Genomic DNA, 56,220 nt, shown 5'->3' with positions numbered 1-56,220 from the left:
TTGCCGTTGCGGCCGCCCAGCGCCAAACGGACCTTGCCAGCGAAGCCGAAGCGAAGCTGGCCGTTATTGTTCAGGACGGCATTGTGCATGAAGTCGGTCTGGGTGACGATGCCGACGAGGCCGTCGTTTGCAGTGACGACGGGCAGGGCCTTGATGCGGTGCTGCAGCAGAAGCTTCCATGCGTCGCGCAGCGAAGTTTCCGGCGCTACGGTGGCGACATCGCGCGACATGACCTCCGCACAGCTTATTTCGCCCGAGCGGCGCGTATAGGCGCGGATCTGCGCCTGATGCAGCAGCTCGTCCAGAACGTCGGGGCTGACGTCGACGATTTCGTCATACTGGGCAAGGACCGCCTCGAGATCCTCCGGAATGGTGCCCAGCCGTCGCGTCGGAGCCGGATCGGCCGTTTTGTGCGGATTGGCCGCAGTGAGGGGGGCGAAATGCGGATAGCGCCGTCCGGTGAGATTGTTGAAGGCGATGGCGACGGCGAGGATCAGGAAAGAATTGATACCGACCGGTGTCAGCACGAACCAGTAGCCGGCCTCGTGCACCGAAGGTCCGCCGAGGACGGCGGTCAGCGCGACGGCACCGCTCGGCGGATGAAGGCAGCCGAGCATCATCATCACGCCGATCGCCAGCGAGACGGCGATCGCAGCGGCAACGACCGGATCCCCGATCAACAGGGCACAGGTAACGCCGATCACGGCGGCGATCGCGTTGCCGCCAATAATGGACCATGGCTGGGCGAGGGGGCTTGACGGTGCGGCGAACAGCAGAACCGCCGAGGCGCCCATAGGTGCGATCAAGAGCGGCAGGCTGGCGCTCGCCCCGAGCGCGTAGGTGCTGACGAAACCGGTGAGGAGAATGCCGAGAAGGGCGCCGAAAGCGGCGCGAAATCGCTCCGCTCCGCTGACGGGGGCGATGGCGGGCAGCAACCGCTTGAGAAATTGCAAAGGCTTGGTCATGTCGTCTCGCCGGATCGTGCGCAGTGTGCGGGCATTCCGTTAGCACGGCTGCCGGCTTCCGGCGCGCAATTCTGACCTAAATTAATCAGATAGCCTGAAAAATGTGCATCTGTCGGACTGTGCGCGGCCGGCGGGCGAGAAAATGGGCGCGGCCTTTCGGCCTTTACGGCGATCGCAAATGGCAAGGTTGCGCTTCGTCCGGAAATTGAGCGCGCCAGCAGAGGCTGGCGCGCTCGCGTCTTTGCAGAGGCGACCGGCGTCTCTCAGTTGATCCGGCGGCCCGTGGCGTCGTCGAAGAGATGGGTGCCGGTCGGGTTGCCGCGGACATGGACCTTTTCGCCGACGCTGATGTCCGCGTTGCGGGGGAACTCGACGGTCAGCATGCGGCTCTCGCCGATCTCGACGTAGCCGTAAGTCTGCGCGCCAAGCCGTTCGACCACCGAAAGCTCGCCCGAGAGCCAGGCCTCCTCCGGCGAACAGCGGATGAGATCTTCTGGCCGCACGCCGAGGGTGATGCTGGCCGGTTTTGCCGCAAGGGGTGCGTCCAACTGCACGGTGACGTCCTTGCCGGCGACGGTGAGCCGGGCCTCGCCATCGTTCGACGAGGCGAGCCTTGCCGGCAGCGTGTTCATCGTCGGGCTGCCGATGAAGCGGGCGACGAACAGGCTTTCGGGACGGTGGTAGAGTTCCAGCGGCGGACCGATCTGCTCGATCCGGCCGGCATTCAAAACGACGATGCGGTCGGCGAGCGTCATCGCCTCCACCTGGTCGTGGGTCACGTAGACGGTCGTCGCCTTCATCCGGTTGTGCAGCTTGGCGATCTCAAGGCGCATCTCGACGCGCAGCGCGGCATCGAGATTGGACAGCGGCTCGTCGAACAGGAAGGCCGAAGGTTCGCGCACGATGGCGCGCCCCATGGCGACGCGCTGGCGCTGGCCGCCGGAAAGCTGGGCCGGCCGGCGATCGAGAAAATTGGCAATCTTGAGGATATCGGCCGCGCCGGATACGCGCTTGTTGATCGCGTCCTCGCTCGTGCCCCGCATCTTCAGTCCGAAGGCCATGTTCTCGCGCACGCTCATATGCGGATAGAGCGCGTAGTCCTGGAACACCATGGCGATGTCGCGGTCGGACGGCGGCAGCGCGTTGACCACCTTGCCGCCAATGTCGAGGACGCCGCCGGAGATCTCCTCCAATCCGGCGATCATGCGCAGCAGTGTGGATTTTCCGCAGCCGGAAGGGCCGACAAGGACGAGAAACTCACCGCTCCGGATGTCGATGTCGACCTCGTGGATGACGTCCAGTGAACCGTAGGTCTTGCGGATCTTTCTAAGGGCGATTGCGGTCACTGCTTTCTCCTCCGAAGGCCGAAATCGGCCCTTGACCATCTTTATCGATATCAATATCAATAATGATACGAACGCCGGTTGGCAACTCCATGGAAGGCGCAATGTCCTACTTTTCGACAAGGCCGAATGCCCGCTTGATGCCCTCGAAGCCTGCGAAATCCGCGGCAGCCTTCAATGCGTTGAAGCGCGACATCATGCTGGGTGTGCTGCCGGCGGGCGCTTCTCTGACCGAGCTTGAGCTTGCGGCGCATTTCGGCTGCAGCCAGGGAACGGTGCGCGAGGCGCTGCTGCAATTACAGGAAGAGGGGCTCGTCCTGCGTCAGGGGCATCGCGGTACCCAGGTCTCCGAATGCACGGAAGATGAGGCGGTGGAGATGTTCCGCGTGCGCCGGCAGATCGAGTGCAACGGCATTCTCCGCGTGGTGCAGGCGCCGAGCCGAACTCTGTTCTCCGACCTCAATGCGCTGTTCGACGAGATGATGGATGCGGCCCATCGCGACGACGAGCTCGAGCTTGCATCGGCGGACCGCGATTTCCACCGGCGAATTTTCCAGGACGCGCGCCTGCCGGCGCTCGATCCGATCCTTCATCGCTGCCTCGTCCACAATCACCGTTTCAAGATTTCCCGCAGCACGGCGCCGCGCGACCTGGTTGCCACGGCGCAACGTCACGCGGCGATCATCGAGGCGATCGAAAGCGGCGACGTCGCCCGCGCCAACGCGGCACTGCTGCACCACATCGCAACGATCGTCGATCTCGGTCCCAGCGTGTTTCCGGATGTCGTCCAATGAGCGCGCCAGATACCCTCGATCCCACCCTCTCGCCGGAAATGGCCGCCCTGATGGCGCGAGTGGCGGCAGAGGGGCCGCAGCCGGATCCGACGCTGCTTCCAGCTGCCGAGGGGCGGGCTCTTTCCGAGCAATCCAACAAGCGCTGGAACCGCGATCTGCCGGGCATGGCTGTGGCGACCGACGTCTGGGTCGATGGGGACGCGGTACTTGGAAGCGAGCGCTGCCGGATGCGCGTCCTGATCCCGAAGGATGCGGCGCCGGGTGCGATCCTCTATGTGCACGGTGGCGGCTTCGCCTTCTGCAGCCCGCAGACGCATGAGCGATGCGCGCGGGTACTTGCCATAGAATCGGGCCTTCCGGTTCTGCTTCCCGACTACAGGCTTGCTCCGGAAAATCCCTATCCGTCCGGCTTGCTGGATGTGGTCGGCTGTCTTCGTGCGGCCTTTCCCGCAACCTCGGAAGCCGGTGTCGTCGAGGGGGCGTTGCTCGTCGCGGGTGATTCTGCCGGTGCCAACCTGGCGCTTGCCGCCCTGCTGCACGAGCAGGATGCCGGCCGGGCCGATGCCGCGGCCGGCGCGCTGCTTTTCTACGGTAACTACGCGATGGATTTCGAGACCTCGTCCTACGAGGTCTTTGCGAACGGCCCGGGGCTGACACGGGCCAAGATGCAGCGCTACTGGGCCTGGTATGGTGCCCCCGGTGCCGATATTTCCAACGACCCGCTCGCCTGTCCGCTGAAGGCAAGCGATGCGGCGCTCGCCGCCCTGCCGCCCTTGCATCTCATGGCTGGTGGCGTTGATCCCCTTCTCAGCGATACCCTGATCCTGCACCGGCGCCTTCAGGCACTCGGCCGGGCCGAGACCGTTACGGTCGTTCCGGGTGTTACCCATGGATTCTTGCAGAACACCATCGATCTGGCCGCGGCGCGGGAGGCTCTTGCCGCGGCCGGGATCGCCGCAAGGCGGATGACCGGGCGAGGCGTCTAGGCCGCGTTTACTTTTACAACGGAGGAGAACATGACCAACATGAGGAAATTCAGCATCGGCGTCGCGCTGGCGACGACGCTTCTTGCCGGCAGCGCTTCGGCCGAAACCGTGCGCTTCTGGTATCACTTCGACAACCCCGAAAACCCGATGGCGGAACTCGTCGCCAAGTTCGAGGCGGCCAATCCGGGCATCAAGATCGAAGCCGAAAACGTGCCGTGGAACAGCTACTACGACACGCTCTACACTTCGCTGGTCGGCGGCAACGCTCCGGATGCGGCGATGGTGAAGCTGTTTGCCCAGCCGCGGCTTGTGGAAATGGGGGCGCTCGAGCCGATCGGCGACAAGATCGACGCGTGGCCCGGCAAGGCCGACCTGCTCGACAACCTGCTTGAGCTGAACAAGGGTCCGGACGGCCAGCTGTACTATCTGCCTATCCAGTATGTGACGCTCTATCTCTATTACCGCACCGACCTCTTCGAACAGGCCGGCCTGAAGCCGCCGACGACCTGCGAAGAATTCCGCGATGCGGCGATCAAGCTGACCAAGGCCCCCACCACCTACGGCTTCGGCCTGCGTGGCGGCAAGGGCGGCTGGGACCAGTGGGGCGCCTTCGTGCTTTCGCAGGGCGGCGAGCTGAAGCCGGGTGGCCTGACCAACGAGAAGGCGGTTGCGGCCAACCAGTGGCTGATCGACCTGTTCCAGAAGGACAAGGTCATTCCGCCTTCTGCGCCGAACGACGGCTTCCAGGAAATCACCGGCGCCTTCAAGGCCGGTACGACCGCGATGACCATCCACCACATCGGTTCGTCCAACGACATGGTCAAGGCGCTCGGCGACAAGGTCTCGGCGGTGCAGGTACCGGAGTGCGGCGGCAACCGCTGGACGTCCTATGGTGACGAGTCGCTGGCGGTCTTCTCCGCTTCCGAAGCGAAGGACGCGGCCTGGAAGTGGATTTCCTTCCTCGCCGAGGGTGAAAACAACGTCGCTTTCAACAAGGCGACCGGCCAGATGACCGTGACCAAGAGCGGTTCGGAAAACTGGAACCTGCATGAGCGCCGCTTCGTCGACGCCACCGTGCAGTCGCTGCCCTTCGCCCATGTGCTGCCGCAGACGCCCGCGACGTCCGAATTCGTCAACACCGCCTGGCAGACGGCGATGCAGCAGGCGCTGACCGGCCAGATCACCTCGCAGCAGATGATGGAGCAACTGGAAGCGCTCTTCGCCCAGTAAGCGCGTTTGTTGCGCCTCTCCCACCCGCCGGCGTCAGGGCGGGTGGGAGGACCATTCCCGCCGAGATGGCAAGGAAGTGAATTTCGATGTCCGTTATAACCTCGTCCCCCGCCACCGATGTTGCAATTCCAGCACCCTGGAGCTCGCGGCTGATGCCGTACATGCTCTTGGCGCCGGCGGTGCTCGTCACGGTGTTCATCGTCTTCATGCCGATGGTGCAGGCGGTCGTGACCAGCTTCTACGATCTGATCCTGTGGAAGCCGAATGCCAGCCGCTTCGTCGGCTTCGGCAACTACGTGAAACTGTTCGCCGATCCGGTCTTCTGGACGGCCCTGTGGAATACCGCCATCTGGATCGGCCTGACGGTGCCGCTGCAGATGGGGCTAGGGCTCCTCACCGCACTGCTTTTGAACCGCGAATTCCCCTGGCGCGGCCTTGCGCGCGCACTGATCATCATTCCCTGGGCGCTGCCGAGCGTCGTGATCGCGCTGATGTGGCGCTGGATCTACGATCCCAACACCGGCGTCCTGAACGACATCCTGATCTACCTGTCGATCGTGCAGAGCGCGGTTCCGTGGCTCGCCGATCCCAATCTCGCGCTCTATGCCGTGATCGCCACCCTGACGTGGCAGGGTTTCCCGTTCTTTGCGGTGATGATCCTCGCCGGTCTGCAGGGAATCCCGAAGAGCCAGTACGAGGCCGCCTCGATCGACGGCGCATCCTCCTGGCGGCAGTTCGTCCACATCACGCTGCCGGGGATTGCGCCCGTGCTTGCCACGGCGGGGCTCCTGCGCGTCATCTGGGTCGCCAATTCCATGGACGTGATCTTCGTCATGACAGGCGGCGGTCCGGGTTATGCGACCCACACGCTGCCGCTCTATGCCTTCGTGCGCGCCCGGCAGAACCTCGACTTCGGTTACGGCACCGCGATCGCCGTCACCTTCACCATCCTTCTCGGCGCGATCGTCGCCGTCTATCTGGCCCGCACCATGCGCGAGGTTGAGCGATGAACAAGCCAAGCACCGCACGCCGTATCCTGACGACAGACCTGCCGGTCCTGATCATCGTCCTCTTCGCGATGGCGCCGTTCGCCTGGATGGTGCTGACCTCGCTGACACCGACGGCGGCGCTGAACGCGACCGGCGTATCGGTCTCGCCGGCCGGCTGGAGCCTCGACAACTATGTCCGCCTGCTGGAGCAGACCTCGTTCCTCGGCAACATGATGGACAGCCTGATCATCGCCGGCGGCACGGTCATCCTGGGGCTGGCTGTCGCCGTGACCGCGGCCTACGCCTTCTCGCGCTTTCGCTTTGCCGGCCGCAAACTACTGATGCTGCAGTTCCTGCTGATCAACATGTTCCCGGTCGTGCTGCTGATCCTGCCGTTGTTCGTACTGATGAAGAACGTCGGCATCCTCGACACGCATTTCGGCCTCATCCTCGCAAATGCGACGGTGGCCATCCCGTTCGCGGTCTGGATGCTGACGAGCTATGTCGGAGCGATCCCGAAGAGCCTCGACGAGGCGGCGATGATCGACGGCTGCTCGCGGCTGACGGCGCTGCGCCGGGTGGTGCTGCCGCTGACGATGCCCGGCATCATCTCCACCGGCATCTACATCTTCATTACCGCCTGGAACGAATATCTCTACGCGCTCACGCTCGGCGGGCGGAACGTGCGCCCGGTCACGGTCGCGATCCAGACGCTCATCGGCGAATACCAGATCGAATGGGGTCTGCTCGCAGCCGGCGCCGTCGTAGGCGCCATGCCGGCCACGATACTTTTCCTCCTCGTCCAGCGCCGCCTGATCGGCGGGCTCACGCAGGGCGCGGTCAAGGGCTGATGTTGATCCAACTTGTTGCGTCCGCGGTTCCGGACGCAAGACCGCCAGGCACTTCTGCTGGCAATGCTTTAGAAAGAGGACTGACCATGAACCCCGTCGGGTTGATATCCATGCAGTATGCGCGGCCGTTCACCGCCGAGCATTTCCCGCTGTTTTCCGAAATGCGAAGGCTCGGCTACGATTTCGTCGAGCTCCTCGTGCCCGAGCCGGGTGAGCTTGATCTGGCCGACACGAAGAAGGCGCTCGAAGATGCCGGCCTGTCGGTCGTGCTCGCCGCGCGCGTCAACCTGCAGCGCAACCTTTCCTCCGACGATCCGGCCGCCCACCGCGCCGGCGTCGACTACCTGAAATATGCCGCAGACTGCGCAGCGGCGCTCGGCTGCAAGATCGTCGGCGGCCCGCTGACCGGCAACCCTCTGGTCTTCGCCGGCCGCCCGCCGCAGCCCGTCTCCGAAGAGGAACGGCTGGCGCGCAAGGCCCGCTGCGTCGCAGGCCTGAAGGAAGCCGGCGACCATGCGCAGAAGCTTGGCGTCATCCTGGCGGTCGAGCCGCTGAACCGCTTCGAAAGCGACGTCCTGTGCACCACGCAGCAGGCGATCGAACTGCTCGACGCCGTCGATCATCCAGCCGTCCAGCTGATGCTCGACACCTTCCATATGCACATGGAAGAGGCTTCCATCGCCGAAGCGATCCGGCTTGGCGGCAAGCGCGTCGTCCATTTCCAGGCGAACGAGAACCACCGCGGCTTTCCCGGCACCGGGGCCACCGACTGGGTGGAGGTTTTCCGCGCCCTGCACGAGATCGGCTACGAGGGCCCGGTTTCGCTCGAGCCTTTCCGCCGCAACGACGACCGCTTCGGCGTTCCTTTCGCGCAGTGGCGCCCGCCGCACGAGGACGAAAGCGCTCGGCTTTCGGCTTCTGCTGAATTCATCAAGTCCCACATCCTGCTTACGGAATATCGTCGATGACACTGAAAATCGGTTGGATCGGGTGCGGCATCCACGCGACCCAGATGCTGTTGCCCCAGCTCGTTCGCCATGACGTCGAACTGGTCGCCCTTTGCGATATCGACGCCAAGCGTCTGGCGTCCGCCGGCCGCCAGTTCGGCGTGTCCAAGCTGACGAGCGATGCGGAGGAACTGATCCGCACCCCCGGCATCGATGCCGTGGGCATGGCGGTCGGTCCCGACCAGCACCTGGCCTTCGGCAAGATGGCGCTGGAGCGCGGCCTGCCGGTGTTCATGGAAAAGCCGCCGTCGGGCAGTGCGGCGGGGGCGCGTGAGTTGCGGGCGGCGTCGGAAAAATCGGGCAAGCCGCTGCTCGTCGGTTTCATGAAGCGCTATTCGGCCGGCAACAAGATCGCCGGAAACATCCTGCGGTCGGGCCGCTTCGGCGATGTGCTGGGGCTGACCGGCTACTACATGACGGCGCCCGGCTATTTCGTCGGCAATGTCGACTATACCGGCTTCTTCCTGCACCACTGCGTCCACTACATGGACCTCGTCTCGTTCTTCGTGTCGCCGGTGAAGAAACTGACGGCACGCAAGGTGGAGAAAGAGCCCGGCAAGGTGCTGTTCCACGTCAATTTCGATTTCGAATGCGGCGCGATCGGCACGATCGCGATGGGCACGATCCAGTCGCGCGGCGCGCCGGTCGAGCGCATCGAGATCATGGGCGATCACCAGCGCATCGAGGTCGACAACGTCATCGACGTGCGCTGGAACCGCAATCCGCCGTTCAAGGTGGACGACCCGTCGGCGACGCTGTCCGACAGCGTCGACAGCCTGACCTGGAAGCCGAACTTCACCGCTGCGGCCAACGAGGACCCCAAGGGCTATTTCTCGCTGCTGGCAGACGTCGTTCCGGCACTTGGTGGCGCCGAGACCCCCGCACCGACGATCCATGACGGCGTCATCGCCATGGAACGCCTCGAAACGTTGCGGCGCGAGCTTGCGCTCTAGCATACCGATGGCGCTCGTGTACTGATCACGTAGACGCATGAACCGGATCGTGGCGGCGGGCTTAATTGGCCGGCCGTCACCTTCCTAGAGAATCCCGGTGAAACCCGGTTCACCGGGATTGCTCCAGGAGCTTGTTATGACCGCATTATCGGACGCCGAAGCGATGCCGCTTCGGCTGGAAAAGCTCTTGAGAGAGACAGGCAGCTCATGAAAACTCCCGTCATCCAGTTCGGCACCAGCCGCTTCCTGCAGGCCCATGCCGACCTGTTTCTTTCCGAGGGGACGCCGGCCATGGCGGTCACGGTCGTGCAGACCTCGGGCGATCCGGCGAGGGCAGGGCGGCTTGCGGCACTTGCAGCGCCGGAAGGCTATCCGGTGCGGGTGCGCGGCCGGCAGGACGGCAAGGTGATCGACGAGACGCGGCAGGTCACCTCCGTCAAGCGCTGCCTGTCGATGGCTGGCCAATATGACGAGGTTCACCGGGTCTTCGTGGAGGAGGCCGAATACGTCCTCTCCAATACCGGCGATTCCGGCTACGAGGGCAGGCCGGAAGATCGTGAGCCCGACTTCTCGCCGGCAATGAGCTTTCCGGCAAAACTCTACCATCTCCTTGCCGCGCGGCATGCCGCCGGTGCTGCGCCGCTGACCATCCTGCCGATGGAGTTGATCGCCGACAACGGCAAGGTGCTGCGCGGTCTCGTCGGCGCGCTCGCACGGAACAACGGTGCGCCTGCCGACCTCATCCGCTACATCGGGGAGGAGACCGTCTGGGCGTCCAGCCTTGTCGACCGGATCGTTTCGGCACCGATCGAGCCGGCGGGGGCTGTGGCGGAGCCCTATGCGCTCTGGGCGATCGAACGCACGCCCGGGCTCGTTGCGCCGACGCAGCATCCTTCGATCCAGCTTGTCGATGATCTGAAGGAAATCGAGACGCTGAAGCTGCACATCCTCAACCTCGGCCACACAGCGCTCGTCGACATGTGGCAGCGGCAGGGCGCCCCGGCCGATGCCGTCGTGCGCGCGTTCATCGCGGTTCCCGACGTGGAAACGGAGCTTGCCGCGATCTTCGAACACGAAGTCCTGCCGGCCTTTGCCGCACTTGGCCGCAAGGACGAAGCGAAGGCCTATCTGGCGACGACGATGGAGCGCTTCGCCAATCCCTTCCTCGACCACAAGCTTTCGGACATCGCCCAGAACCATCGCCAGAAGGTCGAGCGGCGGATCGAAGCATTTATCAAGCTTGCGAGGGACGCCGGCTATGGTGCCGGCATGCCGAGGCTGTCGGCAATAGTGGATCGCAGCCAGGCGGTCTGAGCCTTCCGGTGTCGGTGCCGTCCTATTTGCTGCTCTCGCGCGGTGCCGACCGGAAAATCTGCACAAGCCGCTTGCGGAAGACGAATGCCAGTGCGAGCAGAAGGCCGCATGGAACCGCGACCGCCACAACAAGATGGTGGGGCAGCGGCAACCGTCCGAGAAGATGTTCGGCCCCCTGGCCGAACACGTAGCCGACCCCGGCGAACAGCGGTCCCCAGAGGCATGCGGCAAGTGCGTTCAGCGCCACGAACCGGGCGGTCGGGATTTTCGTGGTGCCGATCGCGATCGGGCTGATCGTGCGAAGGCCGTAGATGAAGCGGAACGAGAAGACGAATCCGTTCGGATGGCGTTCCAACAGCCGCTGTACCGACGCGATCGCAGGCTTTGCGAGGATGCGCCGGACCATGGCGCTGGTGCGGGCATAGCGGCCGGTCAGAAAGAACAGCTGGTCGGCGATGAACGACCCGATCGCCGCCGCGACCGCCACCTGCCAGAACGACAGGTAGCCGCGGTGAGCCAGCACGCCGCCGATGACTACCGCAGTCTCGCCTTCCACGCCTGCGCCAAGGAAGACGGCAAGCGTTCCATATTTTTCGATCAGCAGTTCCAGTGACAAATGCAGGAGCCTTTCCGCGCGTTGAGTGTCCGGGGTGACAGCGGCGCTATCCTTCCAGGATCAGCAGGAGATAGGTGATGAACAGGGTGAGATGCACGGAACCCTGCATCAGGTTCGTGCGCCCGCTGGCAAACGTGATCATGCTGACGGCGAGCGTCAGGATCAGCATGACCATTTCCGAGCGGCCGAGGCCCAGGGTGATCGTGTGGCCGGTGAGGTGGCTGATCGCCAGCATCACGGGAACCGTCAGGCCAATGGTGGACAGCACCGAACCGAGAAAAATATTGACCGCCCGCTGCAGCCGGTCGGCGATGGCGGCGCGCACAGCACTGATGGCTTCCGGCGTTGCGACCAGGACGGCCATGATCACGCCGCCAAGCGCTGCTGGCGCACGTATCGTCTCGATAAGATAGTCGATGGGGCTTGCCAGATGCTCGACCAGGTAGACGACCGGCGCCATGTAGGCAAACAGCAGTATTACGTGGACAGCTACGGGGTGTCCGGAGGGGGCGTGCTGCGGGCCGTGGTCCTCGCTACCGTGGCGCTGCGTGAAATAGACCCTGTGCCGTCCCGTCTGCAGCAACAGGAACGTACCGTAGAGCACCAGCGACATGAACACGAGCACTGTCTGGTGCAGCGACGAAATCGCAGGGCCGTAAGCGGCGGGCTGGAACTCCGGCAGGACGAGGCTGAGCGTCGCCAGCGGGACGATGAGCCCGAGATAGGCGTTGGCGCCCTGCAGGTTGTGGCGTTGTTCGGGCCGCCGCCAGGCGCCAAGCAGGAGCGACAGCCCGACCATGCCGTTCAGGATGATCATGATGACGGCGAACAGCGTGTCTCGGACCAGCGTCGGGTTGTTGTCGCCGTGGAACATCACGGACGAGATCGCCACCACCTCGATCGTGGTTATCGTCAGCGTCAGGATCAGCGTGCCGAAGGGTTCTCCCAGGCGATCGGCCAGTTCGTCCGCATGCCTGACGACGGATAGGACCGCTCCGAGGATGACTGCGAAGAGGGCGGCGAAAACGAGTGCGAGACCCACGGGATGGGAAAGCCAGGCCGAAAACGTGTCGCCATAGGCATAGAAGGCTGCGGCAGCGAACAGGCTGACCGGCAAGAGGCGTTCCTCGCGGGCAAGGCGCGCCAGCGTCGATTTCTGCGGCGTGGCATCGTGTTGCATCAAGGTCTATCCGGCCAAATTCAGCTACGAGGGCTTATAGCAAAACCCGTTCCACAATCATGTCTGCGATCGGAATGGCGGAAGTGGCCGCCGGCGACGGCGCGTTGCAGACGTGCAGCATGCGGTCGGTGGCGGCAAAAAGGAAGTCGTGCACGAGCGTGCCGTCGCGCCTGACGGCCTGGGCGCGGATGCCGGCCCGGTGTGGCAGCAGGTCCGCAAGTTCCAGGCCGGGGCAGTATTTCCGGCATTCCTCCAGATAGCCGCGCTTCCACAGCGAGTTGCGCATCTCGACGAGGGCCGATTTCCTGTTGCCGAGCAAGGTTTTCCAGAATCCCGGGAAGAGGGCGTAGTCGACAACGTCGCCGGGGGAGAGGGAAAGGTGGCCGTAGCCTTCGCGCGCAAAGCCCAGGACGGCATTCGGGCCGACGGTGACGCTGCCGTCGATCATGCGCGTCAGGTGGATGCCGAGAAAGGGGAGGTCCGGGTCTGGGATCGGATAGATCAGGTGGCGAACGATGCCGCTCTTTTCGTCGGGCAGGCGGTAATATTCGCCGCGGAAGGGAACGATGCGGTGGTCGATCGGCAGCCCCGCGAGGCGGGCGAGCCGGTCCGACTGCAGCCCCGCGCAGGCCACAAGCTTGCGTGCCTGCCAGCTTTCTCCGTCGGATGAGATCGACACGGTATCTGCCGTTTCCCTTATTGCACTGACGCGGGTGCCGAGCCGGATCTCGCCGCCCCGGGCCGCGATGATCCGGCCCATCGCCCGGCAGACTTCGGCGTAGCTTACGATGCCGGTGGACGGCACGAACAGGGCGCCGAGGCCGGCGATGTTCGGCTCGCGCTCGCGCAGTTCGCCCTCGCTGATCCGGTGAACCTCGATGGCGTTGCTTTGCGAGCGCTCCAGAAGAGCCTCCATGCGCTTCGCCTCCAGCGGGTTGGTCGCGACCAGAAGCTTGCCGCAGACCTCGAAGGCAATGTCGTGCTCGGCGCAGAAGTCCTTTGTGGCCTGCGCACCCTTGCGGCAGAGTTCCGCTTTCAGGCTGCCGGGCGGATAGTAGATACCGGCGTGGATGACGCCGCTGTTGTGCCCGGTCTGGTGCAGGCCGAGCGCGTCTTCCTTTTCGATGAGGACGAGGCTCGCGCCGGGCCGGGCCTCCAGAAGCTGCATCGCCGTGGCAAGCCCGACGATCCCTCCGCCGATGACGCAATAGTCGTAGAGCATTTTCGAACTCTTCTCCCAGGACGGAATCGCAGCCTGGCGCATGCGCAACCAAGATAGCCGAAACATGGGTTTGCGGGAGGGGGGAGCCGGCAAAGAAGCCGGAGACCTTCGGATGAGCAGCGGTACGCCCCTACCAAGCGTGAGGTAGGCGCGGCCCACCGGACGTTCAGCCGCCCGGCCGGGTCAGGATGAAGAGCGCCGGGCCGGCCATGGCGAGGGCAACCATGGCGGCAGTCTGGGTGCTCGCGCCGCTCAAAAGCAGGAAAGTTGCATAGCTCGCGGCGATCATCGCAAGCGCTGTGGCTTTCGCGCGCGGCGCGATGGCGCCCTTCTCGCGCCAGCGGCGAAGCGGCGGGCCCAGTTGCGGATGGTTTACCAGCCATGTCTCGAAACGCGGCGAGGAACGCGCGAAAAGCGCGGCCGCCAGAAGCAGAAACGGCGTCGTGGGCAGCAGCGGCAGGAAGATGCCGACCACGCCCAGCGCGACCATAAGCCAGCCCAGGCAAAGACAGAGTATACGTAGCGGCAGTTTCATCGGCTTCCGGCAAGGTGGGTGCATGGGGGCAGGCCGTTGATAGCATGGCGGCGCCGAGGCAGACAGCCGTCTCATGGCCGGTCGCATCTTCGGTTGCATCGCTCCTATATGGCCACCGCCGGCGCAGGGATCTGTTCAGCGTGGGTTAACCATGACCGGCGGCTTTTCAGCCGGGTGTAGAACCGTTGAGATTTTGCGCGCGGCGGCCGAGCAATTCGTCTTCCCAATCGATATGTTCACGACTACTCTTTTCCGCGGTGCCTAAAAGGAACCTTTCTGTCTGTGCGGGGACATTGCATGCGGATTACGGGTCTTCTGGTCGCAGTCATAACATCCTGCGCTTTAGCCGGGCTTCTGCCCGCAGGGGCAGCAAGGGCGCAGCAGGCGCCGCCGCCTGCCGTCGTGGTCGTCCCCGCCAAGATCATGGACCTGCGCGAAAGCGTTGACCTGACCGGGCGTCTGGTGGCCATTCAGCGGGTCGATATCCGCGCCCGCGTTTCCGGCTTCCTGGAATCGGTGGATTTCAAGGAAGGGCAGAAGGTGAAGGCCGGCACGCTGCTCTACAGCGTCGAGGACGGGGCCTATCAGGCCGCCCTGCAGGAGATCGTCGGCTCGATACAGTCTGCGGAAGCGCAGCGCGATCTGGCAATCATCGAGCGCGACCGATCCAACCGGCTGCTTGCCAGCAACACGGTGCCACAGTCCCAGGTCGACATCGCCAACGCACAGGTGAAGAAGTCCGAGGCGGATCTCGTCCGGTTGAACGGCAGCAAGGCACAGGCCGAGCTGAATCTGTCCTACACGAAGATCACCGCACCGTTCGACGGCATCGTGGGCTTGACCGCCGTCGACGTTGGCGCGCTCGTCGGGCCGGACAGCGGCGCACTGACGACGCTGACGCGCCTTGATCCCATCTATGCCGAATTCTCGGTCGCAACCGCCATGTACCTGACCTATCAGGAGCAAGTGCGCAGTGGCCAGATCTCGCCGGGCGCCAATGTCCGCATCATCCTGCCGAACGGCGTGGAATATCCGTCCAAGGGCACCATCAATTTCGTCTCCAGCAATGTCACGCAGGGCACGGATACCGTTACGATCCGTGCGCAATTCCCCAATCCCGACGGGCTGCTGCTCGACGGATCGCTCGTGCGCGTCGAGCTGGAGCAGTCCAACAAGCAGGACGTACTCGCCATTCCGCAGGAGGCCGTGCAGCGCGATCAGCAGGGCGCCTTCGTCATGGTCGTCGGGGCCGATTCCAAGGTGGAGCTTCGCCGGGTCGACATTTCCCGGTCCTCGCGTGGCTTTTCCGTTGTCGCCTCCGGGCTGAAGGACGGGGAAACGGTCATCACCGATGGCATCGGCAAGGTGCGGCCGGGCATCGTCGTCGACGCTGCCGTCGCCCCTGCAGCAGGTGGCTGATCGATGATTTCGGAAATCTTCATCGATCGCCCGCGTTTTGCCGCCGTCATTTCCATCGTCCTGACGCTGGCAGGGCTGATCGCGATGACACAGCTCCCCGTTGCGCAGTTTCCGGATATCGTTCCGCCGCAGGTCAGCGTCAGCGCCAGCTATTCCGGTGCCGGCGCCGACGTCGTTGAGGCGACCGTCGCCCAGCCGATCGAAAGCAAGGTCGTCGGCGTCGACAACATGCTCTACATGAAGTCCACCAGCGGCGCGGACGGTTCCTACAATCTGACCGTCACCTTCGCCGTCGGCACGGACCCCGACATCGCCACCGTGAACGTGCAGAACCGCGTGTCGCTCGCCGAGGCGGGACTGCCCTCGGAGGTCAAGCAATCCGGCGTCAGCGTGCGCAAGAAGTCGTCCGCGCTGATGCAGGTGATCACCATCTACGGCGAGGAAGGCAAGGACTTCGACAATCTGTTTTTGTCGAACTACGCCACCATCAATCTGCTCGATACGATCAAGCGCGTGCCTGGCGTGGGCGACGCGTCGCTGTTCGGCGCGCAGGACTATTCCATGCGGATCGTGCTGAACGTCGACCGCCTGACGAGCCTTGAGCTTACGCCCACGGACGTGGTCAACGCGCTGCGTGCGCAGAACGTACAGGCTGCGATCGGGCGCATCGGCGCGCAGCCGATGACGGACGATCCCCTGTTCCAGCTGAATCTGCAGACGCAGGGGCGCCTGAGCGACCCCTCGCAGTTCGAAGACATCGTGCTCCGCGCCGAGCCGGATGGTTCCTTCGTGCGCGTCCGTGACGTGGCCCGGGTGGAGCTCGGGGCAGCCAGCTCCGATTCGACCGCGCGCTTCAACGGCCGGCCGGTCGCCATGATCGGCACCTACCAGGCGCCGGGCGCCAATGCGCTGGCCGCTGCGCGCGGCGTCAACGAGGCGATGGAGCGGCTCTCCAAAGGGTTTCCCGACGGGCTGAAATACCAGGTCTCCTACGACACGGCCCAATTCGTCGAGGCAAGCGTCGAGAATGTCGAGCACACGCTGATCGAGGCCTTCGTGCTCGTCATCATCGTCGTGTTCCTGTTTCTTGGAAACTGGCGGGCGGCACTCATCCCGCTGATCGCTGTTCCCGTCGCGCTGATCGGCACCTTCGCAATCATCCTTGCGCTCGGGTTTTCGCTCAACACCGTCTCGCTGCTGGCGCTCGTGCTGGCGATCGGCATCGTCGTGGATGACGCGATCGTGGTGGTCGAGAACGTCGAGCGGGTGATGGAGGAGAACCCCGGCATGCAGGCGGCCGAGGCCGCGCGGCTGGCGATGGGGGAAATCACCGGCGCGATCGTCGCCATCACGCTCGTGCTGCTGTCGGTGTTTGTCCCCGTCGCCTTCATCCCGGGACTGAGCGGGCAGCTGTTCCAGCAATTCGCCGTCGCCGTATCCGTCTCCATGGTGCTGTCGGCCATCAATGCGCTGACGCTCAGCCCGGCGCTCTGCGCGATCCTGCTGAAGCCGCATCACGGGCCGAAGCGGGGCATCCTCGGCTATATTTCGCGCGGCATCGACAGGGGACGCGACGGCTATGCCTTCGTCGCCGGCCATATCGCGCGGCGGGCCGTGATCGGGCTGGTGCTGCTGGCGGTCGCCGCAGGCGCTGCCGGCTGGCTGTTCCGCATCGTGCCGACCGGCTTCCTGCCGGCGGAAGACCAGGGGGCGTTCTTCACCGAGATCCGCCTGCCCGAAGGCGCGTCGTTCAACCGGACGGATGCGGTCGTGAAGCGGGTCGAGACCATGCTCGGCGAGATCGAGGGTGTCGCCAACGTCATTACCGTCAGCGGCTACAGCTTCCTCGACGGACTTGCGAAGTCGAGCAGCGGCTTTGCGGTGGTGACGATGAAGCCCTTCGCCGACCGGACGACCGCTGCGGCCTCCGTCGACGCGGCCGTCGCGACCGCGATGGCGAAGGGATCGGCGATCCGCGAGGCGCAGGTCTTCGCCTTCAACCTGCCGCCGATCATGGGGCTTGGAACCGGCTCTGGCTTCGAGTACCAGCTGCTCGACCTGCAGGGGCGGTCGCCGGCGGAGCTTGCCGAGACGGCGCGCGGCCTTATCATCGCCGCCAACCAGAACCCGCTGCTCGGCCCGACCTTCACCACCTATTCGGCAAGCTCGCCGCAGCTCTATCTGGATCTCGACCGCGACCGGCTGCAGGCGCTCGGCGTCTCGGTCAGCGACCTGTTCGCCACCCTCCAGGGCACGCTCGGCTCCTTCTATATCAACGACTTCAACCTCTATGGCCGAAGCTGGCGCGTGACGATGCAGGCAGCAGAGGCCGACCGGCGCTCGGTCGCCGACATTTCGCGGCTGCACGTGCGCAACGCGCAGGGCCAGATGGTGCCGGTGGCATCCGTTGCAAGCGTTCGCTACATCGTCGGGCCGCAATCCATCGTGCGCTACAACAACTATCGTTCGATAACGCTGAACGGGCAGCCCGCGCCGGGCGTTTCCTCCGGCCAGGCGCTGCAGGCGATGGAGGCCGTGTCGGCCGCGACACTGCCGCCGGGCTACAGCTATGAATGGACGGGCACGGCGCTGCAGGAACTGGAGGCGGCCGGCAAGACCACGACGATCCTCGCGCTCGCCGTGCTGTTCGCCTATCTGTTCCTCGTAGCCCTTTACGAGAGCTGGATGATCCCGGTCCCCGTCCTGCTTTCGGTCATCGTCGGTGTGGTCGGAGCGCTGGTTTCCATCCTGGTCGCCGGCCTATCCTTCGACATCTACGCGCAGATCGGCCTTGTGGTGCTGATCGCGCTCGCCTCGAAGAACGCGATCCTGATCGTGGAATTCGCGAAATTCCGGCGCGAGAAGGGGGAGAGCATCGTCGATGCGGCAATCGACGGCGCGCGCACCCGCTTCCGCGCCGTCATGATGACGAGCTTCGCCTTCATCGTCGGTCTGGTTCCGCTGGTCACGGCGCAGGGGGCGGGCATGCTCAGCCGCCGTGCTGTGGGTACCGGCGTCGCCGGCGGCATGCTGGCCGCCTCGCTCGTCGGCATCTTCCTGATCCCGGCGCTGTACGTGACGTTCCAGTGGCTGCGCGAACGGGCGCATCGCCTTGCCGGCATCGGCGGGGCTGCCCCTGCGCCGGAAGCAGCCAGCCAACCGACCACGCCTGCGGGCCATGACAAGGCAGCACAGTAGAACTGCGGCGATGGCACGCGGGGGGATACGACCGATCCTACGAAGGCTGCGGATCGGCCGATGCGATGTCGCTCTGCCCGGACGACACGGACTGGAGCATTTCCGTTGGGGCCGTGGGGTGACAGTCACCACCGGGAGCGATCTATCCCATTGTTTCTCGCAATTCCGGACGCAGAACCGCTTCGTACTTCTACCCGAATTGCCTCAGTAGCGGCCGAGGCCGAGGTCGGCGGTTTCAATCTCGGGTGCCCTTCCGCTGACGAGATCGGCCAGCACGCGCCCCGAGCCGCACGCCATGGTCCAGCCGAGCGTGCCGTGGCCGGAATTGATGTAGAGGTTTTTGAACTTCGTCGCCCCGATGATCGGCGTTCCGTCCGGGGTCATCGGCCGCAGGCCCGACCAGAAGGTCGCCTTCGACTGGTCGCCCGCGCCGCCGAACAGATCCTCGACGGAATGCTCGAGCGTGGAGCGGCGCGCCGGCGGCAAATCGTTGTTGAAGCCTGCGATTTCCGCCATTCCGCCGACGCGGATGCGGTCACCGAGCCGTGTGATGGCGATCTTGTAGGTCTCGTCCATGATGGTGGAGACGGGCGCGCGGCTTTCGTCGACGATCGGCACGGTAATCGAATACCCCTTCACCGGATAGATCGGCGCGACCAGGCTGAGCGGCTTCAACAGGACCGGCGTGTAGCTGCCCAGTGCTGCGACGAACATGTCCGATTCAATGAAGGCATCGGAGGTCATCACGCCCGTGACACGGTCCCCGAGGTGCTTCAGGCCGCGGATGTCGACGCCGAACCGGAAGCGCACGCCAAGCGCCTCGGCATGGCTCTGCAGGATGTTGGTGAACTTGAAGCAGTCACCGGTCTCGTCGTTGGGCAGGCGCAGGCCGCCGACAATCTTTTCCCGCACGCGCGCCAGTGCCGGTTCGGCGGCAATGCAGCCAGCGGGATCGAGCACCTCGAAGGGGACGCCGTCGGCGCGCAGCACCTCCACATCCTTGCCGATTCCGTCGAGCTGCTTCTGCGTGCGGAAGAGCTGGAGCGTGCCCTGCGTGCGATGGTCGTAGGAAATGCCGGTTACCTCGCGCAGCGCGATCAGGCAGTCTCGGCTGTATTCGGCCAGGCGCACCATGCGGCCCTTGTTGGTGGCGTAGCGGGCGCTCGTGCAATTGGCGAGCATTGCCATCATCCAGCGCCAGGTGGCGGCGTCTGCCATCGGCCGGATGATCAGCGGCGCATGCTTCATGAAAAGCCACTTGACCGCCTTCTGCGGTATGCCGGGTGCTGCCCAGGGTGAGGCGTATCCGGGCGAAATCTCGCCGGCGTTGGCGAAGCTGGTCTCCAGCGCCGGGCCGGGCTGCCGGTCGAGCACCGTGACCTCGTGGCCCTGCTTGGCGAGATAATAGGCGGACGTCACGCCGACGACGCCGGCGCCCAGAATGGTGATTTTCATGACTGCCCCTCGATTGCTCTTGTCTTGACGTTCAGCGGTACTCGCGGTGGTAGCGGTTGCCGAGAGACGTCAGGATTTCATAGGAAATGGTGCCGGCGTCGGCTGCGATCGCCTCCAGCGGCTGCTGCGGGCCGATCATCTCCACCAGGCTGCCGAGCTTCAGGGTGCCCGGCGGCAGGGCGCTGATATCGATGGTCATGCTGTCCATGGAGACGCGCCCGACGATCGGCAGGCGCACGCCGTCGTGATAGGCCGCACCGCGGTCGCTCAGGCTACGCGGCAGGCCATCGGCGTAACCGGCGGCGATCGTCGCCAGCCGCGTTTCCTTCGTCGTCTGATGCGCGCCGCCGTAACCGACGCGACTGCCCGCCGGCACGGTGCGCGTCTGCACCACCCGGACGTCGAGCCTTACGACCGGCTTCACCGCAATGCCGGGCACGTCCGACGGCACCCCGCCGAAGAGCGCGATGCCGGGGCGGGCAAGGGCGCCGTGAAAATCACTCCCCAGGAAGATGCCGCCGGAGTTTGCAAAGCAGAGCGGAAGTTTCGGGAAGAGCCCGGACGCGCCGCGCAGGGCTTCGAGCTGCTCGCCGTTCTGCTTGCTGGTGTTCTCGTCGGCGCTTGCGAGATGGCTCATGAGATAGAGAAGATCCACGCCCTTCAGCAGGGCGGAGTCGTCAGCAAGGGCCGCCATCTCTTCTGGCGGCAGGCCGAGCCTCGACATGCCGCTGTCAATCTGCAGGATGGCGGGCAGGGCGTCGCCGCGCGAGACCGCCGTCCGCGACCAGTTCTCAACCTGATCGAGCGAATTGAGCACCGGAATGATGCCGAGATCGGCGCATCGGCGCTCGGCGCCGGGCTGCAGGCCGTTCAGCACGAATATCCGCGCATCCGGCTCGACGAACGTCTTCAGGCGGACAGCCTCGCCGAAATGGGCGACGAAGAAATCGCGGCAACCGGCATCGTAAAGGACAGGGGCAACGCGGCTGGCGTCGAGCCCGTATGCATCGGCCTTGACCACGGCTGCCACGGGGACGGGGGCTGTGCGCTGCAGCAGCAGGTGGTAGTTATGCTCAAGCGCGCGCAGGTCGATCGTCAGGTATCCTGACGCGCCGTCACGGCTGGAAATCTCGTATGTATGCGTGTTCATGGCCCATCCCTCGATACGGGATCAGGCTATTGAAAGAATCGAGCGCTTTTCTTCGAATTCGTGCTTTGATATTCGAATGATGAGAAAAAGACGAAATTTTCTGCGGCAAAACGAAAGATTCTGCATGAAGGGCCTGGATGCCATCGACCGCAACATCATCCGCCTGCTGCGGCTGAACGCGCGCATCACCAATGCCAAGCTCTCCGAGGAGGTCGGGCTGTCGCCTTCGGCATGCCTCAGGCGCATCAGCCTGCTGGAGCAGACCGGTGTCATTCGCGGCTATACGGCGCTGATCGGCAGCTCGGAAGGTGACAGTCCGATCGCCGTAATCATCAACATCACGCTGGAGCGACAGACGGAGGAGCATCTCAATCGCTTCGAAAACGCCGTCCGGCGCCACCCGGAAATCCAGGAGTGCTACCTGATGACCGGCGGGTCCGACTACCTGCTGCGGGTCGAGGTGCAAAGCGCCGGCGAGTTCGAACGCATCCACAAGGAAATCCTCGCCAAGCTGCCGGGCGTCCTGCGTATCCATTCGAGCTTTTCCATCCGCAACGTGCTGGCGGCGAGAGGTGTACAGCGCTGACGTCGCACAACGGGAGACGGAGCGGACGCCTGCGCGCCTGACAGCCGGCGCAACTACGCCTGCGCGCCCTCCAGGCTCCGGTCCGGCCTGGCGGGCTGGCGGGACTGGGGCTTGGCCTCGCGCACGAGACGGATTTCCCGGGTGAACAGCGCCTTGTCCGGCAGCACACGTCCCAGGCTGACGACGGTGGAGCCTTGCAGTTCGGTCTCAAGGATCGACAGGACGCGGCGCAGCGTTGTCGGGTCCATGGTCTCCAGCACCTCGTCCAGCACGAGCCAGTGCGGCTTGTGCAGGAGCGCTCGTGCGAAGGCCAGCAGCCGTTCGTCGTCGTCGCTGAGTTCGCGGTCCCAACGCGCCTCGGTATCGAGCAGGGGCGCCATGCGCTGCAAACCGACCCGGGCCAGCGCTTCGATCAGCTGGGTGTCCGTGAAGGTATCGGTCTGAGGATAGGACAGCACGTCGCGCAGGCGGCCGGGCGGCATGTAGGGCGTTCGCGGCAGGAAGGTGATCGCCTCGCCCTTGGGAAGGCCGACGCGACCGCTGCCGAGTGGCCAAAGTCCCGCCAGGGCACGGAACAGCAGCGTCTTGCCAGTGCGCGGCTCACCGGTGATGACGACGCGCTCACCGGCGCCGATCTCGATGTGCGGCTCGTCGAAGTGGGTGCGGCCGCTGGGTGAGGCGACGTCCAGCCGGTCGAGCGTCAGTCGGTTGGAGTCGTTCAGCACGAACTCGATGTGGCCTTCCGCGTCGTTGAGCGCATCGGTGGCGATAAGCGCGCTGCGGAAGGAAGTGATGCGGTGAAGCGTCGCGCGCCAGTCGGTGATCGCGCCGATGTTGGCGACGAACCAGCGCAGCGAGCTGTGCACTTGGTTGAAGGCGCCGACCGCCATCATCAGGCCGCCGAAGCTTATGTGCCCGGAAAAATAGACGGGGGCGGCCACGAGGATCGGTGCCACCACCGTAACCCAGCCATAGCCGTCGACGACCCAGGCAAGGTTGATCTGGGCGCGGAAGATGTTGCGGAGCGCGGTCAGAACCGAACCGAGGTCGTTGTCGAGCTTCTGCCGCTCACCCGTCTCGCCGCCGGCCAGCGCGATCGAATCGATATGTTCGTTGACGCGCATCATGGTGAAGCGCAGCGCTGCTTCTCGATTGTAGCGCTCTCCGTTCAGCTCGATGAGCGGCCGGCCGACACGCCAGCTGAGCAGGGAGGCCGAGCCGGCATAGATGATCGCCGCCCAGACCATGTAGCCGGGGATGTCGATCGTCCGCCCGCCGATCTCGAACATGAAGCCTTCGGAGAGCGACCACAGCACGCCGACGAAGGAGACGAGCAGGATGGAGGACTGCAGCAGGCCGAAGGCCAGGTCGGTCGTCAGATCGGCGAGATGTCCGGCGTCTTCCTGCATGCGCTGATCCGGATTGACGCCGATCGCACCGGCGTTTGCAAGGCGGAACGCCCGGCGCGGACGCATCCATTCGCAGATCAGGTCGCGGGTCAGGCCTTCGCGCAGTTTCAGCCGGAAACGCTGGTTCAGCCATTGCTGCAGGATGTTGAAAACCAGCATGCCGCCGGCGATCGCCGCGAAGATCTTCAACTGGTAGAAAAAGGCATCGACATTGCGCCGTTCGATCGCGTCGTAGAAGGGCTGGTTCCAACGGTTGAGCACGATCTGGCCGAGTGCTGTGGCCACGACGACCAGAAAGCTGCCGGCGGAAATGAGGAGGAGCGTGCGAAAGACCGGGGAACGCGTGTAGATTCGCCGCATCGTCATCAATTGCGACCAGAGACCTTCGCTCTTCACACCTGCCGCAGGCAGGCCGTTGGTGCCGTTCTGGGCGGAAACGTTGGCCATGGCTGGCTCCTTCCTATGCGGGAATCACCTTCCCGCATTTCCCGGGCCGGCAATGCGGATACTGGAGCACCGACGGGAAAAAACGGCAAGGTCGCCACGAGACACGCTCTGTCATGGGCGAAAATGCGGCGTGAGCGCCCGCTCGATCCGGAATATTCGCTGCACGCATGATGAAATCCAGTGATTTGGTGGAAAATTGCGCAAAGCCGCCCTGTACGGGATGGATTTTTCGCTCGTGGCTCCGCCTAATAAATGACCGTTCTTTGCCTTGTTGTTGGGCATTTGCAATTAAATGGGTGAAATTGGCGGCGATCCTCCCAAGCGCCGCCCGAACATCGAAAGCAGGTACATCCATGAGCAAATCCGTTTCGCAGCTTGTCGAGCGCGCCCGGTTCACCCGCCGCTTCGGCCTTTCCCTCGTGCTGGCGGCTTCGGTCGCAGCCTTTGCCGGCGCGTTGATGCCGCATCCTGCCGCTGCCGAAGACAAGGCGAACGTCAAGGTCGGCATCATGAGCGGTGAGGACGAGGACATCTGGCGCGTCGTCGCTGCGGAAGCGGAGAAGAAGGGGCTGACGGTCGAGGTCGTCACCTTCAACGACTACACCCAGCCGAACGAAGCGCTGGAGCGCGGCGAGATCGACGCCAACGCCTTCCAGCACGGCCCGTATCTCGAAAACCAGATTCAGGCGCATGGCTACAAGATCAAGGTGGCAGGATACACCGCCGTCTGGCCGATTGGCGTCTATTCGAAGAAATTCAAGAGCATTGCCGAACTTCCCGAAGGGGCCGTGATCGGCGTGCCGAACGATCCTTCCAACGAAGGCCGCGCCCTTCTCGTCCTGCAGGATGAGGGCGTCATCAAGCTCAGGGACGGCGCAGGCATTCTGGCTACCATCGTCGATGTTGCCGAGAATCCGAAGAACGTGGTGCTCAAGGAGCTCGATGCCGGCATCGTCGGCCGCTCCGTCGAGGATCTGGACGCGGCCGTCGTCAACACGGACTGGGCGCTGAAGAGCGGACTGGCAATCGAAGACCGCATCGCCCAGGAGAAGATCGCCGACAATCCCTACCGCAACTTCATCGCCGTTCGCGAGGCGGATCTGGCCGAGCCGTGGGTCAAGACGCTGGTTTCCTCCTACCAGAACGATACGGTCAAGGCAGAGTTCGACCGCGTCTACAAGGGTACCGGCACCGTCGCCTATTGACCTTTTCCCCTCAAGGACCTGAACATCAGGCGGCCTGCGGCGCTTTCGGCGCTGCAGGCCGCCGCGCCATTGAATATGGCGGAAAGGAACTGCCATGACGTCCCAATTCCCGCCGGCCGGCCAAGCAGAGCAGGGCGAGAGCCGGCGCGAAGCCGTCGTACGCCTGTCCGGCGTCCATCGCCATTTCGGCGACACGCCGGCCATCGACGGTGTTTCGCTGACCGTGCACAAGGGGGAAATTCTCGGTCTGATCGGTCGCAGCGGCGCCGGTAAGTCGACCCTCATACGCTGCCTGAACGGCCTTGAGCGACCCGACCGCGGTTCGATCAAGATCGAAGGGCGCGAAATCACCGGCCTGAGCGAGGAGCAGCTTCAGCCGCTGCGCCGGCGTATCGGCATGATCTTCCAGCATTTCAATCTGCTGTCGGCAAAGACGGTCGAGGAAAACGTAGCCCTGCCTCTCAAGATCGAAGGCTGGGCCATGGAGAAGCGGCTTGCGCGGGCTGCCGAACTGCTGGATCTCGTCGGTCTTTCCGGCAAGGCCAAAAGCTACCCTGCAGCGCTTTCCGGCGGTCAGAAGCAGCGTGTCGGCATTGCGCGGGCACTTGCCGCCGGGCCGGCGCTGCTGCTCTCGGACGAGGCGACCTCGGCGCTTGATCCGGAGACGACAGCGGCGATCCTGGAACTCTTGAAGGACATCAACGCCAAGCTGGGCCTGACGATCCTGTTGATTACCCACGAGATGGAGGTGATCCGCAGCATCGCCGACCGCGTCGCCGTGATCGATGCGGGGCGCATCGTGGAGGAGGGGCCGGTGTGGTCCGTCTTCGCCAATCCGCGCACGGCGATCACCCAGAGCCTGCTGTCTGGCATCCGCCCGCATCTGCCGCAGCATGTGGCAGCGCGGCTTGTAAGCGAGCCGGTGGGAGAAGTGGTCCTGGGCGTCGATCTCTCCGGCCCCGATGCCGGTGTCCTGCTGGCCGGACTTTCTGGCGCGCTCGCCGGCGGCTTCCGCCTGATCCATGGCGGGGTCGAGCATATCCAGCAGCAGTCCGTCGCCCGCTTCTTTCTCGGCATTCCGCCAGCATCGGACGGTCCGGCACGGGCCGTCGCCTATCTCGAGCGCCAGGGCGCCAAAGTGGAGGTACTGGGCCATGTCCCCGGTCATGATTGAGCTCTTCATCCGCTCGTTCTTCGAAACCGTCGTGATGACGGTCGCATCGGGGGCCATCTCGCTGGTGGCGGGCCTGCCGCTCGGCCTGGCGCTCGTCGCCACGGCAAAGGGCGGCATTGCGGAAAACCTCTGGATCAACCGCTTTCTCGGCGCGATCGTCAACGGTTTCCGCTCGGTTCCCTTCATCATCCTGCTGGTGGCGCTGATCCCGGTCACCCGCTTCATCGTCGGCACGTCGATTGGCATGTGGGCGGCGATCGTTCCGCTCTCGATCGCGGCGACGCCCTATTATGCCCGCATGGCGGAGGTCTCGCTTCGCGAAGTGGATCGCGGCTTGATCGAGGCGGTGCGTGCGATGGGCGGGAACCGGTGGACGATCGTGCGCGAGGTGCTGGTGCCCGAAGCCCTGCCGAGCCTCGTTGCAGGCTTCACCGTGACGCTGATCACGCTCATCGGCGCCTCCGCCATGGCGGGTGCGATCGGGGCGGGCGGGCTCGGCGATCTCGCCATCCGCTACGGCTACCAGCGCTTCGAAACGACTGTGATGGTCGCGGTCGTCGCCGTGCTGATCGTTCTGGTCTGCGCCATCCAGTGGGCCGGCGACCGGCTCGTCCTGAAACTGGACCACAAGCACTAAATTAACGCTTCGATGGGGCTTCTGATCCTGATGTCTTCGTCCGGAGCCGGCTTGGCGCGTAGCGGCAAGCCTTCTCTCACGCTGTGGCGGCAACAGAAGGGTCAGCCGCCCCGGCTCGGCCCTTTGTCCGCCATGCCGACCTGCTCCGCCGCCACCTGTTTTGCTTTGGAAGCGGCGGGGATGTCCTCGCCATAGAGGATGCGCTCGGCTGCGCCGTCCAGATCCTCGTACTGGCCGTTGCGCATCGTCCAGAGAAACAGCAGCAGCCCGCCGGTGCCGAGCAGCAGGGAGATGGGGATCAGATAAAAGAAGGACGCTGTCATTTTCGCCTCTTGTCATGCCCTGTATTCGGTGGGCTCCGTTTTCCGGCGCGGCAACAGCCTCGCACCTGTCGCCGGGCGGGACGATCCGCCGTACCCTCAATCGGGATCCTTGATCGCCTGGTAGGCATGCCAGGTCGCGTGGCCGAGAAGCGGAAAGGTGATGACGAAACCTAGCATGCCCGTCAGCACGCTCAGGGCCGTCAGCAGCATCACGATGACGCCCCATGCCAGCATGACCGGAAGATTGTTCCAGGCGAGCGAGATGCTGGTGCCCATGGCCGTGAAGGCGTCCACGTCGCGGTCGACGACCATCGGCACGCCAAAAACGCTGATGGCGAAGGCGAAGGCGGCAAACAGGGCGCCCACCAGCGTGCCGAGGCCGAGAAGCGCCCAGCCGACGGGCGTGCCGAACAGGGCAGGCAGGATGTGGCCGAGACCCTGGAACGGTTGCCAGCCGACGAAGAGCGCATAGAGGATGACGGCGGCGCGCATCCAGAGCAGCATCAGCCCGCACAGGACGGCGCCGACGAACAGCACGTGCTGGCCGGTGCCGGGTTTCGGCCGCAGCATCGCCATAAGCGAGACCGGCAGGTTTTCCTCGATCCGGCGGCTTTTTTCGTAGAGGCCGGCGGCTGCGACGGGGCCGACGACGAAAAAGCCGGCAAGGGCGGGCAGCAGCGCATAGTCGTAGCCGAAGGCAAAAAGGCCGCCGGCGATGATGATCGAGACGGCTGCGACGCCGGCGCCGTAGATCAGGCTCGGCAGGGGCGTGTTCCAGAGGTCGCGCCAGCCTTCGGCCAGCCAGGAAAGCGCGCGGCGGGCCGGCAGATGGCGGTTCCGGTCGACGGCCTTCGGCAGAGGGGGGACGGTTTCAGGCATCCTCATCTGACATTCCTCCGACAACCGCACTGGCATCGTTCATGTTTCAGCAGGCCGGGCGGGCGGCGCGGTAGCTCCCGGGCTTCTGCGATCCCGCCTTCAGGTGTGCCACGCAGTCGGGCTGCGAGACGACGGCGACATAGACGAAATGGGCATTGGCGAGCGCCAGCAGGGCCGCGACGGCGCAGACGGCGGCAATCGCTGTGGTGCGCGCCCGCATGGGAAGCGCGCTCATGTTCCGCTGCCGCCGGTTGCACGTCGCTGCTCCCTGAGGTCGGTGATGTAAAGGGTGAGAATCTTGATATCGAGCGGGGAAAGCCGCAGCCCCCAACTCGGCATGTGGCCCTGCCTGCCACCGTAGATCGACTGGTAGACCGCCTCGCGTCCAGACCCGTAGGTCCAGAAATGGTCGGTCAGGTCCGGTGCGCCGACATCCTTCTGGCCCTTGGCGTCCTCGCCGTGGCAGGAGACGCAGTTCTGGGCGAAGAGCTCGCGTCCGGCGTCGATGGCGGCGGCGTTTTCCGCCGTTCTCTCCTCAAGCCCGGACAGCGAGCGGACATAGGTGACGAGTTGCAGGATCGCCGGGCGCTCCAGCATCTGGTCGCGGCCGAATGCCAGCATCTGCGAGACACGCGTTTGCGGATCGTCGCCGTTGATCCCGACAGTGATCGTCTCGGCTATCGTCTGCGGATCGTCGCCCCACAGCATGGGCGCGGCCCCGAGGTTGGGATAGCCACTGTTGCCGGTGCCGCCGATGCCGTGGCAGGCCGCACAGTTATCGCCGAAAAGGGTGTGGCCGGTCTCGCGGACGATCGGCATGAGGTCGGCGTCCTTCAGGATCGTCGCGAAATCCTCGCTTTCGATCCGCGCGACCCAGGCGGCGCGATCGGCGCTGCCTTCCTGCAGGCGCTCTGCCAACGTCTGTTTCTGGTCGACGCCGAGCCAGCCCTTGAAATAGCCGGTGCCGTACGGAAAACTCGGCATCAGCAATACCCAGATCACCCCGAACAGCGTGAAGGCGATCAGGAAGAACCAGACGGGCTTCGGCACCGGCGTGTGCAGTTCCTTGATGCCGTTCCATTCGTGGCCGGTCGTCATGTGGCCGGTGACGGGATCGCGTTCGCCTACGGACATGGCCGGTCCTCGTCGTCGGAAATGATGGAATGGGCGGCGTGGTCGAACTGCTTCCGGTTGGCCGGCCAGTAGGCGTAGACGATGACGCCGATCGACATGGCGATCAGGTAGAAAAGTCCGAAGGACTTGGCGAAACCGGTGACGGTGTCGTGGTCGAAGCTCATGGCGCTACTCCACACTGGCCTGTTCGGTCTTGTGCGCGACGTCGGTCAGCCGCCCCAGGATCTGCAGATAGGCGACGATCGCGTCCATCTCCGTCAGCGTCTCCGGCTTGCCGTCGAACAGGCTGACATTCGTCGCCTCCCCGTATCGGGCAGTTACTCCAGCGGCCTGCGTACTGTCGGGATTGGCCTGGCCGTAGGCGTCGGCGGTGGCATTGGCGATCATTTCGTCCGTGTAGGGGACGCCCACCGCGCGCATAGCAGCCAGATGCTCGCCGAGATCGCCGATCTTGAGCGAGTTGCGCATCAGCCAGCGATAGGCCGGCATCTTCGATTCCGGCACCAGATCGCGCGGATTGTAGAGATGGGCGACGTGCCATTCGTTCGAATACTTGCCGCCGAGCCGGGCGATGTCCGGTCCGGTGCGCTTCGACCCCCACAGCATCGGGTGGTCGTATTTCGATTCGACGGCCAGCGAATAGGGACCGTAGCGCTCGACTTCGTCGCGCAGCGTGCGGATCATCTGCGAGTGGCAGGCATAACAGCCCTCGCGGATGTAGATGTTGCGCCCTGCCAGCTCCAGCGGGGTGTAGACGCGCATGTCCGGGGCATCCTCCACCGTTTCGTCGATCGTGAAGAGCGGGGCGATCTCGATCAGGCCGCCGATGCTGGCGACGACGACGATGGCGAGTACGAGGCCCATGGCGTTGCGTTCGAGCCTGTAATGGAAGTTGAACATCGCCTATTCCCCGGCCTGCGCCCAGGCCCGCGGTGCGGGCGGTTCGACCGGCAGGTCGGCGGCCGCTCCCTCGTCCACCGGCGCAGGCCTGCTGATCGTCATCCAGATGTTGTAGAAGGCCACCACGGCACCGGCGAGGAACAGCAGTCCGCCCACGGTGCGGGCGATGTAGTAGGGATGCATGGCGACCAGGGTGTCGATGAAGGAATAGGCGAGCGTGCCGTTTTGATCATAGGTGCGCCACATCAGGCCCTGGGTGATGCCCGAGTTCCACATCGCGAAGACGTAGACGACGGTGCCGGCAAGCGCGAGCCAGAAGTGCAGCTCGACGAGCCTTGCCGAATAGAGGGCCGGCCGCTTCCACATCCAGGGAACGAGAGCATAGAGTGAACCGAAGGTGATCATCGCGACCCAGCCGAGCGCTCCGGCATGGACGTGACCGACCGTCCAGTCTGTATAATGCGAGAGCGAGTTGACGGCGCGGATCGCCATGAACGAGCCCTCGAAGGTGGCTATGCCGTAGAAGATCGCCGCCAGCATCATGAAGCGCAGCACCGCATCGTCGCGCACCTTGTGCCAGGCACCGTTCAGCGTCAGAAGCGCATTGCCGGCCGAGGCCCAGGAGGGGACCAGCAGCACCAGCGAGAACACCATGCCGAGCGTCTGCACCCAATGGGGCAGGGCGGTGTAGTGCAGGTGATGGGATCCCGCCCACATGTACATGAAGGTGATGCCCCAGAAGCTGATTATCGACATGCGGTAGGAATAGATCGGCCGGCCGGCCCGCTTGGGCAGGTAGTAGTAGAGCATGCCAAGGAAGCCGGCGGTCAGGAAGAAGGCGACGGCGTTGTGGCCGTACCACCACTGCGTCATCGCGTCCTGTACGCCAGAGAAGAGCGAGTAGCTCTTGGCGTGGCCGATCGAGACGGGCACTGCCAGGTTGTTGACGATATGCAGGATGGCGACCACCAGGATGAAGGCCATGTAGTACCAGTTGGCGACGTAGATGTGTGGCTCGCGGCGGCGGGCCAGGGTACGGATGTAGATCAGGAAATAGACGACCCAGACGATGACCAGCCAGAGGTCGGCATACCATTCCGGTTCGGCATATTCCTTGGATTGCGTGAGGCCCATCAGATAGCCGGTGGCGGCCAGCACGCAGAAGAGATTGTAGCCGATCAGCACGAACCACGGGCTCAGCTGGTCGGGCAGGCGTGCACGGGTGGTGCGCTGCAGCACGTGGAAGGACGTGGCGATCAGTGCGTTGCCACCGAAGCCGAAGATCACGCCGCTGGTGTGGACGGGCCGCAGGCGGCCGAAGCTCGCCCAGGCCGCGTCGAAGGTCAGGTCGGGCCAGGCCAGGAGGGCTGCGACCCATACGCCGACGAACATGCCGATGACGCCCCATATCAGGGCGAGAATGATGCCGACCTTGGTCGGATCGTCATAATATTCGCGGAACCGTTCTTCCCAGGGCTCCGGCGCGTCGATGCCACGCAGGAGGACGGCCATCACCACCATGCCGAAGAGGGCGACGATCCAGCCGTGGGCGGCCATCAGATCGCCGCGACCGGCCACGGCCATGGCCACTCCGACGCAGATGACGAAGACAAGGATGATCGCCGCATAGGTGCGCTCCAACGCCGTCAGTAGTGCAACCATTCCGACACCCCCGCGCTGGATGATCCAAGTCCCCTGGATCATCCATTACCTGTCTCTCGTGGCAGTCCTGTAACGTCAAAGTCTGTAGCGATGCGGTTAGCGGAGACCGTGCCCTGCATGTCGCAGCCGGTCGAGTTCGGTGCGCTAACCTGCTGATGGTTACACGATTTCGAAGGCGCGGCAATCGGATTTGCGCTTTGATAAACGTCCGGTTGCGCTTTCGGGCACCCGCCCGGCGCAACAGCCCTGCCGCCCAGGCGGCACCGTCGTCCGATCGGCTGCGGTCAATCGGAAATCGTGGTCCGAAACTGCGGGTTGCCGCGGATGGTGTTGCTGACGGTGCAGATCTCGTCTTCGGCGGCACGGACGATGGCCCGTCTCGTCTCCGCGTCGATGCTGCCACCGATGACGAAGGCGATATCGAACGTCTGAACGCGTGCAAGGCCGGCCTCGGCCTTCTCGCCGGTCACGGTGACCTCGATCGTCGTCAGCCTGTCGAGAACGCCGATCCGGTTGGCCACATACCGTGCGCTCATCGCAAGGCAGGCGGACAGCGAGGCGTAGAGCAGGTCGAGCGGGTTGAAGCCTGCCTGATTGGCACCGGTCACGATGTCAAGCGTCCCGCCGGTTCTGGAGCGGATTGCCGGAAAACCGGTGCGCCCGATCGTCGCCGTGGCGCCGGTCGTGCGTTCCCTCATTCTTGCTTCAGCCATCCCGCCGTGCTCCGCGCCCAGATTTCCGCGCCCCCGTTCGCGCTCCCCCGGCGCCAAGGCCCATGCGGTCTGGCATTTATCCGCCAGTCGTCAGGCCGATGCCGTTCGGAAGCGGCGAAGACAGAGGTATCCTGCGGTGACGAATGCCACGAGAACGATGCCTTGCGCAATCGCGAAGGGGGGCTCGTTGCCGTTCGGCGCCAGCGCATTGAGGGCGTCGACCTTGAGGAAGGCCTGAACCACGAGGACAAACACGTTGAAGTAGAGCGAAACGATCGAACAGACGAGAAAGGTCGCCCGCCAGCGGCCCGAAAGCCGGAAGAGGTAGAGCGCTGCGATCGCGCCCAGCAGGAATGCCGTCGTGATGATGCCGACGCCGATCGCCGGCGTAAACGCCGTTATGGGAAAGAGAAAGCCTGTGATCGTCGTGCCAAGGGTGGTGGCGAGAAAGGTCGCCGTCCAGCCCGGGCTGAGGTCGGAGGCCAGCCAGCCGCGCAGTGCAACGAGCCCGCTGACGATGCCGACGAGGCTGAGAAGAACGTGAAAGAGGGTGAAAGGTGCCATGCCAAGTATCATGTCGATAGTCCCCATCCTGGAGTATATGGCGCGTGCATTAGACGTTGTCCCGAAGCGTTTGTAAATTTCGCCGGCCACCGATTCCGCGCTATTCTTCGCGGGTCGGAAACCGTCGAAGGGGGGCGCAAGGAATGAAAGTCTCGGGAGGAGAGAGTATGCGTGCCGACGGCGATGTTGCTGAACCGATGGAAGTGGTCGATTTCTGGTGCGAGATGCTGTCGCCGGAACATTGGTTCACGCCGCCGCCGCAGTTGGACGCGCATATCCGCGAGCGCTATGCGGCAACGCATCTGGCGCTGGCGCGGCATGTCCCCGAGACGTGGCGGGAGACGCCGGATGCGCGCCTGGCGGCCGTCATCGTTCTCGACCAGTTCCCGCGCAACATGTATCGCGGAACGCCTCTGGCTTTCGCCACCGATTGGATCGCCCTGCGTGAGGCGCGGTTGGCAATCGATGCGCGCGCTGACGTCAAGGTCGCGCACGGACGCCGGCATTTCTTCTACATGCCCTTCGAGCATTCGGAGGATCTCGCCGATCAGGATACGTCCGTCGCGCTGTTCAAGGGGCTGGGCAACCGGGAATATCTGGACTATGCGATGCGCCATCATGCGGTAATTCGCGACTTCGGCCGTTTTCCGCACCGCAATCGCCTGCTCGGTCGCCAGTCAACTTCTGCCGAACTCGATTACCTGGCATTGCCGGGGTCGGGATTCTGATCGGACATGCCTTCACTTCGCCCGGGTCCCGCAATAGCTTCCGCGCCGATTCCCGCGCTTGCGCGGCTGTTGCCGCCGGGCCGGCGGCCATTCATTGATATTGCACGCGATTCTATCGATCATCCGTTGTGCGCCAAATTGACAGGGACTTTCCGTGACGAGATTCAAAAGCGCCTTCATTGCCCTTTTGGCCCTTATGCCGCTGTTGTTGCCGGTGATGGTTTTTGCGCAGGATCCCGCCGCCGGCGTACAGTCCGCCGTTGCGTCCAATCCGATCAACGATGCGAACCAGCGGGTGAACAAGGCGCGCGACCAGCTCGCAGCCTTGCGCCGGCAGATCGAGGAGGCTCGTAGCAGCGAGCCGAAACTTGCCGAACTGAAGCAGCAGGTCGAGCAGGTCGGGCGCGGGGCGCTCGATGCCTCCGTCTCGACCCGCCAGCGCTTCAACGAGATCAAGGCGCGCCAGGACGAACTCGGCCCCGTGCCGGCAGAAGGCCAGCCGGCGGAATCGGAGATGATCAAGGAGGAGCGCGCGCGCCTCTCCGACGAGCGCGCGGCGATCAATTCGATCATCGGCAATGCCGAGGCCCTGTCCATCGAGGCGACACAGCTCGCCAACCAGATCACCGAAATGCGCCGTACGCTCTTTACCGAGACGTTGTTCGAACGCACGAAGGTGACCCCGGAGGTGTTTCAGGATGCGGTTTCCGCCGGTGCGAACGAGGGGACGGATCTGCATCGCACGGTTGGTGGCTGGTTCCGTTTCGTATGGAATTTCAAGCGCGAATCGCTGCTGGCGGCCGTCGCGCTGTCGCTGGTGGTCGGCCTGCTGCTCTATTCCATCGGCCATCGTGTGGCCGGGCCCTTCATCCAGCGCAACAAGCTGATCGAGAAGCCGCACTACATCACCCGGCTGATGGTGGCGTTCTGGTCCATCACCATACCGACGCTGGCCGTGGGGGCCTTCGCCTTCGCCTGCTATTCGCTGCTTTTCAGCTTCAACGTGCTGCGCCCGGACATCACCCCGATGGTGTCTTCGCTGCTCGGCGTGTGCGTCGGCCTCTATTTCGTCTCGGCGCTGTCGCGGGCCGTGCTCGCGCCCAAGCGGCCCGCCTGGCGGCTTGTGAGCGTGTCGAATCGAGGTGCGCAGCGGCTCGAGCGGTCGATCTTCGCGATGGCGCTCGCCAATGCGCTCGATTATTTCCTGGGTGCGGTGAGCGTGGCGCTCGGCTCGGCCGTGGTGCTGACGGTTGCAAAGAGCATGATCGCCTCGATCGTGATCGGCCTGATCCTTATCTGGATCTCCTTCATCCGGCCGATGTTGCGTGCCGGCGACGATCCGGCGAGCGAGGGGCGTCCGTGGCCGCGCGCGCTGACAATGGTGCTGATGCTCACCGGCTTCGGCCTGATCGCGCTGACAGTGATCGGCTATGTGGGGCTTGCCCGCTTCATCGCCACACAGATCGTCGTCACCGGTGCCATCCTCGTCACGATGTATATCGGCATCCTGTCCGGCCGGGCGATCGGCGCGCAAGGGGCATTCGCGCAGACCTATCTGGGCCAGCGGCTGGCCGAGCGCTACCAGCTCAACGAGGTCGTCCTCGACCAGGCCGGCCTCGCCGCCAGCCTCGGCATCTACATGATCGTGGCCCTGCTCGGCCTGCCGTCGATCCTGCTGCAATGGGGCTTCCAGATCGGCGATATCGAAAGCTGGGCATACAGGATCTTCACGGAGATCCGGATCGGCAGCATCTCCATCTCGATCGTCGGAATTGTAGCCGGCCTGCTGCTGTTCGTCGTCGGGCTGGTGGTGACGCGCTGGTTCCAGCGCTGGCTGGACGGCACGATCATGGTCCGCAGCCATGTCGATCCCGGCGTCCGCAACTCGGTGCGCACCGCAGTCGGCTATGCCGGCGTCGGGCTGGCGGGGCTCATAGGCATATCGGCGGCGGGGATCAATCTTTCCAGTCTCGCGCTCGTCGCCGGTGCTCTTTCATTGGGTATCGGTTTCGGCCTGCAGAACATCGTCTCCAATTTCGTCTCCGGCCTGATCCTGCTGGCCGAGCGACCGTTCAAGGTTGGCGACTGGGTCGTGGCAGGGACCACCGAGGGCTTCGTCAAGCGGATTTCCGTGCGTGCGACCGAGATCGAGACCTTCCAGCGGCAGACGATCATCGTGCCGAACTCCGTCCTGATCAACGGCCAGGTCGGGAACTGGACCCACCGCAACAAGCTCGGGCGGATCGAAATCCCGGTCAGCGTGTTTTCCGGCAACGATCCGCGCCGGGTCACCGAGATCCTGCTGGACGTGGCGGGGCAGCAGGCCGTCCTGCGCAATCCGGAGCCCACCGTCACCTTCCTGAATTTCTCGGCAGCAACGCTCGACTTCGAGGTCAGGGCGTTCGTGGCTGACGTGCTGACGGCGGGGACGGTGAAGACGGAAATGCGGGCCGCAATCCTCGAACGGCTGCGCGAGGAAGAAATCGCGCTCGCCGGGCCTGCCGCTCCGACCGTACCGGTTACCATGGACCCGGAAAGCGCCCGGCTGCTGAGTGCGATGATCGAAAATGCCAAGGCCGGACTCGTCATTCCCACGGAGGCACCGCGCAAGCCGGCGCCGAGGCCGGTGGAGGAGGGGGCGGACGAAACCGGCTGAACGCTGAATGCCTCATTCACGCCATATTCAGCATCGCGGGCATAAAACACATGCAAATCCTTCCAAGTGCGGCTACGGTCGGCTTGGGGTTTTGCAACAGGGGCGGCGCTCGACGCCGGGTATAAATGACGCGTATGCTTGCAATGCTGCTTATGTCGACGGCGGTCGCTGCACCGGCTCTTGCAGCATCGATCACCAACAACGATGCCGAAGCGGTCGTGCTGACGATCGTGGAGAACGGCAGCCGTTCCGAGCTCGCCGTCGGCGCAGGGCAGACCGAAACGGTGTGTCCGTCCGGCTGCTTCGTCACCCTGCCGAATGGCGACCGGGTCGCGCTGCACGGTGATGAGACGGTGGAAATCAGCGGCGGCGCCGCGGTCATCAAGTAAAATACGAAGCCGATTTGCAAGGCGGCGCAGGCTCTGCCCGGCGCCGCTTTTTCGTGCGCCGCCGATCCGGTCGCGGTAGCGCGAGAAAGTGCTTTGCGTGCCATTACTTGCGTAGTTGTCGGGATCGCGCTTTAACGCTTTCTCAAAAACGTTGCGCTTAGTTGTTCGCCTGTTACCCGAAGAGTGGAAGATCCCTTCGGACGGGACCATGCACAGGTCCGGTGCTGCCTTTCCACCCACGCCAGAACCGGCGGCAGCGCGAAAACCCGTTACATCACAAGGCACACGATGTCATTCATTGGTATCTCCGGCATGCAGTATTCCGGCGAGTCGCTCTCCCATCATCGCATCCTGCTCGTCGAGGACTCGAACGTCTTCACTTCCATGATCGGCATGCGGCTGAAGGAGCTTTTTGACATCGAGGTCGAGATCTGCCGCAACTTTCTGGAGCTGGAGGAAAGCTACGAGCGTTCGTCGACGCCGATCACGCTGGCCATATCCAACATCAACCTGCCGGGGGCGGAGAAGGGCGAGGCGCTGAACTACCTTGTGGACCTGAGCGTACCGACGATCGTGTTCACCGGCACCTTCCAGCAACAGACCCGCGACCAGTTGTTGTCGAAGGAAATCGTCGACTACATCATCAAGGACAACGTTTTTGCGGTCGACATGCTGGCCGAATCCGTCTGCCGCTTCCTCACCAATCACGATCATCACGTGCTGATCGTCGATGACAGCCCGACGGCGAGAGCGCTGCTTACCACGCGCCTCAAGCGTTACAACTTCCGGGTCAGCACTGCCGATAGCGGAGCAGCCGCGCTCACCATCCTGCAGGCCAATCCGGATATCGGCCTGATGGTTACCGACTACAACATGCCCGACATCGACGGCTTCGAGCTGACCCGGCGCATTCGCTCCTTCATGGGATCGCACCAACTGCGCATCATCGGCGTGTCGTCATCCACTGATCGGCTGCTGTCGGCCCGCTTCCTCAAGGCCGGCGGAAACGACTTCATCCTGCGCCCCTTCATCGACGAGGAGTTCTATTGCCGCGTCAACCAGAACCTCGACACGCTGACGCAGATCAGGATCGCTCATGCCCGCCGGGCAGCATAGGGCTTGCCAGCACGCAGTGCGTCGAACCCGAGGCCTGCTCTCACGTTACGTGAGATAGTTTTGCGGAATTAACGGCATGGTAAACCCCTGTGGTTGTAATGTGCACAAAGCGATGTGAACGAGAGAGGGCGTGGCATTGAAACGGAAACGGCACCGCGAGGTTGCGTTCCTGCGCCATGGCGGTCGCTCCGTCCTTCTTGTCGAAGATTCGCGGATGTTCTCGACCGCAATCCGCTTCCGGCTGGAATCCGAACTCGGTGTGCGTGTCGTCCACTGCGCCGACATGCAGAGCCTTTGCGCCGTGGTTGCAAAGCAGGACGTGGAGTTCAGCCTTGCCATCGTCGACCTGAACCTGCCTGGAGCGCCGGACTGCGAGGCGCTCGATTTCCTTCTCACCCATAACATCCGCCCGCTCGTCTTCACCGGTTCCTTCGGGGACGTGACACGGGAAAAGATACTCGCCAAGGGCGTGCTCGACTACGTGGTCAAGGACAGTCCCTCTGCCATCCAGCAGGTCGTCGTCAGCGTGGACCGGATCCTTGCCAGCGAACGGACGAGGGCGTTGATCGTGAAGCCGTCACAGGGCTGCCTGGAGCAGGAGGAGGGCCTTCTGCGCCGGCAGCGCTTCGAAGTAATCGTGGCCGTCGACGGCACCGAAGCGCTTGACGTCCTCGATGCCGAGCGCGACATCGATCTGGTCCTTCTGGATCTTGATTGCCCGGATTTCGAAGGACTGCTGTTGCTGGCCGAGATCCACCGGCGGTATACGGACATGGGCATTCGGGTGATCGGCGTGTCAGGCAGGGCTGACGACATGACGGCGCCGCGATTCCTGAAGGCCGGCGGGGACGAATTCATCCGCAAGCCGTTCTGCGCGGACGAGTTCACGTCGCGCCTGCTGCATCTGGCTGCGATCCAGAAGCGCATCCAGGCGCTGAGTATGGCAGCGTCGCGCGACTATCTGACCGACGTATACAACCGGCGCTACTTCTTCGAGACAGGCAAGCGCCTGGTGGACAAGGCCATACGCCGCGGCGAAAAGGCTTCCATCGCGATCCTCGACATCGATCACTTCAAGCGCCTGAACGACACCTACGGTCACGAAGTCGGCGACATGGTGCTGAAGGACGTCTCGCGCCAGTTGAAGGCGCGGCTCGGCGGACGCCATTTGCTGGCGCGGCTCGGCGGGGAGGAATTCGGCATGCTGTTTGTCGATCTCGATCTTGCCGCGGCTGTGGCCTGTTGCGACGGTCTGCGCAAGGAACTGGCGGCCACGCCGATCGAGGCGGACGGGGAGCCGGTGACGATCACCGTATCGATCGGCGTTGCGGCGATCGAGGGCGAGGAGGCCTTCGACAACCACCTGAACGCCGCCGACCAGTTCCTCTACATGGCCAAGCATGGCGGCCGCAACCGGGTCTTCTCGGTGCTGGCGCTCGAAGCGACGCTTGCGGCCAGGCGGGCGGCCGCCTCCTGAACGGCGCCCGCCGCAACAGCCAAGTCGTCTTCGAAAAATTGCCCGCAGCGCGAATGCTGCGGGCCGTTTCGATGTTGCAAGAAGCCGGGCAGATTTCGGCCGGACGCAGGCCTCAACGAGCAGCGGCTGCAGCCGGCACCATCAGCTTGCGATCGGCGCGTTCCTGCTGGGGCGAACGGTTGTAGAGTTCGCGGTAACACTTGGAAAAGTGCGAGGCCGAGACGAAGCCGCAGGCGACGGCCACTTCCACGACAGGCATCGACGACTGCACCAGCAGATGTCGCGCGCGATCGAGCCGGATCTCGAGATAGTACCGGGCCGGCGAGCGTCCCATTTCCTGGCGGAACAGGCGTTCGATCTGGCGGCGCGACAGGTCCGCACTATCGGCGATCTCCAGCAGCGAGAGCGGTTCGGAAAGGTTGTTTTCCATCAGCTCGATGATGGAAAGAACCTTTGAGTTCTGCACGCCGAGGCGGGCGCGCAGGGGCAAGCGCTGGCGGTCATGCGGCCCGCGCACGCGATCGGTCAGGGCTTGTTCGCAGACGCTGTTGACGAGCGTTTCGCCAAAATCCTGGTCGATCAGGTTCAGCATCATGTCCAGCGAGGCGGTGCCGCCGGCACAGGTGTAGATGTTGCTGTCGATCTCATAGAGATCGGCGTAGACCTCGGCCTGCGGATAGGCTTCGGCGAAGCCGGGCAGGTTCTCCCAGTGGATGGCGCAGCGCTTGCCGTTGAGCAGGCCTGCCTGCGCAAGCACATGCGCGCCGGTACAGAGCGAACCGATTGCGACGCCGCGGTTGTAGGCTTCGCGCAGCCAGGCATTCACGGATTTGTTGCTGAAATCCTCGACGTAAACGCCGGAACAGACGAGAACCATCGAGGGGCGGCTTTCCCCGCCGAGATACTTGCGTTCGTCGGCGAGCGAGGAATTGACCTCCAGGCCGATGCCGCTCGACGAGACGACCTGCTGGCCGTCGGTCGACGCAAGACGCCAGCTATAGGCTTCGTAGCCGAGCATGCGGTTGGCGATGCGCAGCGCCTCGATGGCTGCAGAGAACGGCAGCATCGAGAAGTTGGGCACGAGGAAGAACACAAGCGAACGCTTTTTTGCAGCTGTCTTGGTCATGGGAGTTCCGCTCTGGTTTTATTCCCAAGCGTCTTATGAAGACGCGCCATCTGGATTGTCTGTTTGCGACATTTGCATGGAATGGTGCGACTGTGAAGATGCGAGCTTGACCATTGCTGCGCGAACACAAAGCCGCGATGCATCAAATTGTATGCAACCGCCCGGAATTTAAGCGCTTGAGCGGCTTCCGCACCGCTGTCTTTTGAAAATCGCGTGCCATCGATTTGGTCTGTTCCATTGGCTCGTCCGACAGATTATGTAGGACCGATCTGAATGTTCTGGGAGAGACATATGCTTGTCGACGGCTACACGAAAGTTCCGGCCGGGAAACTGGTGGCCGCGGTGACCTGCCTGGAAATGCGGGCGCCGGTCAAGGCAGCACGCGATCCGGTGCCGGAGACCGTCACGCTCGAACGTCAGGAAACGCCCGGGCTCGACTGGTATCGCGATCTCTACCTGCGCGTGGGAGGCGACTGGCTGTGGGGTTCGCGGCTGGCGCTTGGCGACGACGCTCTTGCGGCCATTCTCGAGGATACCCGCGTCGAGGTCTACGCCGTCGTGTCGGGCGGGCGGGCGGAGGGCATCCTGGAACTGGATTTCCGCGAACAGGACCAATGCGAGCTGGCATTCTTTGGCCTGACCAAGAGCGTGATCGGGCAGGGCGTGGGCCGATGGCTGATGAACCGGGCGATCGAACACGCCTGGTCGAAGCCGATTTCGCGCTTCTGGGTGCATACCTGCAGCCTCGACAGCCCGCAGGCACTGGACTTCTATATCCGCTCCGGTTTCGTGCCCTTTGAGCGCATGGTCGAAGTCTTCGACGATCCGCGGCTGACGGGCGTGCTGCCGGAACATGCGGCACCGCAGATACCGATCCTGCGGGGATAGTCTTTCTACCTCATGGCGGCGCTTTCAGGGCCTTTGATAGTGTTCAGATGACTGCAAAGGAAATCGCCAGGCTGGTGATCGCATCGAGCGATTTCAGGCCTGGCGAATCGAGACGGTCGTCTTGGGAGTAGGCTGCGGATAATCCGTGATCATCGTGTCTTCCTGGGCAACGCATTCAGGTCCGAGCCCAGTTCGGTTGACGGAAAGCCGATGTCCTTGCGGACGTCGAACGGCAGGCTCTCGAGTTCAAGTTCCGCCCGGTGATGGCGCCATGCCTGGACCAGCCGGCCGGCAAAGCTGCGGACGGAAGCCGAATAGCGGTAGCTGCCCGAGCCTATCGGCCCGTGGAGCGAATGTGATGTCAAGATGTTCATAGTTCAGGTTCCTTTCGAGCTTGGGAGTTTCGAAAGGTCGCGACCTTGATTGTGATCATGCCGCGGCCCCATTCATCAATCAATCGAATATATTTGATGTCTGGTATCAACGTTTGTCATGTAAAAAGCGACCTTCCCAGCCGACGTCACGCTGCAGCTCCGGGGGGAGTGCTTCGAGTTCCCGCTGCGCGCGGCGTCGCTGACGGCGGGCAGTCTGCGCATCGAGAAATTGCCGGATGGAGAGCGCGAAGCCCTTTCCAATGACGCGAATTGCAAACGGAACGGCGTTCGCATGCGACTTATCGGTTTTCATGACACCTTTCCTCTTCCTTGTCGGGTTTCGTTGCATTGACTATCGCGCCGAATGAGTGTTCAATCAAACGAAATGAAATGATCTCTACGATCAGATAAATTGAAAGGGAGAGAGCCATGAACCTGATGCTGCGCCAGACGCTGCCGTTGCTGGAGCTGGACATTCTCAGAACCTTTGTGGCCATCGCCGAAACCGGCAACTTCACAACGGCTGCGGAGACCGTCCATCGGACGCCTTCCGCTGTATCCATGCAGATCAAGAAGCTGGAGGAGATGCTGGGCTGCAGCCTCTTTCGTCGCGACGCCCGCTCGGTGACGCTGACACATCACGGAGAGGTGCTCCTGTCATATGCGCGCCGGCTTTTGTCCCTCAGCAACGAGGCGGTATCGCGTTTCATGATGCCGGAAATGAACGGCGTGGTGCGGCTCGGTGCACCCGACGACGTGGGCGAACTGATCCTGCCGGAAGTTCTGCGCCGGTTCGCGGAGACCTTTCCGTCGATTGCCGTCAACGTGTCGATCGAGACGAGCTCGAGCTTGCGGCGCGCCGTCGCCGAGCGGCGGCTGGATCTGGCGATCTTCAACTCTCCGGACGGTTCCATCCCGGTGCCCGGCGAGGTGCTTATGAAGGAGCAGCTCGTCTGGGCCGGAAAGAACTGCGGCAGTGCACACCTGAAGAGCCCGCTGCCCGTTTCCGTGTGGGAGGAAGGGTGCATCTGGCGGGCGCGTGCGCTCGAAGAGCTTGCCAAATCAGGGCGGGAATTCCGCGTCGCCTATTTCTGCGCCCATCACATGGGGCAGCGTGCTGCCATCCGCGCCGATCTTGCGGTTGCGCCGCTTGCGCGCTTCCTCATCGGCGACGACATGGTAGCGCTTGGAGAGAAGGACGGCCTGCCGGATCTGGGCCACTATCGCATCGGTCTTGTCGTGTCCGACGAGGCTGAAGCGCCGGCGCTGGCCGTCGCGGACTATATCCGCGCCGCCTTCGCCCGCATGGAGCGCCGGCCGATGGAGATGCTGCAGGTTGCCTGCTGAAGAGGCTTGTGGCCCGAAGGCGTGCCGCCTCGGGCCGTGGCATGCCGGCATTTACTGGTAGACGTACAGCGCGCACATGCCTTCATCGCTCTTGGGAACGTCTGCGCCGGTGAAGGCGATGACGATCCTGTCCTTGCCGTCGGCCCAGGTCGCGACATAGGTCACCGGTTGTCCGCAGAAGCTGTTGCCATTGAGGAGCACCGGATCGCTCGGCTCGGCGATGCGGTAGACCGAGGCGGCGACCGGTTTGTCGAAATAGAGCAACGTGTCTGCGACGCGCTCCCCGAACTTCATGTGCTTGCCGTTCTCGAAGGTAATGCCGGCATCGTCCAGATCGATGCGCCCGGTGATCGCCTGCGCGGTGTTGCTGTCGGGGGTGTAGTTTTCGGCAGCTGCCGGAAGGGCTGGCAGGAGCAGGAGGGCGAGGGCGGCGAGGCGGGTGCGGAACATGAGGTTGCTTCCTGAAAGCCGGGGATGGGGCAGGGACTGTGAATTCACCGATAGATCCGGCTTACAACGCTTTGACCCGCCCCGCCAGCCGATCTGCAAGGAGGCTCCGCCGTGCAGGCCCGGTCAGCCATTCGCCGGGCGAAGCGACCCGATGCGCCGCATCAACGCCTTCTCCGCCTCCAGAATGCCCATCAGGACGATGCCGATCGCGACGATGATCAGGCCATCGGCGAAGGCCACCGGCGCGCTGTCGAACAGCGCGTGCATGAAGGGCGCATAGGTGAAGGCGAACTGGGCCGCCACGACGACGGCGATGGCGAGCAGGACGGCCGGCGTGCCGAGTACGCCCCTGAGGTTGAACGACGTCATGTGCAGGTAGCGCACATTGAAGAGATAGAAGATCTCCATCACCACGAGCGTATTGACGACCATGGTGCGTGCCACCTGTTCGCCGAGGCCGCTGCGCATCGCATAATCATAGATGCCGAAGACGCCGATCGTGAACAGGATGGAGACGAACAGAATCCGCCAGGCGAGGAACGTGCCGACCAGCGGCGCATCGCGCTCGCGCGGGGGCCGCTGCATCACGTTGGGCTCCGCCGGCTCGAAGGCCAGCACCAGTCCCAGCGTCACAGTCAGGATCATGTTGATCCACAGGATCTGCACCGGCGTCATCGGCAGCGCCAGCCCGAAGACGATCGCGAGCACGACGCAGAAGGATTCGCCGCCGTTGGTCGGCAGCGTCCAGGCGATCACCTTGCGGATATTGTCGAAGACGGTGCGGCCCTCGTTCACCGCGGCGACGATGGAGGCGAAGTTGTCGTCCACCAGAACCATCTGCGAGGCTTCCTTGGCGGCTTCCGTGCCCTTGCGCCCCATGGCGATGCCGACGTCCGCCTGCTTCAGCGAGGGGGCGTCGTTGACGCCGTCGCCGGTCATCGCCACGACACGGCCGTTTAGCTGCAACGCACGGACGATCCTGAGCTTGTGCTCGGGGCTTGTGCGCGCGAAGACGTTCGTTGCTTCCACGACGGCACCGAGCTCGCGGTCGGATATCCGGTCGATCTCGGCGCCCGTCATCGCCTTGGGATCATCCGCAATAGACAACTGACGGGCGATCGCGACGGCGGTATCGATATGATCGCCGGTGATCATCTTGACCGCGATGCCGGCGGAACGGCAGTCGGCGACGGCGGCGATGGCCGTATCGCGCGGCGGATCGATGAAACCGACGATCCCGAGGAATGTCAGCCGGCTCTCCACGTCGCCGAAGCCGAGCCGCTCCAGCGTTGCGGGCGCCTTTGCCGTGGCGAAGCCAAGCACGCGCTCGCCGTTGGCGGCTGCTGCCGCGATGCGTTTGCGCCAGTATTCAGCGTCGACGGCCGCATCGGTGCCGACATGCTGGCCGGATATCTGGCCGGACATCTGGCCGGCGCACATGGCAAGCACGCGTTCCGGCGCGCCCTTGACGAAGATGCGGCCGCCGCCTTCTGGATCGCGGTTGAGCGTCGCCATGAAGCGATGCTGGGCGTCGAAGGGGATTTCGTCGATGCGGGCGAAGCGTTCCCGCTCCGCTTCGGGGTGAAGCCCGGCCTTCATGGCGAGCGTGACGAGCGCACCTTCCATCGGGTCGCCCAGGACATTCCAGCGTCCCGCCGCCTCGACCAGTTCGGCGTCGTTGCAGAGAAGGGCCGTGCGAACCAGAAGCGTTTCTGCCGGAGCAGCGCCGTCTTCGAAAGTCTCGATGCGGCCGTCCGGGGAGTAGCCGGCGCCCGTCACCAGCGTTTCACGGTCGGCGGTTGCGATCGTGCGGGCGGTCATCTCGTTCTTGGTCAAGGTCCCGGTCTTGTCGGAGCAGATGACCGAGACGGCACCAAGCGTTTCGACGGCAGGCAGGCGTCGCACGACGGCGTTGCGCCGCGCCATGCGCTGGACGCCGATCGCAAGGGTGATGGTGATCACGGCCGGCAGGCCCTCGGGCACGACGCCGACCGCGAGCGCGACAACGATCATCAGCGCATCGACCCACGGATAGTCGTGCACCAGCATCGCGAAACCCATCAGCGCCACGGCGGTTGCGAGCGCGAAATAGGTGAAGAGCCGTCCGAACCGGTTGATCTGCCGCAGGAGCGGGGTTTCCAGCGTCTGGACTTCGCCGATCAGGGCGGAGATGCGGCCGATCTCCGTTCCGGCGCCGGTTGCAACTGCAATGCCGGTCGCCTGCCCGGTGGCGAGCAGCGTGCCGGAAAAGAGCATGCAGTGGCGATCGCCCAGCGCCGCCTCGGGCGCGACCGGCTGCTCGTGTTTTTCCGCGGGGAGCGATTCTCCCGTCAGGATCGCTTCGTTCGCCAGAAGATTGCGGGCACGCACGATGCGCAGATCGGCAGGCACCATGTCGCCGGCCTCCAGCATGACGACGTCTCCGGGAACGATACCGCGCGCATCGATGTCGTGCTGGCGGTCTGCGCGCAATACGCGGGCATGCGGCGCGATCATGTCGCGGATGGCGTTAAGCGCCTCTTCGGCGCGCCCCTCCTGGATGAAACCGACCAGGGCGTTGACGACAACGACGGCGACGATGACGCAGGCATCGATCACATGGCCGAGGACTGCCGCCAGCACGGCGGCCGAAAGCAGGAAATAGATCAGCGTGTTGTTGAACTGGGCGAGGAAGCGCAGCAGCGGATGGCGCGGTGGCGGGGCAGGCAGCTCGTTCGGACCGTAGCGCTCAAGACGCCGCCCGGCCTCCTGCGCATCGAGGCCTTCGTCGCTCGTTTTGAGTTCGGCGAATACAGCGGCGGTCGAGAGCGCATGCCACGATGCGGTTTGCTTCTCTTCTGTGGCTGGAATTCCGCCGTCGGCGGCCGTGCGAAGATTCATCCCGGTTCTTCTCCGTGCAGCAGGCTTCCATCGGCTGCGTCCTTTCGGCAGTGCAGCGACGGTTCGGCGCGTAACACGAGTGTAGCGGAAGACGGTTGACGCACGTCAAGGACGTGGCGCAAACACTTGCGTGATCGCGCTCCTGCGATCACGGTTTGGTGAAACGAGGGATTTGCGCCGCGCGAAAGCTGCTATTCGCGGCTGCGTCGCCTGCGGCGCCCGCCACCTTCGCCGCCATCATCGGAGACGACCTTGCGTTCGGGTAGGGTGACGACGGTTGCGAGGTTCGGAAAGGCGTCGACCTTGTTCGGCATCGCCATGGCGTCGACGAAGAGCTGTTGGAAATTGCCCTCCAGCGCCGTCTCGATCTTTTCGATCCGGCCGACCACCTGTTCGATCTCGCGGCGGTGGCCGCGGTTCAAAAGCGCCATCAGCGCGCCCGTCCCCGCAGCGTTGCCGACCGCCTTGACCTCGGAGAGGTCGCAGTCGGGGATCAGGCCCAGCACCATGGCGTATTTCGGATCGATGAAGGAGCCGAAGGCGCCGGCGAAGCGGATGGTGTCGACATGGTCGACGCCCTGCTTCTCCATCAGCAGCTTGATGCCGGCGTAAAGGGCGGCCTTGGCGAGCTGGATGGCGCGGATGTCGTTCTGCGTCACGGTAATGCGCTGTTCGCCATCGTGCAGCAGGTAGGAGAAGGTGCGGCCATTCGGGATAATGCGCGGGCTCTTCGCCGCCATCGCGCCATCGACGACGCCGTCCTCCGAGATGATACCGGAGAGATACATCTCGGCCACCACCTCGATGATCGCCGAGCCGCAGATGCCGGTGACGCCGACCTTTGCGGCCTCTTCGGCAAAGCCTTCCTCGTTCGACCATTGCTCGACGCCGATGACGCGGAAGCGCGGCTCCAGCGTCTCGGGGTCGATACGCACGCGTTCGATCGCGCCGGGGGCGGCGCGCTGGCCCGACGAGATCTCCGCGCCCTCGAAGGCGGGGCCGGTGGGCGAGGAGGCGGCGACGACGCGTGCCTTGTTGCCGAGCACGATCTCGGCATTGGTGCCGACGTCGACGAGCAGCATCATCTGGTCCTGCCGGTAGGGCCCTTCGGAAAGCGTTGCGCCGGCCGCGTCCGCGCCGACATGGCCGGCGATGCAGGGGAGCAGATAGACGCGGCCGCCGCGGTTGACGTCGATGTCTATGTCGTTCGCCCAGTACTGCAGGGCGCCGGAGACGGCGAGTGCGAACGGCGCCTGGCCGAGTTCGGTCGGGTCGATGCCGAGGAACAGGTGGTGCATGATCGGGTTGGCGACGAACACCATGTCGAGGACGTCGTGGCGATCGACGCCGCCTTCTTCGCAGACCTTGCCGATCAGGCCGTTCACCGCCTCGCGCACCGCCTTGGTCATGGCTTCCCGGCCGTCGGGGTTCATCATGACGTAGGAGACTCGGCTCATCAGGTCCTCGCCGAAGCGGATCTGTGGGTTGGACGTGCCGGACGAGGCGACGATGCGGCCGGACAGAAGCGAGACGAGGTGCATCGCGATCGTCGTCGAACCGATGTCGCAGGCGATCCCGTAGGCCTCGTTTTTCAATCCCGGCCACAGGCCGATGATGAAGGGGCGCGAGGAATCCATGTCGCGGTGGATCGCGGCGGTCACGCCCCAGTTGCCCTTGCGCAAGATCTGCTGCACCTGCGGGATCAGGTAGGGGGCGATCAAAAGGTCCTTCCAGCCCCAGTCCTTCTCCAGCATGACCTTGAGCCGGTCGAGATCGCCTAGCGGCTTGTGCATGTCCGGCTCGTCCACTTCGACATAGCAGAGCTGGACGGCGGCATTGCGCTCGATGACGCGGTCGCTGGCGGCCTTGCGCACGACCTGCGCGTTGACGACGGTGTCCTGCGGCACGTCGACGACGAGGTCGCCGAGGATGAGGGCCGAACAGGAGAGGCGGCGCCCTTCGGGCAGGCCGCGCACCTTCTCGTAGCGCTCCTCCTTCGGGCCCTTTTCCGAGATATGCGCCAGCGAGGAGACGATCTTGTGCTTGGCGAAGCTGCCTTCCTGAACCTCGATCTGACAGCGCCCGCAGGTGGCGCGGCCACCGCAGACGCTCTCGACATAGACGCCCAGTTTACGGGCGGCGTCGAGAACGGGCGTGCCGACCGGGAAGCGGCCGCGCTTGCCCGACGGCATGAACAGCACAAGGGGATCGGTTTGCGCAGCTTCGCTCATATTGCTCTCGTTGTCGGACGTGCCTTCGATGCGCATCGCTCTCGTCTTCCTCCCGGGCGCGCGGCTCAAACGGCCGACGTGTCCCGCCTTGGTGCCAGACTGCACCTTAAAATCGCGTGATAATTGTCAAATCCCGACATGGAAAGATCTGCCAGCATCATTCTTCCGGAGAACCTGCTCCAGGGAAGCTGCAGGTCTCGGGATCGGTGATGTCAGGTCTTCTTGCGCGACAGGCGCCGGACGTTGCTACGCACGCGTTTTCCGTAGGGCTTGACGGCGGCTGCGGCGATCGCTTCGCCGGCCTTCTGGGCGGACGGGCGCCCGCCGGCCATCATCTGCATCGCCGCACCGAAGGCCGCGCGCGAGATCGCCATGTTGACGGCCACGGCACTCTCAGCGGTGGCCATCACCTTTTCCGTCACCATGCGGTTCATTTCCGCCGTATCCTGCGACTTGCCGGTCAGCGCCGCCATCTGCATCTCGTGGATCCGCATCGCCATGACGAACGGCGCCTGGAACCAGAGTGTGGAAGCATCCTTGCGAAGGCGGCGCGGGGTCATGGGCTTACTCCCTCGAAGCGCCAGCGCCGGCGCGGGCCGCACGGCCGCCACGGCGCCCGCCACCAGCGGTGGGAGCAGGGGCTGCTGCGGTTGCTGCACCGGCTTCGGCCGGTTTGTGGTCGCGATAGGTCATGATCCAGTTGGTGCAGTTGGCATCGGTGCCGTTGAGGACGTTTGCGGCACGCACGGCTTCCATTTCCTGCGGGCGGCAGGGGTTCATGATCGCGCTCGTCATGCCGGCGCCGATCACCATGGGGATGAAGCCGGCATTGATGCCGTGGCGGTGGGGCAGGCCGAAGGAGATGTTGGAGAGGCCGCAGGTGGTGTTGACCTTCAGTTCCTCGCGCAGGCGGCGCAGCAGCGCGAAGACCTGCCGGCCGGCATCGCCCAGCGCACCGATCGGCATGACGAGCGGGTCGACCACCACATCCTCTGGCTTGATGCCATGGTCCATGGCGCGCTCGACGATCTTCTTGGCAACGGCGAAGCGGACGTCCGGGTCCATCGAAATCCCGCTCTCGTCGTTGGAAATTGCGACGACGGGCACGTTGTACTTCTTCACCAGCGGCAGGATGGCCTCCAGTTTCTCCTCCTCGCCGGTAACCGAGTTGACCAGCGGGCGGCCCTTGGCGACCTTGAGGCCGGCCTCGATCGCGGCGGTGACGGAGCTGTCGATCGACAGCGGCACATCGACCAGGCCCTGCACGATCTCCAGCGTCTTGACGAGCAGCCCCGGCTCGGTCTCGTTCGGGTTGACCGAGGTCACGCCCGCATTGACGTCGAGCATGGTGGCGCCGGCGGCGACCTGCTCCAGCGCGTCCTTGATGACGGTGTCGAAATTGCCCTCGATCATCTCTGCGGCCAGCTTCTTGCGGCCCGTCGGGTTGATCCGCTCGCCGATGACGCAGAAGGGCTGGTCGAAGCCGATGACGATCTCGCGGGTGGCGGAGGCGACGATGGTGCGGGTCATGAAGTTTCCTCTGGTCGGGCGCGACACTAGCGCGCGGGATATCGGGTTACAAGGCGGCTGCCGGGGCGGCGTCCGTCTGGATCAGTGCGGGTGATGGGCGGCGATCTCTGCCATTTCCTGTTGGTTCTGCTCCTTGCCGGCGCGCGCTTCCTCCAGGCGCTCGGCAACGAGGCTGTCCACCGGGTTTGGCTCGCGCGTCCAGGGCTTGCGGCCCTTCAGCACGCCGGATTCATGGACGATCTCGGCGACATACTCTTCCTGGCGATAGGCCATCACGTGGATGCCGGACACGCCCTCGATCTCCTTCACCTCGTTGATGATGTCGATGCAGAGCTGCTTGCCTTCCTTCTTCTGGTCCTGCGCGCCCTCGAGGCGGGCGATGATCTGGTCGGGAATGTGGATGCCCGGCACGTTGGAGCGGATCCATTTTGCCGTCTTGGCCGACGCCATCGGGCCGACGCCGACGAGAATGTAGCATTTCTCGTGCAGGCCGAGGTCGCGGACCTTCTTCATGTATTCCCTGAACATCGGCACGTCGAAGCAATACTGGCTCTGGACGAACTGGGCGCCTGCCTCGATCTTCTTGGCAAGCCGGTAGGGGCGGAAGTCGTAGGGCGGCGCGAAGGGGTTGATCGCAGCACCCAGGAACACTTTCGGCGGCGTCGTCAGCTTGCGGCCGGAGAGAAATTTCGCATTGTCGCGCATGATGCGGACCGTCTCCAGCAGCGACATGCAGTCGAGGTCGAAGACGGGTTTTGCACCTGGCTGGTCGCCAGCCTGCACGCCGTCGCCGGTCAGGCACATGATGTTGCAGACGCCCATGGCGGCCGCGCCCAGCACGTCGCCCTGGATCGCGATGCGGTTCTTGTCGCGGCAGGCGATCTGCATGATGGGCGCATAGCCCATGCGGGTCAGAAGCGCGCAGATGCCGACCGAGGACATGTGGCAGTTGGCGCCCGAGGCATCGACCGCATTGATGCCGTCCACCCATCCGTCGAAGATCGCCGCGCGCTCGTAGACGTCTTCGGGGTTGGCGCTGTCTGGCGGGTTCAGTTCGGCGGTGACGGCGAACTCGCCGCGGCGCAGGACGCGCTCCAGCCGGCCGAGCGAGGAATGGCCGGGCAGGGGATCGAGCGGCAGGTGGGGCCCGAGCGGGTTTTCGTCGAAATGGGCCATGGTTCAGGCGTCCCTTCCTGCCGTCTCGCGCGCGGCCGCAGCCTCGGCGGTCACGCGCAGCCAGGAGGATGTCTCGCGTAGCGACTGGTTGACCGGCTTCTGCACGTTCATGATCGCATTTCCGTTCACCATATTCTGCGAACCCTTCCAGGCCTGAACCCAGACGCAGGGCATGTCCGGTTCCACCTCGCAATTGCCATTGGCGCGCACGCCGCCGCAGGGGCCGTTGCGCAGTTGCTTGGGACAGTTCATCGGGCACGACATGCCCGTCGACGACAGCGCGCACTGGCCGCACATGCGACAGTCGAACAGGAAGCCTTTCACGTGGCGCTCGACGAAGGTGATCGGGCGCTCCACCCGCTCGTAGCCGAACAGCTTCCAGACCGGGTGCAGCAGCAGAAAGGCCGCGGCGAAGCGATTGTAGAACCACTCGAAGAAGCGCGAATGACGGACTGCCCACAGGCGGACGGTGTATTTGTGGCGGGCGCGGCGGTTCGGCGAGACGCCGGCGGGCGTGTAGGCGCCGGTCGCAGCCTTTTTCGCGGGCGCAGCGTTGCCGGGCTTTGGGTCAGCCATCGTCGCGGCCCCCGGCCTTGACGAGCGCCACCAGCCGGTCGCGGTCGTAGGCCGCCTCGAGCTCCGCCGCCGCCTTGTCGGCTTCTGCCTCCAGGTCGTCGGAAACGGGCAGGGGGTCGGCCTTGCGCCACTCGGCGAGGTAGTCGTCGGTCTCGGCAGCACCGGTGCGCATGGCGCACATGTCGATCGCCTCGGTGAAGCGTAGCGACAGTTCGCGCTTGGCCGTCTTGCGGCCCTGCTTGATGATGACCTGGGCGGGGATGTCACGCCAATAGACGATGATGCGGTCTGCCATGGTGATAGTTCTCCTCGGCCCCGACAATGCTTGCTGCGCCGCGCCGTGGCTGCGCTCGCCACGACCGGGCATCGCTCAAAAGCGACGTCGGATTTGACCGCGCAGCTGCGGCGCCCGCAAGGGCGACGAACAGACTGTCCACCGGAGGGTGCGGGAGCTTACCAGATGCCGCGCGACACGCCGATCCACAGCCATTTCCATACCGTCGGGTGATACCACTGGCGGGACGGCTTCTTCGTCATCTTCTGCGGGGAAAGCTTGCCGGAAAGTGCCGCACCGACCGCGCGGACGGCGATATTGGTGCCAGCGGCCGTCAGCAGCAGCGGGTAGGTGTGCATCGAGTCCTTGCGCGACGGGGTGACACGCACCTGGTAGATCACCCCACCGGTGTCGACGCCGGCATCGACGAGATGCACGGTCGCGCCGAAGTTGCGCTCGTCGCGCATGACCCGCGCCCAGTAGCCGCCCTGCTGGCCGCGATACTGCGGGTTAATGCCGGCGTGGAAGTTCAGCACTGGGCAATTGACCGCTTCGAGCGTTGCCGGCTTGAGCATGCGGCAGCTCACCAGAAAGAGGACGGCCGGCTTCAGTTCGCCGATCAGGCGCCGGAACTCCGTGCCGTTGGCGCTGTCGATCGAAATGCGCCTGAGGGTCGGATCAGCCTGGGTGTCGACATGGAACTGGCGGACGATCTCGTTTGCGCGGCGGCGGGCCAGCGGCTTGCCGAACTTCGACACCGCCATGGTGGCGACCTGTCCCAGCGCTGTTCCCCAGCCGAAGCGGCGCGCCTTCTGGCGCAGCATCTGCTTCTTCGGTTCGGGCTGCTCTTCGATGACGACGAGATTGGAGAAGTGGCGCTTGAGCGTGTTGATGAGAATTTCCGGGTTCGGCCCGCCCTGCGTCAGCACGACGACGCGCGGCCCGGCTACCTCGGAAAATACCAGAGGGGGCGAAGAGATCAGTTCGTCGCGTTCAGCATTGGTCAGCGGTTCCGCCCGCTTTTCATTGATGGTCATGTCCGTCACTGGCAGGCCCTGTTGCTTCGCCCGCGTGGAGAGCGCGGGTTAGATCCAAACTTAAGGAGAATGTCGCTTTCGTTGCAAGGCGAATTGTGCGCCCTGGCGTTATCGCTGCCTAGATGCCAGTGAGGGCAGAAGTAAGGTCGCCGTAGCCGGTAAATCGATACTCGTATTCAAGTCCCAGATATCGCGCGGCTTTTTTTGCCTTGGCCTGCAGTTCTTCGTCTTCCAGTTGCGACAGGTAGACCAGCTTTCGGTAGTTGCCGAAATACATGGGAAGCAACTGCGGGTGCCTGTCGAGGCCGAGCGGCTCGACGACGAATGCTTCGAACTGCCGGGCGAGGAAGTCGGTCAGGAAGAACGACGTGACGTCGTCGTCGTTCTCGGAAAACTTCACATTGCCGGAAAAGAAGGAGTAACAGTGCGGACCTTTGATGCGGGCGACGCCTTCGCGCGCGCAGACCTTGTCCAGTTCGCCGCCGGTGCCGCAATCGGCATAGCCGACGAAGATGCGGGCGATGCCTTCGGCGCGAGCTTCCGCGATCGCTTTTTCGATGCCGGGAGCGATCTTTTCGGGATAGGCATGCCAGATGGCGGGAAGACACTGCAGGTCGATGTGTTCGAGGCGATTGGCCTTGCAGACGGCGATAACCTCGCGCGCGATGGCGCCGCATGCGATTACGCGAACTTTTTCCTCTTTCGCGCGTTGAAGCAGGGAATTTTCGTTCCATACTTCATTTATGTTGGCATCCATCGAGAGGAACTCCGGCCATGACAATCAAGACCCTGTCCAAGATCAGCCTCGTACTCGCAGCTCTCGCCACACTCACCGCCTGCGGCAACACCATTCGCGGTATGGGGCAGGACGCGGCCAATACCGTCAATGCCACCGAAGATGCCGGCAAGAGGGTAGCCCGCGCGGCCAATTGACCAGTCTGATATGAGATGCGGGCGGCGTCTGTACAAGCGGACGCCGCCTTTTCGTCTCGGCTTTGCCCTTAGGCGCCGGCCAGCATGTTGTGCTTGCGCTTCATGAAGTCCTTGGCCGTTTCGACGGCGACTGCGGCATCGCGGCAGTAGGCGTCGGCGCCGACGGCCTTGCCGAACTCCTCGTTCAGCGGCGCGCCGCCGACGAGAACGACGTAGTCGTCGCGCAGGCCCTTTTCCTTCAGCGTATCGATCACGACCTTCATGTAGGGCATGGTCGTGGTCAGAAGCGCCGACATGCCGAGAATATCCGGCTGCTCGCGCTCGATGGCTTCCAGGTAGTTTTCGACCGGGTTGTTGATGCCGAGGTCGACGACGTCGAAGCCCGCACCTTCCATCATCATGCCGACGAGGTTCTTGCCGATGTCGTGGATGTCGCCCTTGACCGTGCCGATCACCATCTTGCCGAGCTTCGGCGCGCCGGTCTCGGCCAAAAGCGGACGCAGGATGAACATGCCTGCCTTCATCGCGTTGGCGGAGAGAAGCACCTCGGGGACGAAGAGGATGCCGTCGCGGAAATCGATGCCGACGATGCGCATGCCTTCGACCAGCGCCTGGGTGAGAATGTCGTAGGGCGTCCAGCCGCGTGCGAGCAGGATGTTCGTCGCTTCCTCGATCTCCTCCTTCAGGCCGTCGTAGAGATCGTCGTGCATCTGCTGCACGAGCTCTTCGTCGGAGAGGTCGGCGAGAATGATTTCGTCGTCTGCCATAGGTGTCTCCTCGTCTCCATTGGCACGGCAGGCAAATGGCCGGGCATTCAAGTGTTAGCTGCGTTGGCCTTAAAATCTGATTTCGAAAGCGACGTCGCGCAGAGCAAAAAGCGACGGCGCAAACACGTTTATCGTAGCGGGTCGGGCGCGGGATTGACAGGGCAAAACAAAGCGGCGACTGGAGGTGCCTGCGGTGTCTCCACTGCGCCACCTGTTGGCGCATTGAGACCCGTCCCGGGTCGGTTGCTTGATAGCATATGGGCGACAGGCGACGGAGCGCCATACATAAGCTGAGGAAACACGGACATGAGTTTGACGACAGAGCAGCCGGAAGGCGAGGGTGGCGGTCGCCGCGCACGCGGCGAGGGACGCGGGGCTGCAGCGCGCCGCGCATCGCGGTCCGGCGGCGGGCCCGGCCCGTCCTTGCCCTACATCACCCGCAAGATCCGTGAATACGAAGTGCTGGACGAAGAAGGCCTGCAGCTGATCGAACGCAACGCCGACACAGTCCTGGAAGAGATCGGCATCGAGTTCCGCGATGACGCCGAGGCGCTTGCGCTGTGGAAGGATGCTGGCTGCGAGATCAAGGGCGAGCGGGTGCATTTCCCGAAAGGGCTCTGCCGCGAACTTCTGAAGACCGCGCCGAAGACTTTTACGTGGCATGCCCGCAATCCGGTGCGCAGTGCCGAGATCGGCGGCAAGGCGACCGTGTTCGCGCCCGTTTACGGCCCTCCGTTCGTGCGTGACCTCGAAGGAAACCGCCGCTATGCGACGATCGAGGATTTCCGCAATTTCGTGAAGCTCGCCTACATGGCGCCGTCGATGCACTCGTCCGGCGGCACGGTCTGCGAGCCGGTCGATATCCCGGTGAACAAGCGTCACCTGGACATGGTCTACAGCCACATCAAGTATTCCGACAAGCCGTTCATGGGGTCGGTCACGGCGCCTGAGCGCGCGGAAGACACGATTGCGATGGCAAAGCTCGTCTTCGGCGAGGACTTCGTCGAGAAGAACACGGTGACGCTGAACCTGATCAACGCCAACTCGCCGATGGTGTTCGACGAGACCATGGTGGGCGCGCTGAAGGTTTACGCCCGCCACAACCAGGCTTCCGTCGTCTCGCCGTTCATCCTGTCGGGTGCGATGAGCCCGGTGACGGTCGCCGGCACCCTGACGCAGATCCTCGCCGAAGTGCTGGCGGGTGCCGCCTTCACCCAGCTGATCCGCGCCGGCTCGCCGGTGCTGTTCGGCACGTTCGCAGCCTCGATCTCGATGCAGTCCGGTGCGCCGACCTTCGGCACGCCGGAGCCATCGCTCGTCTCCTATGGTGCGGCCCAGCTCGCCCGCCGTCTCGGCCTGCCGTTCCGTACCGGCGGCTCGCTCTGCGGCTCCAAGGTTCCTGATGCGCAGGCTGCCCATGAATCG

General features: G+C 64.0%; 56 protein-coding genes (2 of these 56 cut by a window edge). 23 read left to right on the top strand and 33 right to left on the bottom strand.

Features of this window, described 5'->3' with window-relative positions:
• Together HV823_RS18240 and HV823_RS18235 are read right to left on the bottom strand one after the other, a co-directional pair.
• Positions 1-965 carry the 5' portion of an HPP family protein gene (locus tag HV823_RS18240; protein WP_176951164.1) on the bottom strand. 238 nt of this gene lie to the left of the window's left edge, so the window shows 965 of its 1,203 coding nt (coding positions 1-965); the start codon lies at positions 963-965; its stop codon lies off the left edge, out of view.
• Positions 966-1,228: 263 nt separating this feature from the next.
• Positions 1,229-2,311, bottom strand: a complete 1,083-nt coding sequence (locus tag HV823_RS18235; RefSeq protein WP_176951163.1) for a sn-glycerol-3-phosphate ABC transporter ATP-binding protein UgpC — start codon at positions 2,309-2,311, stop codon at positions 1,229-1,231.
• A gap of 101 nt (positions 2,312-2,412) precedes the next feature.
• On the opposite strand from HV823_RS18235, the gene HV823_RS18230 reads away from it, so the two are divergent.
• The 8 genes from HV823_RS18230 (at position 2,413) to HV823_RS18195 (ending at position 10,432) form a co-directional block, all read left to right on the top strand.
• Positions 2,413-3,102 (top strand): GntR family transcriptional regulator, encoded by a 690-nt coding sequence (locus HV823_RS18230; RefSeq protein ID WP_176951162.1) that lies wholly within the window; start codon positions 2,413-2,415, stop codon positions 3,100-3,102.
• Positions 3,099-4,088, top strand: coding sequence for an alpha/beta hydrolase fold domain-containing protein (locus HV823_RS18225; protein ID WP_176951161.1), 990 nt, complete (start codon positions 3,099-3,101; stop codon positions 4,086-4,088). The genes HV823_RS18230 and HV823_RS18225 overlap by 4 nt, the downstream gene beginning before the upstream one ends.
• Before the next feature lie 30 nt (positions 4,089-4,118).
• Positions 4,119-5,318: an ABC transporter substrate-binding protein gene (locus tag HV823_RS18220; RefSeq protein ID WP_210270844.1), complete on the top strand. Its 1,200-nt coding sequence runs from the start codon at positions 4,119-4,121 to the stop codon at positions 5,316-5,318.
• Positions 5,319-5,404: 86 nt separating this feature from the next.
• Positions 5,405-6,328, top strand: a complete 924-nt coding sequence (locus HV823_RS18215) for a carbohydrate ABC transporter permease (protein ID WP_176951160.1) — start codon at positions 5,405-5,407, stop codon at positions 6,326-6,328.
• Entirely contained in the window at positions 6,325-7,158 is an 834-nt protein-coding gene (locus tag HV823_RS18210) for a carbohydrate ABC transporter permease (protein WP_176951159.1), read from the top strand. Before HV823_RS18215 ends, HV823_RS18210 begins: the two co-directional genes overlap by 4 nt.
• An 86-nt stretch (positions 7,159-7,244) precedes the next feature.
• Positions 7,245-8,126, top strand: a complete 882-nt coding sequence (locus tag HV823_RS18205) for a sugar phosphate isomerase/epimerase family protein (RefSeq protein ID WP_176951158.1) — start codon at positions 7,245-7,247, stop codon at positions 8,124-8,126.
• On the top strand, positions 8,123-9,118 hold the full coding sequence (locus HV823_RS18200) for a Gfo/Idh/MocA family protein (protein WP_176951157.1): 996 nt from the start codon (positions 8,123-8,125) through the stop codon (positions 9,116-9,118). Before HV823_RS18205 ends, HV823_RS18200 begins: the two co-directional genes overlap by 4 nt.
• Positions 9,119-9,325: 207 nt before the next feature.
• On the top strand, positions 9,326-10,432 hold the full coding sequence (locus tag HV823_RS18195; RefSeq protein WP_176951156.1) for a mannitol dehydrogenase family protein: 1,107 nt from the start codon (positions 9,326-9,328) through the stop codon (positions 10,430-10,432).
• 22 nt (positions 10,433-10,454) lie between these two features.
• Here the strand turns inward: HV823_RS18195 and HV823_RS18190 are convergent, their stop codons facing one another.
• From HV823_RS18190 to HV823_RS18175, 4 genes are all read right to left on the bottom strand, one after another.
• Positions 10,455-11,048, bottom strand: coding sequence for a DedA family protein (locus HV823_RS18190; RefSeq protein WP_176951155.1), 594 nt, complete (start codon positions 11,046-11,048; stop codon positions 10,455-10,457).
• Positions 11,049-11,094: 46 nt separating this feature from the next.
• Positions 11,095-12,228 carry a calcium:cation antiporter gene (locus HV823_RS18185; RefSeq protein WP_176951154.1) on the bottom strand — a complete coding sequence of 378 codons (1,134 nt, stop codon included), beginning with the start codon at positions 12,226-12,228 and terminating at the stop codon, positions 11,095-11,097.
• Between the two features lie 34 nt (positions 12,229-12,262).
• Positions 12,263-13,450: an L-2-hydroxyglutarate oxidase gene (lhgO, locus tag HV823_RS18180; RefSeq protein WP_176951153.1), complete on the bottom strand. Its 1,188-nt coding sequence runs from the start codon at positions 13,448-13,450 to the stop codon at positions 12,263-12,265.
• 166 nt (positions 13,451-13,616) lie between these two features.
• On the bottom strand, positions 13,617-13,985 hold the full coding sequence (locus tag HV823_RS18175) for a YbaN family protein (RefSeq protein ID WP_176951152.1): 369 nt from the start codon (positions 13,983-13,985) through the stop codon (positions 13,617-13,619).
• Between the two features lie 297 nt (positions 13,986-14,282).
• On the opposite strand from HV823_RS18175, the gene HV823_RS18170 reads away from it, so the two are divergent.
• Positions 14,283-15,404 carry an efflux RND transporter periplasmic adaptor subunit gene (locus HV823_RS18170; protein ID WP_176951151.1) on the top strand — a complete coding sequence of 374 codons (1,122 nt, stop codon included), beginning with the start codon at positions 14,283-14,285 and terminating at the stop codon, positions 15,402-15,404.
• A gap of 3 nt (positions 15,405-15,407) precedes the next feature.
• Positions 15,408-18,602 (top strand): efflux RND transporter permease subunit, encoded by a 3,195-nt coding sequence (locus tag HV823_RS18165; protein ID WP_176951150.1) that lies wholly within the window; start codon positions 15,408-15,410, stop codon positions 18,600-18,602.
• Between the two features lie 204 nt (positions 18,603-18,806).
• Here HV823_RS18165 and HV823_RS18160 read toward each other — a convergent pair whose 3' ends face one another.
• Positions 18,807-20,057 carry a D-amino acid dehydrogenase gene (locus tag HV823_RS18160; protein WP_176951149.1) on the bottom strand — a complete coding sequence of 417 codons (1,251 nt, stop codon included), beginning with the start codon at positions 20,055-20,057 and terminating at the stop codon, positions 18,807-18,809.
• A gap of 31 nt (positions 20,058-20,088) precedes the next feature.
• Positions 20,089-21,207, bottom strand: coding sequence for an alanine racemase (gene alr, locus HV823_RS18155; RefSeq protein ID WP_176951148.1), 1,119 nt, complete (start codon positions 21,205-21,207; stop codon positions 20,089-20,091).
• A 124-nt stretch (positions 21,208-21,331) separates the two neighbouring features.
• On the opposite strand from alr, the gene HV823_RS18150 reads away from it, so the two are divergent.
• Positions 21,332-21,793: an Lrp/AsnC family transcriptional regulator gene (locus HV823_RS18150; protein WP_097141084.1), complete on the top strand. Its 462-nt coding sequence runs from the start codon at positions 21,332-21,334 to the stop codon at positions 21,791-21,793.
• A 53-nt stretch (positions 21,794-21,846) separates the two neighbouring features.
• Here the strand turns inward: HV823_RS18150 and HV823_RS18145 are convergent, their stop codons facing one another.
• Entirely contained in the window at positions 21,847-23,649 is a 1,803-nt protein-coding gene (locus HV823_RS18145) for an ABC transporter ATP-binding protein/permease (protein WP_176951147.1), read from the bottom strand.
• Between the two features lie 13 nt (positions 23,650-23,662).
• Complete coding sequence (locus tag HV823_RS18140; RefSeq protein WP_176951146.1) at positions 23,663-24,004, bottom strand: hypothetical protein; 342 nt, start codon at positions 24,002-24,004, stop codon at positions 23,663-23,665.
• Here HV823_RS18140 and HV823_RS18135 point away from each other — a divergent pair.
• The 3 genes from HV823_RS18135 to HV823_RS18125 all read left to right on the top strand — a co-directional run bounded on the left by HV823_RS18135 (position 24,003) and on the right by HV823_RS18125 (position 26,665).
• Positions 24,003-24,854: a MetQ/NlpA family lipoprotein gene (locus HV823_RS18135; protein ID WP_176951145.1), complete on the top strand. Its 852-nt coding sequence runs from the start codon at positions 24,003-24,005 to the stop codon at positions 24,852-24,854. The genes HV823_RS18140 and HV823_RS18135 overlap by 2 nt on opposite strands.
• A gap of 94 nt (positions 24,855-24,948) precedes the next feature.
• Positions 24,949-26,028 (top strand): methionine ABC transporter ATP-binding protein, encoded by a 1,080-nt coding sequence (locus HV823_RS18130; RefSeq protein WP_176951144.1) that lies wholly within the window; start codon positions 24,949-24,951, stop codon positions 26,026-26,028.
• Positions 26,009-26,665 carry a methionine ABC transporter permease gene (locus HV823_RS18125; RefSeq protein ID WP_176951143.1) on the top strand — a complete coding sequence of 219 codons (657 nt, stop codon included), beginning with the start codon at positions 26,009-26,011 and terminating at the stop codon, positions 26,663-26,665. The genes HV823_RS18130 and HV823_RS18125 overlap by 20 nt, the downstream gene beginning before the upstream one ends.
• 101 nt (positions 26,666-26,766) lie before the next feature.
• On the opposite strand, the gene ccoS is transcribed toward HV823_RS18125, so the two are convergent.
• The 9 genes from ccoS to HV823_RS18080 all read right to left on the bottom strand — a co-directional run bounded on the left by ccoS (position 26,767) and on the right by HV823_RS18080 (position 32,852).
• Entirely contained in the window at positions 26,767-26,988 is a 222-nt protein-coding gene (ccoS, locus tag HV823_RS18120; RefSeq protein WP_176951142.1) for a cbb3-type cytochrome oxidase assembly protein CcoS, read from the bottom strand.
• Positions 26,989-27,084: 96 nt separating this feature from the next.
• Positions 27,085-27,873 (bottom strand): DUF2189 domain-containing protein, encoded by a 789-nt coding sequence (locus tag HV823_RS18115; RefSeq protein WP_176951141.1) that lies wholly within the window; start codon positions 27,871-27,873, stop codon positions 27,085-27,087.
• Positions 27,874-27,913: 40 nt separating this feature from the next.
• Positions 27,914-28,102, bottom strand: coding sequence for a hypothetical protein (locus HV823_RS18110; RefSeq protein ID WP_176951140.1), 189 nt, complete (start codon positions 28,100-28,102; stop codon positions 27,914-27,916).
• A complete protein-coding gene (gene ccoP / locus HV823_RS18105; protein ID WP_176951139.1) occupies positions 28,099-29,001 on the bottom strand; it encodes a cytochrome-c oxidase, cbb3-type subunit III in 903 nt (300 codons plus the stop codon). The genes HV823_RS18110 and ccoP overlap by 4 nt, the downstream gene beginning before the upstream one ends.
• The gene (locus tag HV823_RS18100; RefSeq protein WP_176951138.1) at positions 28,992-29,165 is read right to left on the bottom strand and encodes a cbb3-type cytochrome c oxidase subunit 3; all 174 of its coding nucleotides are present in this window, start codon (positions 29,163-29,165) and stop codon (positions 28,992-28,994) included. Before HV823_RS18100 ends, ccoP begins: the two co-directional genes overlap by 10 nt.
• A 4-nt stretch (positions 29,166-29,169) precedes the next feature.
• Positions 29,170-29,901, bottom strand: a complete 732-nt coding sequence (gene ccoO / locus HV823_RS18095) for a cytochrome-c oxidase, cbb3-type subunit II (protein ID WP_176951137.1) — start codon at positions 29,899-29,901, stop codon at positions 29,170-29,172.
• A gap of 3 nt (positions 29,902-29,904) precedes the next feature.
• A complete protein-coding gene (ccoN, locus tag HV823_RS18090; protein ID WP_176951136.1) occupies positions 29,905-31,563 on the bottom strand; it encodes a cytochrome-c oxidase, cbb3-type subunit I in 1,659 nt (552 codons plus the stop codon).
• 284 nt (positions 31,564-31,847) lie between these two features.
• Positions 31,848-32,276: an OsmC family protein gene (locus HV823_RS18085; RefSeq protein ID WP_176951135.1), complete on the bottom strand. Its 429-nt coding sequence runs from the start codon at positions 32,274-32,276 to the stop codon at positions 31,848-31,850.
• Between the two features lie 90 nt (positions 32,277-32,366).
• On the bottom strand, positions 32,367-32,852 hold the full coding sequence (locus HV823_RS18080; protein WP_176951134.1) for a hypothetical protein: 486 nt from the start codon (positions 32,850-32,852) through the stop codon (positions 32,367-32,369).
• A 155-nt stretch (positions 32,853-33,007) separates the two neighbouring features.
• On the opposite strand from HV823_RS18080, the gene HV823_RS18075 reads away from it, so the two are divergent.
• From HV823_RS18075 to HV823_RS18055, 5 genes are all read left to right on the top strand, one after another.
• A complete protein-coding gene (locus HV823_RS18075) occupies positions 33,008-33,568 on the top strand; it encodes a DUF924 family protein (RefSeq protein ID WP_176951133.1) in 561 nt (186 codons plus the stop codon).
• A gap of 154 nt (positions 33,569-33,722) precedes the next feature.
• Complete coding sequence (locus HV823_RS27080) at positions 33,723-36,224, top strand: DUF3772 domain-containing protein (RefSeq protein WP_176951132.1); 2,502 nt, start codon at positions 33,723-33,725, stop codon at positions 36,222-36,224.
• A gap of 125 nt (positions 36,225-36,349) precedes the next feature.
• A complete protein-coding gene (locus HV823_RS18065; RefSeq protein ID WP_176951131.1) occupies positions 36,350-36,613 on the top strand; it encodes a hypothetical protein in 264 nt (87 codons plus the stop codon).
• Positions 36,614-36,901: 288 nt separating this feature from the next.
• The gene (locus tag HV823_RS18060; RefSeq protein WP_176951130.1) at positions 36,902-37,729 is read left to right on the top strand and encodes a response regulator; all 828 of its coding nucleotides are present in this window, start codon (positions 36,902-36,904) and stop codon (positions 37,727-37,729) included.
• Between the two features lie 130 nt (positions 37,730-37,859).
• On the top strand, positions 37,860-39,206 hold the full coding sequence (locus HV823_RS18055; RefSeq protein WP_343051903.1) for a sensor domain-containing diguanylate cyclase: 1,347 nt from the start codon (positions 37,860-37,862) through the stop codon (positions 39,204-39,206).
• Between the two features lie 112 nt (positions 39,207-39,318).
• Here the strand turns inward: HV823_RS18055 and HV823_RS18050 are convergent, their stop codons facing one another.
• Positions 39,319-40,332 (bottom strand): GlxA family transcriptional regulator, encoded by a 1,014-nt coding sequence (locus HV823_RS18050; RefSeq protein WP_097141066.1) that lies wholly within the window; start codon positions 40,330-40,332, stop codon positions 39,319-39,321.
• A gap of 273 nt (positions 40,333-40,605) precedes the next feature.
• Between HV823_RS18050 and HV823_RS18045 the strand changes: the two genes are divergently transcribed.
• The gene (locus tag HV823_RS18045) at positions 40,606-41,220 is read left to right on the top strand and encodes a GNAT family N-acetyltransferase (RefSeq protein WP_246301625.1); all 615 of its coding nucleotides are present in this window, start codon (positions 40,606-40,608) and stop codon (positions 41,218-41,220) included.
• Positions 41,221-41,369: 149 nt separating this feature from the next.
• Here HV823_RS18045 and HV823_RS18040 read toward each other — a convergent pair whose 3' ends face one another.
• Both HV823_RS18040 and HV823_RS18035 read right to left on the bottom strand, forming a co-directional pair.
• Positions 41,370-41,594, bottom strand: a complete 225-nt coding sequence (locus HV823_RS18040; protein WP_246301623.1) for a hypothetical protein — start codon at positions 41,592-41,594, stop codon at positions 41,370-41,372.
• 106 nt (positions 41,595-41,700) lie between these two features.
• Entirely contained in the window at positions 41,701-41,907 is a 207-nt protein-coding gene (locus HV823_RS18035) for a hypothetical protein (RefSeq protein WP_176951129.1), read from the bottom strand.
• Between the two features lie 116 nt (positions 41,908-42,023).
• Here HV823_RS18035 and HV823_RS18030 point away from each other — a divergent pair, with 116 nt between their 5' ends.
• The gene (locus HV823_RS18030) at positions 42,024-42,941 is read left to right on the top strand and encodes a LysR family transcriptional regulator (RefSeq protein WP_176951128.1); all 918 of its coding nucleotides are present in this window, start codon (positions 42,024-42,026) and stop codon (positions 42,939-42,941) included.
• 51 nt (positions 42,942-42,992) lie between these two features.
• On the opposite strand, the gene HV823_RS18025 is transcribed toward HV823_RS18030, so the two are convergent.
• From HV823_RS18025 to HV823_RS17980, 10 genes are all read right to left on the bottom strand, one after another.
• Entirely contained in the window at positions 42,993-43,391 is a 399-nt protein-coding gene (locus HV823_RS18025) for a hypothetical protein (protein ID WP_176951127.1), read from the bottom strand.
• Between the two features lie 123 nt (positions 43,392-43,514).
• Entirely contained in the window at positions 43,515-46,271 is a 2,757-nt protein-coding gene (locus HV823_RS18020) for a cation-transporting P-type ATPase (RefSeq protein ID WP_176951126.1), read from the bottom strand.
• Between the two features lie 191 nt (positions 46,272-46,462).
• Complete coding sequence (locus HV823_RS18015; RefSeq protein ID WP_176951125.1) at positions 46,463-48,538, bottom strand: ASKHA domain-containing protein; 2,076 nt, start codon at positions 48,536-48,538, stop codon at positions 46,463-46,465.
• 176 nt (positions 48,539-48,714) lie between these two features.
• Positions 48,715-49,062, bottom strand: a complete 348-nt coding sequence (locus tag HV823_RS18010; RefSeq protein ID WP_176951124.1) for a hypothetical protein — start codon at positions 49,060-49,062, stop codon at positions 48,715-48,717.
• Between the two features lie 4 nt (positions 49,063-49,066).
• Positions 49,067-50,032 (bottom strand): methyltetrahydrofolate cobalamin methyltransferase, encoded by a 966-nt coding sequence (locus tag HV823_RS18005; protein ID WP_176951123.1) that lies wholly within the window; start codon positions 50,030-50,032, stop codon positions 49,067-49,069.
• Positions 50,033-50,113: 81 nt separating this feature from the next.
• Positions 50,114-51,208, bottom strand: coding sequence for a methylenetetrahydrofolate reductase (locus HV823_RS18000; protein ID WP_176951122.1), 1,095 nt, complete (start codon positions 51,206-51,208; stop codon positions 50,114-50,116).
• A 3-nt stretch (positions 51,209-51,211) separates the two neighbouring features.
• Positions 51,212-51,784 (bottom strand): methylenetetrahydrofolate reductase C-terminal domain-containing protein, encoded by a 573-nt coding sequence (locus tag HV823_RS17995; RefSeq protein ID WP_176951121.1) that lies wholly within the window; start codon positions 51,782-51,784, stop codon positions 51,212-51,214.
• Positions 51,777-52,079, bottom strand: a complete 303-nt coding sequence (locus HV823_RS17990; protein WP_176951120.1) for a virulence factor — start codon at positions 52,077-52,079, stop codon at positions 51,777-51,779. Before HV823_RS17990 ends, HV823_RS17995 begins: the two co-directional genes overlap by 8 nt.
• A gap of 158 nt (positions 52,080-52,237) precedes the next feature.
• Positions 52,238-53,095, bottom strand: coding sequence for a formyl transferase (locus HV823_RS17985; RefSeq protein WP_176951119.1), 858 nt, complete (start codon positions 53,093-53,095; stop codon positions 52,238-52,240).
• A gap of 118 nt (positions 53,096-53,213) precedes the next feature.
• The gene (locus tag HV823_RS17980) at positions 53,214-53,852 is read right to left on the bottom strand and encodes a DUF1638 domain-containing protein (protein ID WP_176951118.1); all 639 of its coding nucleotides are present in this window, start codon (positions 53,850-53,852) and stop codon (positions 53,214-53,216) included.
• 17 nt (positions 53,853-53,869) lie between these two features.
• On the opposite strand from HV823_RS17980, the gene HV823_RS17975 reads away from it, so the two are divergent.
• The gene (locus tag HV823_RS17975; RefSeq protein WP_176951117.1) at positions 53,870-54,028 is read left to right on the top strand and encodes an entericidin domain-containing protein; all 159 of its coding nucleotides are present in this window, start codon (positions 53,870-53,872) and stop codon (positions 54,026-54,028) included.
• Positions 54,029-54,096: 68 nt separating this feature from the next.
• On the opposite strand, the gene HV823_RS17970 is transcribed toward HV823_RS17975, so the two are convergent.
• Positions 54,097-54,795 (bottom strand): corrinoid protein, encoded by a 699-nt coding sequence (locus tag HV823_RS17970; RefSeq protein ID WP_176951116.1) that lies wholly within the window; start codon positions 54,793-54,795, stop codon positions 54,097-54,099.
• A 306-nt stretch (positions 54,796-55,101) separates the two neighbouring features.
• On the opposite strand from HV823_RS17970, the gene HV823_RS17965 reads away from it, so the two are divergent.
• Positions 55,102-56,220: the 5' portion of a trimethylamine methyltransferase family protein gene (locus HV823_RS17965; protein ID WP_176951115.1), read on the top strand. The gene runs 456 nt beyond the window's last position; 1,119 of the gene's 1,575 nt are visible here — the first part of the coding sequence; the start codon lies at positions 55,102-55,104; its stop codon lies beyond the right edge, outside the window.

Source organism: Mycoplana rhizolycopersici, assembly GCF_013378445.1.
GTDB classification, from domain to species: Bacteria; Pseudomonadota; Alphaproteobacteria; order Rhizobiales; family Rhizobiaceae; genus Mycoplana; species Mycoplana rhizolycopersici.
Note: the sequence above shows the minus strand (reverse complement) of the source record. Positions and strands in the feature narration are given on the sequence as shown.

Coding starts and splice junctions, on each gene's coding strand:
- HV823_RS18130 (WP_176951144.1), top strand. CDS start 24,949: ATGACGTCCCAATTCCCGCCGGCCGGCCAAGCAGAGCAGGGCGAGAGC.
- HV823_RS18170 (WP_176951151.1), top strand. CDS start 14,283: ATGCGGATTACGGGTCTTCTGGTCGCAGTCATAACATCCTGCGCTTTA.
- HV823_RS18165 (WP_176951150.1), top strand. CDS start 15,408: ATGATTTCGGAAATCTTCATCGATCGCCCGCGTTTTGCCGCCGTCATT.
- HV823_RS18220 (WP_210270844.1), top strand. CDS start 4,119: ATGACCAACATGAGGAAATTCAGCATCGGCGTCGCGCTGGCGACGACG.
- ccoS (WP_176951142.1), bottom strand. CDS start 26,988: ATGACAGCGTCCTTCTTTTATCTGATCCCCATCTCCCTGCTGCTCGGC.
- HV823_RS17990 (WP_176951120.1), bottom strand. CDS start 52,079: ATGGCAGACCGCATCATCGTCTATTGGCGTGACATCCCCGCCCAGGTC.
- HV823_RS17975 (WP_176951117.1), top strand. CDS start 53,870: ATGACAATCAAGACCCTGTCCAAGATCAGCCTCGTACTCGCAGCTCTC.
- HV823_RS17985 (WP_176951119.1), bottom strand. CDS start 53,095: ATGACCATCAATGAAAAGCGGGCGGAACCGCTGACCAATGCTGAACGC.
- ccoO (WP_176951137.1), bottom strand. CDS start 29,901: ATGTTCAACTTCCATTACAGGCTCGAACGCAACGCCATGGGCCTCGTA.
- HV823_RS18160 (WP_176951149.1), bottom strand. CDS start 20,057: ATGAAAATCACCATTCTGGGCGCCGGCGTCGTCGGCGTGACGTCCGCC.
- HV823_RS18135 (WP_176951145.1), top strand. CDS start 24,003: ATGAGCAAATCCGTTTCGCAGCTTGTCGAGCGCGCCCGGTTCACCCGC.
- HV823_RS18040 (WP_246301623.1), bottom strand. CDS start 41,594: ATGAACATCTTGACATCACATTCGCTCCACGGGCCGATAGGCTCGGGC.
- HV823_RS18065 (WP_176951131.1), top strand. CDS start 36,350: ATGACGCGTATGCTTGCAATGCTGCTTATGTCGACGGCGGTCGCTGCA.
- HV823_RS18035 (WP_176951129.1), bottom strand. CDS start 41,907: ATGAAAACCGATAAGTCGCATGCGAACGCCGTTCCGTTTGCAATTCGC.
- HV823_RS18080 (WP_176951134.1), bottom strand. CDS start 32,852: ATGATACTTGGCATGGCACCTTTCACCCTCTTTCACGTTCTTCTCAGC.
- HV823_RS18000 (WP_176951122.1), bottom strand. CDS start 51,208: ATGGCCCATTTCGACGAAAACCCGCTCGGGCCCCACCTGCCGCTCGAT.
- HV823_RS18005 (WP_176951123.1), bottom strand. CDS start 50,032: ATGACCCGCACCATCGTCGCCTCCGCCACCCGCGAGATCGTCATCGGC.
- HV823_RS18010 (WP_176951124.1), bottom strand. CDS start 49,062: ATGACCCCGCGCCGCCTTCGCAAGGATGCTTCCACACTCTGGTTCCAG.
- HV823_RS18230 (WP_176951162.1), top strand. CDS start 2,413: ATGTCCTACTTTTCGACAAGGCCGAATGCCCGCTTGATGCCCTCGAAG.
- HV823_RS18175 (WP_176951152.1), bottom strand. CDS start 13,985: ATGAAACTGCCGCTACGTATACTCTGTCTTTGCCTGGGCTGGCTTATG.
- HV823_RS17970 (WP_176951116.1), bottom strand. CDS start 54,795: ATGGCAGACGACGAAATCATTCTCGCCGACCTCTCCGACGAAGAGCTC.
- HV823_RS18015 (WP_176951125.1), bottom strand. CDS start 48,538: ATGCGCATCGAAGGCACGTCCGACAACGAGAGCAATATGAGCGAAGCT.
- HV823_RS18060 (WP_176951130.1), top strand. CDS start 36,902: ATGTCATTCATTGGTATCTCCGGCATGCAGTATTCCGGCGAGTCGCTC.
- lhgO (WP_176951153.1), bottom strand. CDS start 13,450: ATGCTCTACGACTATTGCGTCATCGGCGGAGGGATCGTCGGGCTTGCC.
- HV823_RS18045 (WP_246301625.1), top strand. CDS start 40,606: ATGTTCTGGGAGAGACATATGCTTGTCGACGGCTACACGAAAGTTCCG.
- HV823_RS18125 (WP_176951143.1), top strand. CDS start 26,009: ATGTCCCCGGTCATGATTGAGCTCTTCATCCGCTCGTTCTTCGAAACC.
- ccoN (WP_176951136.1), bottom strand. CDS start 31,563: ATGGTTGCACTACTGACGGCGTTGGAGCGCACCTATGCGGCGATCATC.
- HV823_RS18020 (WP_176951126.1), bottom strand. CDS start 46,271: ATGAATCTTCGCACGGCCGCCGACGGCGGAATTCCAGCCACAGAAGAG.
- HV823_RS18145 (WP_176951147.1), bottom strand. CDS start 23,649: ATGGCCAACGTTTCCGCCCAGAACGGCACCAACGGCCTGCCTGCGGCA.
- HV823_RS18215 (WP_176951160.1), top strand. CDS start 5,405: ATGTCCGTTATAACCTCGTCCCCCGCCACCGATGTTGCAATTCCAGCA.
- HV823_RS18210 (WP_176951159.1), top strand. CDS start 6,325: ATGAACAAGCCAAGCACCGCACGCCGTATCCTGACGACAGACCTGCCG.
- HV823_RS18025 (WP_176951127.1), bottom strand. CDS start 43,391: ATGTTCCGCACCCGCCTCGCCGCCCTCGCCCTCCTGCTCCTGCCAGCC.
- HV823_RS17980 (WP_176951118.1), bottom strand. CDS start 53,852: ATGGATGCCAACATAAATGAAGTATGGAACGAAAATTCCCTGCTTCAA.
- HV823_RS18150 (WP_097141084.1), top strand. CDS start 21,332: ATGAAGGGCCTGGATGCCATCGACCGCAACATCATCCGCCTGCTGCGG.
- HV823_RS18195 (WP_176951156.1), top strand. CDS start 9,326: ATGAAAACTCCCGTCATCCAGTTCGGCACCAGCCGCTTCCTGCAGGCC.
- HV823_RS18225 (WP_176951161.1), top strand. CDS start 3,099: ATGAGCGCGCCAGATACCCTCGATCCCACCCTCTCGCCGGAAATGGCC.
- HV823_RS18110 (WP_176951140.1), bottom strand. CDS start 28,102: ATGAGCGCGCTTCCCATGCGGGCGCGCACCACAGCGATTGCCGCCGTC.
- ccoP (WP_176951139.1), bottom strand. CDS start 29,001: ATGTCCGTAGGCGAACGCGATCCCGTCACCGGCCACATGACGACCGGC.
- alr (WP_176951148.1), bottom strand. CDS start 21,207: ATGAACACGCATACATACGAGATTTCCAGCCGTGACGGCGCGTCAGGA.
- HV823_RS18050 (WP_097141066.1), bottom strand. CDS start 40,332: ATGACCAAGACAGCTGCAAAAAAGCGTTCGCTTGTGTTCTTCCTCGTG.
- HV823_RS18140 (WP_176951146.1), bottom strand. CDS start 24,004: ATGGATGTACCTGCTTTCGATGTTCGGGCGGCGCTTGGGAGGATCGCC.
- HV823_RS18205 (WP_176951158.1), top strand. CDS start 7,245: ATGAACCCCGTCGGGTTGATATCCATGCAGTATGCGCGGCCGTTCACC.
- HV823_RS17995 (WP_176951121.1), bottom strand. CDS start 51,784: ATGGCTGACCCAAAGCCCGGCAACGCTGCGCCCGCGAAAAAGGCTGCG.
- HV823_RS18075 (WP_176951133.1), top strand. CDS start 33,008: ATGCGTGCCGACGGCGATGTTGCTGAACCGATGGAAGTGGTCGATTTC.
- HV823_RS18115 (WP_176951141.1), bottom strand. CDS start 27,873: ATGAGGATGCCTGAAACCGTCCCCCCTCTGCCGAAGGCCGTCGACCGG.
- HV823_RS18100 (WP_176951138.1), bottom strand. CDS start 29,165: ATGAGCTTCGACCACGACACCGTCACCGGTTTCGCCAAGTCCTTCGGA.
- HV823_RS18085 (WP_176951135.1), bottom strand. CDS start 32,276: ATGGCTGAAGCAAGAATGAGGGAACGCACGACCGGCGCCACGGCGACG.
- HV823_RS18200 (WP_176951157.1), top strand. CDS start 8,123: ATGACACTGAAAATCGGTTGGATCGGGTGCGGCATCCACGCGACCCAG.
- HV823_RS18030 (WP_176951128.1), top strand. CDS start 42,024: ATGAACCTGATGCTGCGCCAGACGCTGCCGTTGCTGGAGCTGGACATT.
- HV823_RS18185 (WP_176951154.1), bottom strand. CDS start 12,228: ATGCAACACGATGCCACGCCGCAGAAATCGACGCTGGCGCGCCTTGCC.